At 71.5% G+C, this 43,828-nt stretch carries 45 protein-coding genes and 1 pseudogene; 22 read left to right on the forward strand and 24 right to left on the reverse strand.

From position 1 onward, the window contains the following. Nucleotides 1-234: 234 nt before the first annotated feature. The 5 genes from FR742_RS46100 (at nucleotide 235) to FR742_RS31155 (ending at nucleotide 4,572) form a co-directional block, all read left to right on the forward strand. Complete coding sequence (locus FR742_RS46100; RefSeq protein WP_261808897.1) at nucleotides 235-486, forward strand: hypothetical protein; 252 nt, start codon at nucleotides 235-237, stop codon at nucleotides 484-486. Nucleotides 487-540: 54 nt separating this feature from the next. Next, on the forward strand, nucleotides 541-693 hold the full coding sequence (locus FR742_RS46105) for a hypothetical protein (protein WP_187281462.1): 153 nt from the start codon (nucleotides 541-543) through the stop codon (nucleotides 691-693). A 111-nt stretch (nucleotides 694-804) separates the two neighbouring features. After that, on the forward strand, nucleotides 805-1,572 hold the full coding sequence (locus FR742_RS31145) for a pyridoxal-phosphate dependent enzyme (protein ID WP_261808899.1): 768 nt from the start codon (nucleotides 805-807) through the stop codon (nucleotides 1,570-1,572). Continuing rightward, entirely contained in the window at nucleotides 1,569-3,152 is a 1,584-nt protein-coding gene (locus tag FR742_RS31150) for an argininosuccinate lyase (RefSeq protein WP_148034928.1), read from the forward strand. Before FR742_RS31145 ends, FR742_RS31150 begins: the two co-directional genes overlap by 4 nt. After that, a complete protein-coding gene (locus tag FR742_RS31155) occupies nucleotides 3,139-4,572 on the forward strand; it encodes a DUF1116 domain-containing protein (protein WP_148034929.1) in 1,434 nt (477 codons plus the stop codon). Before FR742_RS31150 ends, FR742_RS31155 begins: the two co-directional genes overlap by 14 nt. A gap of 40 nt (nucleotides 4,573-4,612) precedes the next feature. On the opposite strand, the gene FR742_RS31160 is transcribed toward FR742_RS31155, so the two are convergent. From FR742_RS31160 to FR742_RS46630, 6 genes and pseudogenes are all read right to left on the reverse strand, one after another. Continuing rightward, nucleotides 4,613-5,026: an OsmC family protein gene (locus tag FR742_RS31160; RefSeq protein WP_187281463.1), complete on the reverse strand. Its 414-nt coding sequence runs from the start codon at nucleotides 5,024-5,026 to the stop codon at nucleotides 4,613-4,615. An 80-nt stretch (nucleotides 5,027-5,106) separates the two neighbouring features. Next, complete coding sequence (locus FR742_RS31165) at nucleotides 5,107-5,940, reverse strand: amidohydrolase family protein (protein ID WP_148034931.1); 834 nt, start codon at nucleotides 5,938-5,940, stop codon at nucleotides 5,107-5,109. Continuing rightward, nucleotides 5,940-6,431 carry an MSMEG_0572/Sll0783 family nitrogen starvation response protein gene (locus tag FR742_RS31170; RefSeq protein ID WP_148034932.1) on the reverse strand — a complete coding sequence of 164 codons (492 nt, stop codon included), beginning with the start codon at nucleotides 6,429-6,431 and terminating at the stop codon, nucleotides 5,940-5,942. The genes FR742_RS31165 and FR742_RS31170 overlap by 1 nt, the downstream gene beginning before the upstream one ends. A gap of 47 nt (nucleotides 6,432-6,478) precedes the next feature. Beyond that, the gene (locus tag FR742_RS31175) at nucleotides 6,479-6,733 is read right to left on the reverse strand and encodes a hypothetical protein (RefSeq protein ID WP_148034933.1); all 255 of its coding nucleotides are present in this window, start codon (nucleotides 6,731-6,733) and stop codon (nucleotides 6,479-6,481) included. A 1-nt stretch (nucleotide 6,734) separates the two neighbouring features. Next, nucleotides 6,735-7,535, reverse strand: coding sequence for an FAD-dependent oxidoreductase (locus FR742_RS45390; RefSeq protein WP_222709209.1), 801 nt, complete (start codon nucleotides 7,533-7,535; stop codon nucleotides 6,735-6,737). 70 nt (nucleotides 7,536-7,605) lie between these two features. Next, nucleotides 7,606-8,091 (reverse strand): annotated as a pseudogene (locus FR742_RS46630) (FAD/NAD(P)-binding oxidoreductase); the annotation flags it as partial. Nucleotides 8,092-8,221: 130 nt separating this feature from the next. On the opposite strand from FR742_RS46630, the gene FR742_RS31185 reads away from it, so the two are divergent. Next, entirely contained in the window at nucleotides 8,222-8,740 is a 519-nt protein-coding gene (locus FR742_RS31185; protein ID WP_148034934.1) for a helix-turn-helix domain-containing protein, read from the forward strand. Between the two features lie 970 nt (nucleotides 8,741-9,710). On the opposite strand, the gene FR742_RS31190 is transcribed toward FR742_RS31185, so the two are convergent. Then, a complete protein-coding gene (locus tag FR742_RS31190; RefSeq protein ID WP_148034935.1) occupies nucleotides 9,711-10,571 on the reverse strand; it encodes a helix-turn-helix domain-containing protein in 861 nt (286 codons plus the stop codon). 148 nt (nucleotides 10,572-10,719) lie between these two features. Between FR742_RS31190 and FR742_RS31195 the strand changes: the two genes are divergently transcribed. The 5 genes from FR742_RS31195 to FR742_RS31215 all read left to right on the forward strand — a co-directional run bounded on the left by FR742_RS31195 (nucleotide 10,720) and on the right by FR742_RS31215 (nucleotide 14,179). Further along, on the forward strand, nucleotides 10,720-12,057 hold the full coding sequence (locus FR742_RS31195) for an FAD-dependent oxidoreductase (RefSeq protein WP_148034936.1): 1,338 nt from the start codon (nucleotides 10,720-10,722) through the stop codon (nucleotides 12,055-12,057). A 1-nt stretch (nucleotide 12,058) separates the two neighbouring features. After that, on the forward strand, nucleotides 12,059-12,313 hold the full coding sequence (locus FR742_RS31200; protein WP_148034933.1) for a hypothetical protein: 255 nt from the start codon (nucleotides 12,059-12,061) through the stop codon (nucleotides 12,311-12,313). Between the two features lie 47 nt (nucleotides 12,314-12,360). Beyond that, complete coding sequence (locus FR742_RS31205) at nucleotides 12,361-12,852, forward strand: MSMEG_0572/Sll0783 family nitrogen starvation response protein (protein ID WP_148034932.1); 492 nt, start codon at nucleotides 12,361-12,363, stop codon at nucleotides 12,850-12,852. Further along, the gene (locus FR742_RS31210) at nucleotides 12,852-13,685 is read left to right on the forward strand and encodes an amidohydrolase family protein (protein ID WP_148034931.1); all 834 of its coding nucleotides are present in this window, start codon (nucleotides 12,852-12,854) and stop codon (nucleotides 13,683-13,685) included. The genes FR742_RS31205 and FR742_RS31210 overlap by 1 nt, the downstream gene beginning before the upstream one ends. Nucleotides 13,686-13,765: 80 nt before the next feature. Then, the gene (locus FR742_RS31215; protein ID WP_187281463.1) at nucleotides 13,766-14,179 is read left to right on the forward strand and encodes an OsmC family protein; all 414 of its coding nucleotides are present in this window, start codon (nucleotides 13,766-13,768) and stop codon (nucleotides 14,177-14,179) included. 40 nt (nucleotides 14,180-14,219) lie between these two features. On the opposite strand, the gene FR742_RS31220 is transcribed toward FR742_RS31215, so the two are convergent. From FR742_RS31220 to FR742_RS31245, 6 genes are read right to left on the reverse strand one after another with little or no spacing between them, the layout of a single operon-like run. Further along, nucleotides 14,220-15,653 carry a DUF1116 domain-containing protein gene (locus FR742_RS31220; protein ID WP_148034929.1) on the reverse strand — a complete coding sequence of 478 codons (1,434 nt, stop codon included), beginning with the start codon at nucleotides 15,651-15,653 and terminating at the stop codon, nucleotides 14,220-14,222. Further along, nucleotides 15,640-17,223, reverse strand: a complete 1,584-nt coding sequence (locus FR742_RS31225; protein WP_148034928.1) for an argininosuccinate lyase — start codon at nucleotides 17,221-17,223, stop codon at nucleotides 15,640-15,642. The genes FR742_RS31220 and FR742_RS31225 overlap by 14 nt, the downstream gene beginning before the upstream one ends. Continuing rightward, nucleotides 17,220-18,314: a 1-aminocyclopropane-1-carboxylate deaminase/D-cysteine desulfhydrase gene (locus FR742_RS31230; RefSeq protein ID WP_148034937.1), complete on the reverse strand. Its 1,095-nt coding sequence runs from the start codon at nucleotides 18,312-18,314 to the stop codon at nucleotides 17,220-17,222. The genes FR742_RS31225 and FR742_RS31230 overlap by 4 nt, the downstream gene beginning before the upstream one ends. Beyond that, on the reverse strand, nucleotides 18,305-19,507 hold the full coding sequence (locus FR742_RS31235; RefSeq protein ID WP_148034938.1) for an adenylosuccinate lyase family protein: 1,203 nt from the start codon (nucleotides 19,505-19,507) through the stop codon (nucleotides 18,305-18,307). Before FR742_RS31235 ends, FR742_RS31230 begins: the two co-directional genes overlap by 10 nt. Then, nucleotides 19,504-20,418 (reverse strand): hypothetical protein, encoded by a 915-nt coding sequence (locus FR742_RS31240; RefSeq protein ID WP_148034939.1) that lies wholly within the window; start codon nucleotides 20,416-20,418, stop codon nucleotides 19,504-19,506. The genes FR742_RS31235 and FR742_RS31240 overlap by 4 nt, the downstream gene beginning before the upstream one ends. After that, nucleotides 20,415-21,257, reverse strand: coding sequence for a phosphosulfolactate synthase (locus FR742_RS31245; protein WP_148034940.1), 843 nt, complete (start codon nucleotides 21,255-21,257; stop codon nucleotides 20,415-20,417). Before FR742_RS31245 ends, FR742_RS31240 begins: the two co-directional genes overlap by 4 nt. 83 nt (nucleotides 21,258-21,340) lie before the next feature. Here FR742_RS31245 and FR742_RS31250 point away from each other — a divergent pair, with 83 nt between their 5' ends. After that, nucleotides 21,341-22,294: an AIR synthase related protein gene (locus FR742_RS31250; RefSeq protein WP_148034941.1), complete on the forward strand. Its 954-nt coding sequence runs from the start codon at nucleotides 21,341-21,343 to the stop codon at nucleotides 22,292-22,294. A 32-nt stretch (nucleotides 22,295-22,326) separates the two neighbouring features. On the opposite strand, the gene FR742_RS31255 is transcribed toward FR742_RS31250, so the two are convergent. From FR742_RS31255 to FR742_RS31265, 3 genes are all read right to left on the reverse strand, one after another. After that, nucleotides 22,327-22,821 (reverse strand): MSMEG_0567/Sll0786 family nitrogen starvation N-acetyltransferase, encoded by a 495-nt coding sequence (locus FR742_RS31255; RefSeq protein ID WP_148034942.1) that lies wholly within the window; start codon nucleotides 22,819-22,821, stop codon nucleotides 22,327-22,329. Then, nucleotides 22,790-23,959 carry an MSMEG_0568 family radical SAM protein gene (locus tag FR742_RS31260; RefSeq protein ID WP_148034943.1) on the reverse strand — a complete coding sequence of 390 codons (1,170 nt, stop codon included), beginning with the start codon at nucleotides 23,957-23,959 and terminating at the stop codon, nucleotides 22,790-22,792. Before FR742_RS31260 ends, FR742_RS31255 begins: the two co-directional genes overlap by 32 nt. Nucleotides 23,960-24,138: 179 nt before the next feature. Then, complete coding sequence (locus FR742_RS31265; RefSeq protein ID WP_148034944.1) at nucleotides 24,139-24,795, reverse strand: hypothetical protein; 657 nt, start codon at nucleotides 24,793-24,795, stop codon at nucleotides 24,139-24,141. 114 nt (nucleotides 24,796-24,909) lie between these two features. On the opposite strand from FR742_RS31265, the gene FR742_RS31270 reads away from it, so the two are divergent. From FR742_RS31270 to FR742_RS31290, 5 genes are all read left to right on the forward strand, one after another. Further along, a complete protein-coding gene (locus FR742_RS31270) occupies nucleotides 24,910-25,863 on the forward strand; it encodes a carbamate kinase (protein WP_222709210.1) in 954 nt (317 codons plus the stop codon). Next, on the forward strand, nucleotides 25,860-27,410 hold the full coding sequence (locus tag FR742_RS31275) for a protein FdrA (RefSeq protein ID WP_148034946.1): 1,551 nt from the start codon (nucleotides 25,860-25,862) through the stop codon (nucleotides 27,408-27,410). Before FR742_RS31270 ends, FR742_RS31275 begins: the two co-directional genes overlap by 4 nt. After that, nucleotides 27,407-28,585 (forward strand): MSMEG_0565 family glycosyltransferase, encoded by a 1,179-nt coding sequence (locus tag FR742_RS31280; protein ID WP_148034947.1) that lies wholly within the window; start codon nucleotides 27,407-27,409, stop codon nucleotides 28,583-28,585. The genes FR742_RS31275 and FR742_RS31280 overlap by 4 nt, the downstream gene beginning before the upstream one ends. Before the next feature lie 129 nt (nucleotides 28,586-28,714). Further along, on the forward strand, nucleotides 28,715-29,176 hold the full coding sequence (locus FR742_RS31285; protein ID WP_148034948.1) for a hypothetical protein: 462 nt from the start codon (nucleotides 28,715-28,717) through the stop codon (nucleotides 29,174-29,176). 40 nt (nucleotides 29,177-29,216) lie between these two features. Further along, nucleotides 29,217-30,569, forward strand: a complete 1,353-nt coding sequence (locus FR742_RS31290; RefSeq protein WP_148034949.1) for a carboxylesterase/lipase family protein — start codon at nucleotides 29,217-29,219, stop codon at nucleotides 30,567-30,569. On the opposite strand, the gene FR742_RS31295 is transcribed toward FR742_RS31290, so the two are convergent. Beyond that, on the reverse strand, nucleotides 30,566-31,705 hold the full coding sequence (locus tag FR742_RS31295; protein ID WP_148034950.1) for a CdaR family transcriptional regulator: 1,140 nt from the start codon (nucleotides 31,703-31,705) through the stop codon (nucleotides 30,566-30,568). The genes FR742_RS31290 and FR742_RS31295 overlap by 4 nt on opposite strands. A gap of 114 nt (nucleotides 31,706-31,819) precedes the next feature. On the opposite strand from FR742_RS31295, the gene FR742_RS31300 reads away from it, so the two are divergent. Then, complete coding sequence (locus FR742_RS31300) at nucleotides 31,820-32,620, forward strand: acetylxylan esterase (protein ID WP_148034951.1); 801 nt, start codon at nucleotides 31,820-31,822, stop codon at nucleotides 32,618-32,620. Nucleotides 32,621-32,678: 58 nt separating this feature from the next. On the opposite strand, the gene FR742_RS31305 is transcribed toward FR742_RS31300, so the two are convergent. After that, nucleotides 32,679-33,479 carry an acetylxylan esterase gene (locus FR742_RS31305; protein WP_148034951.1) on the reverse strand — a complete coding sequence of 267 codons (801 nt, stop codon included), beginning with the start codon at nucleotides 33,477-33,479 and terminating at the stop codon, nucleotides 32,679-32,681. Nucleotides 33,480-33,593: 114 nt separating this feature from the next. Between FR742_RS31305 and FR742_RS31310 the strand changes: the two genes are divergently transcribed. Then, nucleotides 33,594-34,733: a CdaR family transcriptional regulator gene (locus FR742_RS31310; RefSeq protein WP_148034950.1), complete on the forward strand. Its 1,140-nt coding sequence runs from the start codon at nucleotides 33,594-33,596 to the stop codon at nucleotides 34,731-34,733. Here FR742_RS31310 and FR742_RS31315 read toward each other — a convergent pair. The 4 genes from FR742_RS31315 to FR742_RS31330 all read right to left on the reverse strand — a co-directional run bounded on the left by FR742_RS31315 (nucleotide 34,730) and on the right by FR742_RS31330 (nucleotide 40,390). Then, nucleotides 34,730-36,082, reverse strand: coding sequence for a carboxylesterase/lipase family protein (locus FR742_RS31315; protein ID WP_148034949.1), 1,353 nt, complete (start codon nucleotides 36,080-36,082; stop codon nucleotides 34,730-34,732). The two genes, FR742_RS31310 and FR742_RS31315, sit on opposite strands and share 4 nt — an antisense overlap. Before the next feature lie 40 nt (nucleotides 36,083-36,122). Next, complete coding sequence (locus FR742_RS31320; RefSeq protein ID WP_148034948.1) at nucleotides 36,123-36,584, reverse strand: hypothetical protein; 462 nt, start codon at nucleotides 36,582-36,584, stop codon at nucleotides 36,123-36,125. A gap of 129 nt (nucleotides 36,585-36,713) precedes the next feature. After that, nucleotides 36,714-37,892 (reverse strand): MSMEG_0565 family glycosyltransferase, encoded by a 1,179-nt coding sequence (locus FR742_RS31325; RefSeq protein WP_148034947.1) that lies wholly within the window; start codon nucleotides 37,890-37,892, stop codon nucleotides 36,714-36,716. Then, nucleotides 37,889-40,390 (reverse strand): hypothetical protein, encoded by a 2,502-nt coding sequence (locus tag FR742_RS31330; protein ID WP_187281464.1) that lies wholly within the window; start codon nucleotides 40,388-40,390, stop codon nucleotides 37,889-37,891. The genes FR742_RS31325 and FR742_RS31330 overlap by 4 nt, the downstream gene beginning before the upstream one ends. 114 nt (nucleotides 40,391-40,504) lie before the next feature. On the opposite strand from FR742_RS31330, the gene FR742_RS31335 reads away from it, so the two are divergent. The 3 genes from FR742_RS31335 (at nucleotide 40,505) to FR742_RS31345 (ending at nucleotide 42,973) form a co-directional block, all read left to right on the forward strand. Continuing rightward, the gene (locus tag FR742_RS31335; RefSeq protein WP_148034944.1) at nucleotides 40,505-41,161 is read left to right on the forward strand and encodes a hypothetical protein; all 657 of its coding nucleotides are present in this window, start codon (nucleotides 40,505-40,507) and stop codon (nucleotides 41,159-41,161) included. Between the two features lie 179 nt (nucleotides 41,162-41,340). Beyond that, nucleotides 41,341-42,510 (forward strand): MSMEG_0568 family radical SAM protein, encoded by a 1,170-nt coding sequence (locus FR742_RS31340; RefSeq protein WP_148034943.1) that lies wholly within the window; start codon nucleotides 41,341-41,343, stop codon nucleotides 42,508-42,510. Further along, on the forward strand, nucleotides 42,479-42,973 hold the full coding sequence (locus FR742_RS31345; RefSeq protein ID WP_148034942.1) for an MSMEG_0567/Sll0786 family nitrogen starvation N-acetyltransferase: 495 nt from the start codon (nucleotides 42,479-42,481) through the stop codon (nucleotides 42,971-42,973). Before FR742_RS31340 ends, FR742_RS31345 begins: the two co-directional genes overlap by 32 nt. Nucleotides 42,974-43,005: 32 nt before the next feature. Here the strand turns inward: FR742_RS31345 and FR742_RS31350 are convergent, their stop codons facing one another. After that, the gene (locus FR742_RS31350; RefSeq protein ID WP_148034953.1) at nucleotides 43,006-43,230 is read right to left on the reverse strand and encodes a hypothetical protein; all 225 of its coding nucleotides are present in this window, start codon (nucleotides 43,228-43,230) and stop codon (nucleotides 43,006-43,008) included. Next, on the reverse strand, nucleotides 43,169-43,828 hold a 660-nt coding region (locus FR742_RS31355), incomplete at its 5' end, for an AIR synthase related protein (protein ID WP_222709211.1). The genes FR742_RS31350 and FR742_RS31355, both read right to left, overlap by 62 nt.

Here is a 43,828-nt window from a genome sequence, read left to right on the forward strand (position 1 = left end):
GGCCTGCTCGCCTGGTCACCGGCACGCTTGCGCGGATCGGCGAGGAGGTGTACGAGCTGCAGCGCCCCGAGATCGGCGAGCTGGGCGAGCCGCGTCCCGAAGGGGTGGTCGGCAGCATCACGATGCACCACAAGCGCAACCCCGAGGGCAGCGAGCACCTGAACACGCTGGCCCGGCTGGTCAGGGCCAACGCCGGGGTGGCTGCTGGAGTCGGGTCGTCAGCCAGCAACGAACGTGACGGCGGGCCTGGAAGGCCGAATGGTGGCGCTGCCCGAGGTGTGCCTGCTGTCGGGCACGGCGCTGAGGCTCGGGGTCCAGCTCGTCGAGGGACTCGAGGTGCGCTCGGACCGGATGGCGGCCAACCTGCGCACCCACCTGGGCGGCACCCAGAACCCGTCCGACGCCGGCGCGGCCGCCGCCATGGTCGACCTCGTGGTGGCCGCGCCCGCCGCGCCAGGTCCGGAGGAGTCGCCCTCATGGCCGTGACACCGGATCACCGGGAGAACCAGGGGGTGGGCGCCGCCCCGGGCCGAGCTGGCCGTGCTGCCCACTCCCCTGGTGGAGGCGCCACGGCTGGCCGAGGCGCTGGACGTGCGCGGGCGGATGCTGCTCAAGCGCGACGACCTCACCGGCTTCGCGGTGGCCGGGGAACAAGGCGCGTCAGCTGGAGATGCTGATCGCGGCCGCCCGTGAGTCCGGTGCGCGTGTGCTGGTGACCGGCGGGACGCCCGGTTCGAACTTCTGCCAGGCCGCGGCGGCGGCCGCCGCCTGGGCGGGCCTGCGCTGCGTACTGATCTACGCCGGATCGCCTCCCAGACCTCGCACCCCAACCTGCTGGCGGCCCGCCACTGGGGCGCGGAGATCCGATGGACCCACGACCCGGACCGCGCCTTCGTCGACGTCGCGATCGAGAGAGCGGCCGGCGAACTCGGCCAGACCGCCTTCGCCGTACCACGCGGCGGCGCGACCCCACTCGGTGCGACCGGCTTCCACCTGGCAGCCCTCGAACTGGCCACCCAACTCGTACCCCAAGCCGCGCCCCAGCCCGGGGAGCAAACCGCGGCCCAGCAAGGGCCTCACTCTGAGGGCCGGTCCGGGGCACAAGCCGGGGCTCACGTTGAGGGCCGGCTTGTGGGGCCCGTTGTGGTTGTCGTGGCGGCGGGGTCTGGAGGGACGCAGGCCGGGCTGGTGTCCGGGGCCGTGGCGTCGGGGCGCAGGATGCTGATTCGTGGCGCCTCGGTCAGCCGGCCGCCGGATGAGACCGCCCGGCGGATACTCGAGCTGGGCGAAGGATGCGCCCGGCTGATGGGGACCGAGATCCCGGAGGCGTCCGATGTCGTGGTCGAGGACGCCCGCGGCCCCGGGCACGCCCGCCCCTCGGAGGAGGGCGAGCGCGCCGCGCGGCTGGCGTTGCGCGCCTCAGGGGTCGTCCTCGACCCGGTCTACACCGCGAAGGCGCTGGGCGCCCTCCCGCGCATCCTCGGCGAACGACGCCACGACCCCGACCTGACCACAGTTCTCTGGCACACCGGCGGCCTGCTCGACGCCGTCGCCGGATGGGAGGCACGATGATCGACGACGGACTGCCGTCCGCACCCTCGGCGCACCACCGGGGCGGGCTCGACCGCCTGGGCCCACCGGTGGAAGGCCCGGCCCAGGAGCTGATCGACAGCGGGTTCGCGCTGGAGAACGCCGACTCGCCGCTGCTGCACGCGGGCCTCAACCTCGCCGACCTCGCGCACCTCGTCGATCTGCACGAACGCGGGGTGGTCCCCTACAGCGCCGCCGAGCAGCTCATGCGGGTGCTGCTCCGGGCCGTGCGCACCCCGGCCGAGGACTTCCCCTACGACCCGGCGTTCGGCGAGCCGTACAACTCGCGGGAGCGGTACTTCACCGCCCAGATCGGTGACGACGCCGGGTGGCTGCACGCCGGCCGGCCGCGGCGCGAGGCCGTGCGCATCGCCCTGCGGCTGCACGTGCGGAGCGTCCTGGAGGACCTGATCGAGGCGTCGGCGGAGCTGGCGCAGGCCATCGCGAAGGTCGCGGCGGGCAACAGCACGACGTGGCTGCCCGACCAGACCTACCTGCAGCACGCGCAGCCCTCCACGTTCGGCCACTACCTGGTCAGCTTCGCCTACCCGGTCCTGCGCGACGCCGAGCGGCTCATGGACGCCCTGGCCTGGGTCAACACCAGTCCGGGCGGGGCGGGCTGCGTCAACGGGAGCCGGCTGCTGGCCGACCGGGGCAGGGTCGCCGAACTGCTCGGCTTCGAGGGTTTCATCCAGCACACGCGCGACGCCATGTGGCAGATCGACGGGCTCATCGCGGCGCTGTCGCACGCGTCCAGCCTGCTGACCACGCAGAGCAAGCTGGCCGAGGACCTGGAGATCTGGGCCAGCAACGAGTTCGACTACATCACCATCGCCGACGGGTTCAGCCGTTCCAGCGTGCTCATGCCGCAGAAGCGCAACCCGTACGCCCTCTCGATCATCCGCGGCGCCTCCGGCACCCTGATCGGCCGGCTCACCGGGTTCCTCGCCGTCAGCAAGAGCCCGTCGGCCCGCAGCGACAACCTGATCTACGCGTACGGCGAGATCCCCCGCGCGCTGGACCTGGCGCTGCGTACGACGAGGCTGACCAGCGGGGTCATCCGCAGCATGACGGTGAACGCCGACCGGATGTGGGAGGCCCTGGAGTCGGGCTTCAGCCAGGCGACCGACCTGGCGGAGTTCGTCATGCAGACCTGCCGGGTGGACTACCGGACCGCCTACCAGGTGGTCGGGATCGCCGTGCGGGAGGCGAGCAGGGAAGGGCTGCGCGGCATCGACCTCGACGCGGCCCGGCTGGAGTCCGCCGCCCAGCAGTACGCCGGGATCTCCCTCGGGCTGGAGGGCCGGGACCTCACCGAGATCCTCGACCCCCGGCACATCGTGGAGACGCGGACGCTGGCCGGCGGGGCGGCCCCGCCCGTGGTCGAGGCGATGGCCGCCGACTGTCTCGCGGAGGCGACCGCGTTGCTGGGCCGCGCGCGGGCGGCGCGCGCCTCGTTCGAGCACTCCGAGGCCGCGCTGGTCGCGCTCGCGGAGAACTTCATCAAGGGGGACCCCGCCGAGGGGAACGACATCAAGGGAGAAACCGATGAACGCCACTGATACCGCCACCCCGGTGCGCCTTCCCGGGGAGGTGAACGTCGTCAACATCGGCCTGCCGCTGTTCGCCGAGGCGATCGCCGAGCAGAAGCGCCCGGTGGTCCAGGTCGACTGGCGGATTCCCGGTGGCGGTGACGCCGAGGTGGTCGCGGCTCTTCGCCGCCTCTACGGCCGGCACGCGGCGACGATCGACGCCGCCAACAAGGAGGTCTTCCGGCGGCTGGACCGGGGCGCGCCGCAGCTGGTCGGCGTGCGGACCGCAGGCGAGGTGATCCCGATCCTGGCCGAGGGCCGGGTGCTCCTGCACTGCGGGCCGCGCATCGCGATCGAGGACACGGTCGACCCGCTGCGCCGTTCGATGCGCGCCGCGGTCTGCGCCGAGGGGTGGGCGCGCGACCCCGATGAGGCCGACGCCCTGCTCCTTGACGGTTCCGTACGGCTGGAGCCGGCCAACGCGCACGGCGTGGTCGTGCCGATGGCGACGGCGATGGGGCCGGGCACGCCCGTGTGGGCCGTCGAACTCGCCGACGCCGGCGTCACCACCTACGCGCCGATCGGCCAGGGGCCCGGCGACGTGGCGTGGTTCGGCCGCGACACCCCCGGCGCGATCGACCGTCTGGTGCTGCTGCGCGAGGTGGTCGGCCCGGTGCTGGCCGCCGCCCTGGCCGAGGCCGGGCCGGTCGACGTGATGTCGCTGGCGGCGCAGGCGGTCGCCATGGGCGACGACGTGCACGTCCGCACGCAGGCCGCGACCAACCTGCTGCTGCGCAACCTGCTGCCCGCGCTGGTGTCGGGCGACCACCCCCGCCGGACGGAGGCGGCGACGTTCCTCTCGGGCAACCACCTGCTGTTCCTCACGCTGGCCATGGCCGCCGCCCGGGCGCTGACCGCCTGGGCCGCCGAGGTCGAGAACAGCTCGGTCGTGACCGGCATGGCACGCAACGGGACCGACTTCGCCGCCTGGCTGGCCGGGCCGTCCTCCGACTGGCACCTCGCGCCCGCGCCGATGGTGGAGCGCGCGCTCTACCACCCGGGGCGAAGTGAGGCGGACGCCGCCCCGGACATCGGGGACAGCTCGGTGCTGGAGCTCGTGGGCCTCGGCGGCGCGGCCGCGGCCGGTTCGCCGGCTGTGGCCCAGATCGTCGGGGGGACCATGGCCGCCGCCGCCGAGCTGACCACGCAGCTCGACCAGGTGTGCGTGGGCAACTCCAGCCGGTTCATGATCCCGGTGTGGGGGATGAAGGGCTCACCGGTGGGCGTCGACGTGCGCAAGGTCGTCGAGCTCGGCATCACCCCGCAGGTGACGACGGGGATCCTGCACAACGCCGACGGCAGCGGCCAGGTCGGCGCCGGTGTGGCCACGGCGCCGGTCCAGGCGTTCGTCGACACGATGATGGCGCTGGACGCGAAGCTGGGGGGCTGACCCGGAGGCGAGGCGTGCTCCGCGCGGGGCGCGCCTCGCCTCAGGCGCAGATGTCGGCCTGCCGTACGTCGATCTTGGGGACGTGGGCGAGCGTGTTGGAGACGTAGCAGACCCGGGAGGCCGGGGCGAGCAGCGGTTCCAGCTCCTCGATCGGCAGGCTGGTGTTCACGGTCAGCCTGATCTCCTTGAAGCGCGGGCCGTCGTACTCGCCGACCGCCGACACCTGGAGGTCGGGCAGTTCGATGCCGCGTTTGCGCGCCGACCACGCCAGCGCCAGCGCGTAACAGGACGCGAGCGACCCGAGGAAGTAGTCGGTCGGCATCGGGCCGGTGTCGGTTCCGCCGGCCTCCGGGGGCTCGTCCACCGGGAACGAGAACGCCCCGGCCGTGACGGTCGCCCGCCAGTCGCCCTCCCACTTGGCGATGACTTCTTGCGATTCTCCGGATCTTGCCAAATCTGCTCCCTTGGTGCAGCGCATAGATGAGAGACCGCGGGCCCCGGGGCGGCGCCCCGGGACCCGCGGCCCCCTGTGAGTCAGCTGTACAGGCGGTCGAAGTTCTCGTTGAAGACGAGGTCCGCCAGCTCACCGTCGCCGACGGCTTCGATCATGCGGTGGTACTCACCCGCGAAGTCGCCCCACGGCAGGTCGGAGGCGAACAGCACGCGGTCGCCGCCGATCCCGCGCCGCTCGATCTCCTGCGCGAGCCAGTACGGAGCGAACCCGACGGACCAGGTGAGGTCGGTGTAGACCTTCTTGCCGGCCTCGATCCAGTCGAAGAACCTCGTGCCGATGAGCTTGATGTGGCCGCTCACCCCGCCACCGAAGTGGACCAGGTGGACCGGCGTCTCGTCGGCGTACCGGTCCACCAGCTGGCCGACCTTGTCGATGTCCGACTGCGCACCCGGCGAGGTGTGCACGTGGACGACGAGGTTGTTGGCCTTGGCGGCGGCGAAGATCTTGTCCAGCTGGACCTGGCACTCGGCGTCCTCGACGGACCCGCCGAGCAGGAAGCTGATCTTGAGAGCCTTCACCCCGGTCTCGCCGACGAGCGTCAGCGCCTTCTCGGTGAGCTCGGCGTCCTGCGGTCGCGGAGACGCCCACACCGCGGCGCGGAGCCGGTCGTCCCTTGCCGCCGCCTCGACGACGAGCTCGTTGAGCTCGAACGAGTGCTTGGGATCGGGGACCCCGTAGTTCGGGATCACCAGCGCCCGCTCGGTGCCCTCCGCGTCCAGGTCGGCGAGCAGTTCGTCGACGGTGGCGCGGGCCTTCACGTCCGGGTTGACGGGCGGTCCGCCGTAGAACGGGAAGGCGGGCAGAACTCCGATGTGCCGGTGGGCGTCAGAGTGCCGCGATGGTGCTTTCGTCATCACATGGTCCAAGTGTTGAGCTGGAAGTGGCCCTCCCGCCATGCCGTCAGGGCGGAGTCCAGGACGTCGAGCGGGTTGAACGCCTTGATCCCCGGGATCAGGTCGTCCTCCCGCATGCCGTACAGCGCGCCCATGGCGAAGCGGCAGGCGTAGATCGTGGCGCCCTCGTCCAGGAGAGTCTGGAGCTGCCTGTTGACCGCCAGGTTCCCCGGGAACCCCTCCTTGCCGACCGCGGGGTAGCCGCGACCGGCGGCGCCGAGCAGCACGGCGGGGCCGTAGAGGACGACGGTCAGCTTGAACCCCTTGCGCTGCAGGCGCGTGGACGTCATCAGGTTGACGAGGGAGACGGACCCTTCGAAGGGCACCGAGTGGATGAAGACCGTGGCCTTCTGACCCTCTTCGGCCCGGATGTCTTCGAAGACCTTCTCGCTGGTGTCCCAGAGAACGTCGCCTTCGGCGGGAGTCGCGACGGTTACCGTCTTGGTGGACATGTCACTCCTTTGTGAATAACTCGCTCTATGGTTGTCGGCCTATGCGGTCAGACCGCGGGTCCTTTTCGTGGCGGTTGCTGCTTCCACTGCTTCTGGTGACTCCCCGGCATGCGCGCGATGACCGCGTTGCGCAGCTTCAGAGGCAGCCGGTGGAAGACCGGGACGTAGATCCGGCGCCAGAAGATCTCGACGCCGCGGGGCGGCAGAGGACGGGTGGCACCGAGACGGGCGGCCACCTTGTCCTGCGCGTCGATCATCAGGTAGTGCTCGGACGTCTGGCGTACCCAGCGAGTCAGCCCCATCTCACTTCCCCAGCTTCGACAGGGCGTTCTGCGCCGCGAGCGAGATGGGCTCGTTGAGCGCGCCGATGGGCGGGCTGTAGACGTTCTCCATCGTCGCCAGGTCGTTGATCGTGATCCCGGTGCGCACGGCCATGGCCAGGAAGTCGGCGCGTTCCTTGATGCCCTCGCCGCCGACGAGCTGGGCTCCGATGAGCCGCAGATGCTCGGGCTCGGCCAGGAGCTTGACCTTGACCGGCTTCACGTCGGGGTAGTAGCGCGCCCGGGAGATGCCCTGCGCGTTGCCCACGACGAAGGGGACGCCGAGCGCGGTCGCCAGCGTCTCGCTGAAGGAGACCCCGCCGATCATCCACTTGCCGGCCACCATGCCCCAGGGCACGTAGACGGCCTGGTACTCGCGGGTGCCGCCTGCCGCGTTCACCCCTGCGACCTTGCCCTGCGCGTAGGCGTGGCTGCCGGAGAGCCCCTGGATCGGCACGTTGGAGACGCCGTGCGGGATCTCGGTGCAGTCGCCGGCCGCGTACACCCCGCTCACCGAGGTGCGCATCCGGCCGTCGACGATGAGGCCGCCGCTCATGCCGGTCTTGAGACCCGCGGCGGTGGCGAGCTCGACGTTGGGGACCTTCTTCGTGGCGACGACCACCAGGTCCGCCTGGATGCCGCCCTGCGACGTGGTGACCTCGCGCAGCTTGCCGCCGTCGCCGACGAAGCCGGTGACCTTGGTGTTGAAGTGGAGCTTGGCCCCCATCTCGATCCAGGACTCCTGGACCGGCTCCATGATGTCCGGGTCGGTCGCGGACGACATGGCCCAGGGGGGCGGGGTCGACCAGGTGGGTCTCGATGCCGCGGTGGGCGAGCGCGGTGACCATCTCGGCTCCCAGCGGCGTCGCCTCGTCGACGACCGCGGTCTTCACCGTGTCGAGGACCTTGTCCCACTCCATCGCCTGGCGGATGTTCTTGACGTAGTAGATGCCGCCCAGGTCGCTGTTCGGCACGTCCGGGTCGGCGTAGTCGAAGCCGGTGGCGAGCACGAGCGAGTCGTAGCGTTCGACGGTGCCGTCGGTCGTGGTCACCGTCTTGGCCTTGACGTCGATGCTCGCGACGGTCGTCTCGTAGCGGATGTCGATGCCCTGGTCGACGTACTGCTGCTTGGTCGCCATGAACAACGACTCGAAGCTCGCGATCTCGCGGCCGTGGACGTAGGGAATCCCGCAGGGGCTGTACGCAGCGTCCTCGTATCCGGTGAAGACGATGACCTCCGCGCTCGGGTCCGTGCCCTTGGCGGCACCCGCGGCACCCATCCCAGCGGCTCCACCGCCTACAACAACGATTCGCCTGGTCATCTCCCGCTCGTCTCCCATCGGAACGCACCGCGTTGAGCATGCTCAAATTTCTATTCACCATACTTGACGTAGCTCTGAGGTACCGTCAAGGTGTGTACAAGGACTGGTTGAGAACCCGAGAAACGCGTGAGTTTGGCGGAGGGTCTGCGTGATCGCACGAGTGGCCGAAGTCGTCTCCGGTATCGGCCCGAAGATCAAGTCACTCCGCAAGCAGAACGGCTACTCGCTTCAGTCACTTGCCGAGCGCGCCGATGTGTCGGCGGCGACGATCCACAAGATCGAGCAGTCGGACATGGTCCCCACCATCACGACCCTGCTCAAGATCGCCGGAGCGTTCGAGCTCCCCGTGTCCTACTTCGTCGAGGACGACGACGACCACCTGCCGACGGTCCACACCCGGGCCGCCAACAGGCGCCCGATCTACACCTCCCACGCGGGGCTCGATGGCGCTGCGCCCGCAGCAGTGAAGCCGTGCGTCTCCTCCCTGGAGACGCACGGCTTCCGTCGTGCTGGTGACGTCAGGCGTAGCCCCACGCGCCGGCGTACTTGGCGAGCCGGGCGAGAGCGTGCGGTGCGAAGGTGCGGGCCGGCTGGATCCGGCCGACTTGATGTTGTCGCTGCGGTCGCCCAGGTTCGCAGGTACCTGCCGTGGTCGTGCTTGCCGTAGTCGAGCATCTCCGGCCCCACGGCACGCCCAGTAGTCGCAACCTCGCGGGTGACCCGCTCGGGCTCGGCGGTCAGCTCCTCGTAGCGGAGCGTCAGGCCGTCGAGGTGGTGCGGGCCTTCTCCAAGGGCTTGAAGTATTCAGCGCGTGGCTTCAGCTTCGCGCGACGGTGTTGCCTTGCGGTTCTCCAGGAGAGACCACGCCCTCCGGGCGCAGCGGAAGGGAACTTCGCCTTCGGCAGGCGTATTCAGCCGCTCCGGTGAAGACGTTGCCGGGGTCTGTCGACTGACGTCCTTGCGCTGCCTGCAGCTCCAGGTGAGGATGCGGTCCAAGCAGTGCTCCAGACCTGGAGCCGACATGGACCCTCGGAGAAGCCGGGGCCGCTGCACCCTGAGCGGCGCAGGTGCACCGTGCGGCGCGACCGGGATGGTGTTGAGCGGCGCGCAAGCGTGGAGCTGACGACGAGGCGTCACGAAGACGGGTGACTCCACCTGGCGGCGGCATGCTCGGGCGGTAGTCGACACCTCAGCCGCGTGCAGGTCGTCCCAGGTGATGCCGGCAGGTGGACCCGTCTTCGTGATCGCCCGCCGCTCAGGCCCACGCTCTCGCGCTGCTCACAGCACTCCGCGTCCGCCCCGCACGAGCTGCACTGCGCCGCTCAGGTGCAGCGGCCCCGGCTTCGAGGAGTCAGCTGGACAGGTGAGCTGGAGCACGTGCTGTGGGACGTCCCCACTGAGCTGCGCGCAGCGGCAGACGTCATCGTCGACGACCCGGCAACGTCTTCACCTGGAGCGGCTGAAGTACGCCTGGCCGAAGGCGAAGTTCCTCTTCCTGCTGCGCCACCGGAGGGCGTGGTCTCCTCCCTGGAGAACCGCAAGGGCAACACAGCTCGCGCGAAGCCCTGGAAGCCAACGCGCTGAAGTACTTCAAGCCTTGGAGAAGGCCCGCACACCCTCGACGGCCTGACGCTCCGCTACGAGGAGCTGACCGCCGAGCCCGGCGGGTCACCCGCGAGGTCTGCGACTACCTGGGCGTGCCGTGGGAGCCGGAGAGCTCGACTACGGCAAGCACGACCACGGCAGGTACCTGCCGACCTGGGCGACCGCAGCGACAACATCAAGTCCGGCCGATCCAGCCGGCCCGCACCTTCGGCACCGCCACGCTCTCGCCCGGCTCGCCAAGTACGCCGGCGCGTGGGGCTACGCCTGACGTCACCAGCACGACGGAAGCCGTGCGTCTCCAGGGAGGAGACGCACGGCTTCACTGCTGCGGGCGCAGCGCCATCCAGAGGACCACGCAGTCTTCCTCCGCCGGATTGCGCCAGGAGTGGGCTGCTGGGTGCGGAAGTGGAGCGAGTCGCCGGCGCCCAGCATGTAAGCGTGTCGGCGACCGTGAACGCCAGCTTGCCCGACATCACGTAGAGCAGCTCCTCGCCGGGGTGTCCCATCGGCTTGCTGCCGCTGCTCGCGCCGGGGAGGACCGTCGCGACGGCCGCCGCCATCAGGAAGTCGCCGTACGGGCCGGTGATCCCGGCCAGATCGAGCCCCGCGTGGGAGGTGTAGATCGGGCGCCTGTTGGCGGCCCGGGTGTGGACCGTCGGCAGGTGGTCGTCGTCGTCCTCGACGAAGTAGGACACGGGGAGCTCGAACGCTCCGGCGATCTTGAGCAGGGTCGTGATGGTGGGGACCATGTCCGACTGCTCGATCTTGTGGATCGTCGCCGCCGACACATCGGCGCGCTCGGCAAGTGACTGAAGCGAGTAGCCGTTCTGCTTGCGGAGTGACTTGATCTTCGGGCCGATACCGGAGACGACTTCGGCCACTCGTGCGATCACGCAGACCCTCCGCCAAACTCACGCGTTTCTCGGGTTCTCAACCAGTCCTTGTACACACCTTGACGGTACCTCAGAGCTACGTCAAGTATGGTGAATAGAAATTTGAGCATGCTCAACGCGGTGCGTTCCGATGGGAGACGAGCGGGAGATGACCAGGCGAATCGTTGTTGTAGGCGGTGGAGCCGCTGGGATGGGTGCCGCGGGTGCCGCCAAGGGCACGGACCCGAGCGCGGAGGTCATCGTCTTCACCGGATACGAGGACGCTGCGTACAGCCCCTGCGGGATTCCCTACGTCCACGGCCGCGAGATCGCGAGCTTCGAGTCGTTGTTCATGGCGACCAAGCAGCAGTACGTCGACCAGGGCATCGACATCCGCTACGAGACGACCGTCGCGAGCATCGACGTCAAGGCCAAGACGGTGACCACGACCGACGGCACCGTCGAACGCTACGACTCGCTCGTGCTCGCCACCGGCTTCGACTACGCCGACCCGGACGTGCCGAACAGCGACCTGGGCGGCATCTACTACGTCAAGAACATCCGCCAGGCGATGGAGTGGGACAAGGTCCTCGACACGGTGAAGACCGCGGTCGTCGACGAGGCGACGCCGCTGGGAGCCGAGATGGTCACCGCGCTCGCCCACCGCGGCATCGAGACCCACCTGGTCGACCCCGCCCCCTGGGCCATGTCGTCCGCGACCGACCCGGACATCATGGAGCCGGTCCAGGAGTCCTGGATCGAGATGGGGGCCAAGCTCCACTTCAACACCAAGGTCACCGGCTTCGTCGGCGACGGCGGCAAGCTGCGCGAGGTCACCACGTCGCAGGGCGGCATCCAGGCGGACCTGGTGGTCGTCGCCACGAAGAAGGTCCCCAACGTCGAGCTCGCCACCGCCGCGGGTCTCAAGACCGGCATGAGCGGCGGCCTCATCGTCGACGGCCGGATGCGCACCTCGGTGAGCGGGGTGTACGCGGCCGGCGACTGCACCGAGATCCCGCACGGCGTCTCCAACGTGCCGATCCAGGGGCTCTCCGGCAGCCACGCCTACGCGCAGGGCAAGGTCGCAGGGGTGAACGCGGCAGGCGGCACCCGCGAGTACCAGGCCGTCTACGTGCCCTGGGGCATGGTGGCCGGCAAGTGGATGATCGGCGGGGTCTCCTTCAGCGAGACGCTGGCGACCGCGCTCGGCGTCCCCTTCGTCGTGGGCAACGCGCAGGGCATCTCCCGGGCGCGCTACTACCCCGACGTGAAGCCGGTCAAGGTCAAGCTCCTGGCCGAGCCCGAGCATCTGCGGCTCATCGGAGCCCAGCTCGTCGGCGGCGAGGGCATCAAGGAACGCGCCGACTTCCTGGCCATGGCCGTGCGCACCGGGATCACGATCAACGACCTGGCGACGATGGAGAACGTCTACAGCCCGCCCATCGGCGCGCTCAACGAGCCCATCTCGCTCGCGGCGCAGAACGCCCTGTCGAAGCTGGGGAAGTGAGATGGGGCTGACTCGCTGGGTACGCCAGACGTCCGAGCACTACCTGATGATCGACGCGCAGGACAAGGTGGCCGCCCGTCTCGGTGCCACCCGTCCTCTGCCGCCCCGCGGCGTCGAGATCTTCTGGCGCCGGATCTACGTCCCGGTCTTCCACCGGCTGCCTCTGAAGCTGCGCAACGCGGTCATCGCGCGCATGCCGGGGAGTCACCAGAAGCAGTGGAAGCAGCAACCGCCACGAAAAGGACCCGCGGTCTGACCGCATAGGCCGACAACCATAGAGCGAGTTATTCACAAAGGAGTGACATGTCCACCAAGACGGTAACCGTCGCGACTCCCGCCGAAGGCGACGTTCTCTGGGACACCAGCGAGAAGGTCTTCGAAGACATCCGGGCCGAAGAGGGTCAGAAGGCCACGGTCTTCATCCACTCGGTGCCCTTCGAAGGGTCCGTCTCCCTCGTCAACCTGATGACGTCCACGCGCCTGCAGCGCAAGGGGTTCAAGCTGACCGTCGTCCTCTACGGCCCCGCCGTGCTGCTCGGCGCCGCCGGTCGCGGCTACCCCGCGGTCGGCAAGGAGGGGTTCCCGGGGAACCTGGCGGTCAACAGGCAGCTCCAGACTCTCCTGGACGAGGGCGCCACGATCTACGCCTGCCGCTTCGCCATGGGCGCGCTGTACGGCATGCGGGAGGACGACCTGATCCCGGGGATCAAGGCGTTCAACCCGCTCGACGTCCTGGACTCCGCCCTGACGGCATGGCGGGAGGGCCACTTCCAGCTCAACACTTGGACCATGTGATGACGAAAGCACCATCGCGGCACTCTGACGCCCACCGGCACATCGGAGTTCTGCCCGCCTTCCCGTTCTACGGCGGACCGCCCGTCAACCCGGACGTGAAGGCCCGCGCCACCGTCGACGAACTGCTCGCCGACCTGGACGCGGAGGGCACCGAGCGGGCGCTGGTGATCCCGAACTACGGGGTCCCCGATCCCAAGCACTCGTTCGAGCTCAACGAGCTCGTCGTCGAGGCGGCGGCAAGGGACGACCGGCTCCGCGCCGCGGTGTGGGCGTCTCCGCGACCGCAGGACGCCGAGCTCACCGAGAAGGCGCTGACGCTCGTCGGCGAGACCGGGGTGAAGGCTCTCAAGATCAGCTTCCTGCTCGGCGGGTCCGTCGAGGACGCCGAGTGCCAGGTCCAGCTGGACAAGATCTTCGCCGCCGCCAAGGCCAACAACCTCGTCGTCCACGTGCACACCTCGCCGGGTGCGCAGTCGGACATCGACAAGGTCGGCCAGCTGGTGGACCGGTACGCCGACGAGACGCCGGTCCACCTGGTCCACTTCGGTGGCGGGGTGAGCGGCCACATCAAGCTCATCGGCACGAGGTTCTTCGACTGGATCGAGGCCGGCAAGAAGGTCTACACCGACCTCACCTGGTCCGTCGGGTTCGCTCCGTACTGGCTCGCGCAGGAGATCGAGCGGCGCGGGATCGGCGGCGACCGCGTGCTGTTCGCCTCCGACCTGCCGTGGGGCGACTTCGCGGGTGAGTACCACCGCATGATCGAAGCCGTCGGCGACGGTGAGCTGGCGGACCTCGTCTTCAACGAGAACTTCGACCGCCTGTACAGCTGACTCACAGGGGGCCGCGGGTCCCGGGGCGCCGCCCCGGGGCCCGCGGTCTCTCATCTATGCGCTGCACCAAGGGAGCAGATTTGGCAAGATCCGGAGAATCGCAAGAAGTCATCGCCAAGTGGGAGGGCGACTGGCGGGCGACCGTCACGGCCGGGGCGTTCTCGTTCCCGGTGGACGAGCCCCCGGAGGCCGGCGGAACCGACACCGGCCCGATGCCGACCGACTACTTCCTCGGGTCGCTCGCGTCCTGTTACGCGCTGGCGCTGGCGTGGTCGGCGCGCAAACGCGGCATCGAACTGCCCGACCTCCAGGTGTCGGCGGTCGGCGAGTACGACGGCCCGCGCTTCAAGGAGATCAGGCTGACCGTGAACACCAGCCTGCCGATCGAGGAGCTGGAACCGCTGCTCGCCCCGGCCTCCCGGGTCTGCTACGTCTCCAACACGCTCGCCCACGTCCCCAAGATCGACGTACGGCAGGCCGACATCTGCGCCTGAGGCGAGGCGCGCCCCGCGCGGAGCACGCCTCGCCTCCGGGTCAGCCCCCCAGCTTCGCGTCCAGCGCCATCATCGTGTCGACGAACGCCTGGACCGGCGCCGTGGCCACACCGGCGCCGACCTGGCCGCTGCCGTCGGCGTTGTGCAGGATCCCCGTCGTCACCTGCGGGGTGATGCCGAGCTCGACGACCTTGCGCACGTCGACGCCCACCGGTGAGCCCTTCATCCCCCACACCGGGATCATGAACCGGCTGGAGTTGCCCACGCACACCTGGTCGAGCTGCGTGGTCAGCTCGGCGGCGGCGGCCATGGTCCCCCCGACGATCTGGGCCACAGCCGGCGAACCGGCCGCGGCCGCGCCGCCGAGGCCCACGAGCTCCAGCACCGAGCTGTCCCCGATGTCCGGGGCGGCGTCCGCCTCACTTCGCCCCGGGTGGTAGAGCGCGCGCTCCACCATCGGCGCGGGCGCGAGGTGCCAGTCGGAGGACGGCCCGGCCAGCCAGGCGGCGAAGTCGGTCCCGTTGCGTGCCATGCCGGTCACGACCGAGCTGTTCTCGACCTCGGCGGCCCAGGCGGTCAGCGCCCGGGCGGCGGCCATGGCCAGCGTGAGGAACAGCAGGTGGTTGCCCGAGAGGAACGTCGCCGCCTCCGTCCGGCGGGGGTGGTCGCCCGACACCAGCGCGGGCAGCAGGTTGCGCAGCAGCAGGTTGGTCGCGGCCTGCGTGCGGACGTGCACGTCGTCGCCCATGGCGACCGCCTGCGCCGCCAGCGACATCACGTCGACCGGCCCGGCCTCGGCCAGGGCGGCGGCCAGCACCGGGCCGACCACCTCGCGCAGCAGCACCAGACGGTCGATCGCGCCGGGGGTGTCGCGGCCGAACCACGCCACGTCGCCGGGCCCCTGGCCGATCGGCGCGTAGGTGGTGACGCCGGCGTCGGCGAGTTCGACGGCCCACACGGGCGTGCCCGGCCCCATCGCCGTCGCCATCGGCACGACCACGCCGTGCGCGTTGGCCGGCTCCAGCCGTACGGAACCGTCAAGGAGCAGGGCGTCGGCCTCATCGGGGTCGCGCGCCCACCCCTCGGCGCAGACCGCGGCGCGCATCGAACGGCGCAGCGGGTCGACCGTGTCCTCGATCGCGATGCGCGGCCCGCAGTGCAGGAGCACCCGGCCCTCGGCCAGGATCGGGATCACCTCGCCTGCGGTCCGCACGCCGACCAGCTGCGGCGCGCCCCGGTCCAGCCGCCGGAAGACCTCCTTGTTGGCGGCGTCGATCGTCGCCGCGTGCCGGCCGTAGAGGCGGCGAAGAGCCGCGACCACCTCGGCGTCACCGCCACCGGGAATCCGCCAGTCGACCTGGACCACCGGGCGCTTCTGCTCGGCGATCGCCTCGGCGAACAGCGGCAGGCCGATGTTGACGACGTTCACCTCCCCGGGAAGGCGCACCGGGGTGGCGGTATCAGTGGCGTTCATCGGTTTCTCCCTTGATGTCGTTCCCCTCGGCGGGGTCCCCCTTGATGAAGTTCTCCGCGAGCGCGACCAGCGCGGCCTCGGAGTGCTCGAACGAGGCGCGCGCCGCCCGCGCGCGGCCCAGCAACGCGGTCGCCTCCGCGAGACAGTCGGCGGCCATCGCCTCGACCACGGGCGGGGCCGCCCCGCCGGCCAGCGTCCGCGTCTCCACGATGTGCCGGGGGTCGAGGATCTCGGTGAGGTCCCGGCCCTCCAGCCCGAGGGAGATCCCGGCGTACTGCTGGGCGGCGGACTCCAGCCGGGCCGCGTCGAGGTCGATGCCGCGCAGCCCTTCCCTGCTCGCCTCCCGCACGGCGATCCCGACCACCTGGTAGGCGGTCCGGTAGTCCACCCGGCAGGTCTGCATGACGAACTCCGCCAGGTCGGTCGCCTGGCTGAAGCCCGACTCCAGGGCCTCCCACATCCGGTCGGCGTTCACCGTCATGCTGCGGATGACCCCGCTGGTCAGCCTCGTCGTACGCAGCGCCAGGTCCAGCGCGCGGGGGATCTCGCCGTACGCGTAGATCAGGTTGTCGCTGCGGGCCGACGGGCTCTTGCTGACGGCGAGGAACCCGGTGAGCCGGCCGATCAGGGTGCCGGAGGCGCCGCGGATGATCGAGAGGGCGTACGGGTTGCGCTTCTGCGGCATGAGCACGCTGGAACGGCTGAACCCGTCGGCGATGGTGATGTAGTCGAACTCGTTGCTGGCCCAGATCTCCAGGTCCTCGGCCAGCTTGCTCTGCGTGGTCAGCAGGCTGGACGCGTGCGACAGCGCCGCGATGAGCCCGTCGATCTGCCACATGGCGTCGCGCGTGTGCTGGATGAAACCCTCGAAGCCGAGCAGTTCGGCGACCCTGCCCCGGTCGGCCAGCAGCCGGCTCCCGTTGACGCAGCCCGCCCCGCCCGGACTGGTGTTGACCCAGGCCAGGGCGTCCATGAGCCGCTCGGCGTCGCGCAGGACCGGGTAGGCGAAGCTGACCAGGTAGTGGCCGAACGTGGAGGGCTGCGCGTGCTGCAGGTAGGTCTGGTCGGGCAGCCACGTCGTGCTGTTGCCCGCCGCGACCTTCGCGATGGCCTGCGCCAGCTCCGCCGACGCCTCGATCAGGTCCTCCAGGACGCTCCGCACGTGCAGCCGCAGGGCGATGCGCACGGCCTCGCGCCGCGGCCGGCCGGCGTGCAGCCACCCGGCGTCGTCACCGATCTGGGCGGTGAAGTACCGCTCCCGCGAGTTGTACGGCTCGCCGAACGCCGGGTCGTAGGGGAAGTCCTCGGCCGGGGTGCGCACGGCCCGGAGCAGCACCCGCATGAGCTGCTCGGCGGCGCTGTAGGGGACCACCCCGCGTTCGTGCAGATCGACGAGGTGCGCGAGGTCGGCGAGGTTGAGGCCCGCGTGCAGCAGCGGCGAGTCGGCGTTCTCCAGCGCGAACCCGCTGTCGATCAGCTCCTGGGCCGGGCCTTCCACCGGTGGGCCCAGGCGGTCGAGCCCGCCCCGGTGGTGCGCCGAGGGTGCGGACGGCAGTCCGTCGTCGATCATCGTGCCTCCCATCCGGCGACGGCGTCGAGCAGGCCGCCGGTGTGCCAGAGAACTGTGGTCAGGTCGGGGTCGTGGCGTCGTTCGCCGAGGATGCGCGGGAGGGCGCCCAGCGCCTTCGCGGTGTAGACCGGGTCGAGGACGACCCCTGAGGCGCGCAACGCCAGCCGCGCGGCGCGCTCGCCCTCCTCCGAGGGGCGGGCGTGCCCGGGGCCGCGGGCGTCCTCGACCACGACATCGGACGCCTCCGGGATCTCGGTCCCCATCAGCCGGGCGCATCCTTCGCCCAGCTCGAGTATCCGCCGGGCGGTCTCATCCGGCGGCCGGCTGACCGAGGCGCCACGAATCAGCATCCTGCGCCCCGACGCCACGGCCCCGGACACCAGCCCGGCCTGCGTCCCTCCAGACCCCGCCGCCACGACAACCACAACGGGCCCCACAAGCCGGCCCTCAACGTGAGCCCCGGCTTGTGCCCCGGACCGGCCCTCAGAGTGAGGCCCTTGCTGGGCCGCGGTTTGCTCCCCGGGCTGGGGCGCGGCTTGGGGTACGAGTTGGGTGGCCAGTTCGAGGGCTGCCAGGTGGAAGCCGGTCGCACCGAGTGGGGTCGCGCCGCCGCGTGGTACGGCGAAGGCGGTCTGGCCGAGTTCGCCGGCCGCTCTCTCGATCGCGACGTCGACGAAGGCGCGGTCCGGGTCGTGGGTCCATCGGATCTCCGCGCCCCAGTGGCGGGCCGCCAGCAGGTTGGGGTGCGAGGTCTGGGGAGGCGATCCGGCGTAGATCAGTACGCAGCGCAGGCCCGCCCAGGCGGCGGCCGCCGCCGCGGCCTGGCAGAAGTTCGAACCGGGCGTCCCGCCGGTCACCAGCACACGCGCACCGGACTCACGGGCGGCCGCGATCAGCATCTCCAGCTGACGCGCCTTGTTCCCGGCCACCGCGAAGCCGGTGAGGTCGTCGCGCTTGAGCAGCATCCGCCCGCGCACGTCCAGCGCCTCGGCCAGCCGTGGCGCCTCCACCAGGGGAGTGGGCAGCACGGCCAGCTCGGCCCGGGGCGGCGCCACCCCCTGGTTCTCCCGGTGATCCGGTGTCACGGCCATGAGGGCGACTCCTCCGACCTGGCGCGGCGGGCGCGGGCCACCACGAGGTCGACCATGGCGGCGGCCGCGCCGGCGTCGGACGGGTTCTGGGTGCCGCCCAGGTGGGTGCGCAGGTTGGCCGCCATCCGGTCCGAGCGCACCTCGAGTCCCTCGACGAGCTGGACCCCGAGCCTCAGCGCCGTGCCCGACAGCAGGCACACCTCGGGCAGCGCCACCCATTCGGCCTTCCAGGCCCGCCCGTCACGTTCGTGCTGGCTGACGACCGACTCCAGCAGCACCCCGGCGTTGGCCCTGACCAGCCGGGCCAGCGTGTTCAGGTGCTCGCTGCCCTCGGGGTTGCGCTTGTGGTGCATCGTGATGCTGCCGACCACCCCTTCGGGACGCGGCTCGCCCAGCTCGCCGATCTCGGGGCGCTGCAGCTCGTACACCTCCTCGCCGATCCGCGCAAGCGTGCCGGTGACCAGGGCGAGCAGGCCGCCGAACTCGGCGATCCGGTCGCGGGCGCTCAGCCAGGAGATGACCGGGTCGGCCAGCCCGAGGTCGGCGCAGAAGCGGGCCCGTACGGCGAGTCCGCGGTCGCCGTACGCGACCAGGGTCCCGATGCCGCCGCCGAGCTGCCCGACGAGCCACCGCGGCGCGCCCTCGCGCAGCCGGTCGAGATGCCGCCGGATCTCGTCCGCCCAGGACGCCGCCTTCCAGCCGAAGGTGGCCGGCGCTCCCGGCTGGCCGTGCGTCCGGCCCGCGATCGGGGTGTCGCGGTGCTCCACGGCCAGGTCGAGCAGGCGGTCCTCGATCCGGCGCAGGTCGCGCCAGACGATGCCGCCGACCGCGCGCGTCGCCAGCGAGGTCCAGGTGTCGGTGACGTCCTGGACGGTCGCGCCGACGTAGACGTGCTCGCGGGCCGGCTCGGGCAGCACCCGGCGCAGCTCGTGGATCAGGCCCAGGGTCGAGTGGCCGGTCTCGCGGGTGCCGCGCGCGACCCGGTCCAGGTCGAGCCGGTCGACGCGCAGCTCGGCGGTGATGGTCTCGGCGGCCCCTGCGGGTATGAGCCCTTCCGCCGCCTGCGCCCTGGCCAGCGCGGCCAGCACGTCGAGCCACCCCTGCAGGCGGCCCCGCTCGTCGAAGATCTGCCGTAGCTCGTCGGTGCCCCACAGGTGCGAGTAGACCGTCGAGTCCGAGATGCGCGCGCTCACGTCGCGTTCTCCCGCCCTTCCTCGGTGGTACGAAGCTCCTCGGCCAGGTCCGAGGCGGCGGCCAGCCCCGCCGAGACCAGGGTGAACGACGCTCCCCAGGGCACCACCACCGTGTCGCCGCGGGTCTCGATGTGCTCCTCCAGCAGGCAGCACTTGGTGAGCCGGGCCTCGCCGGGAGGGAGCGGCCTGCTGGCCGCCAGCGCGGCCGGGCAGATGTCGACCTGGGTCACGCCCGCCGCCCGATCCGGATAGAAGTGGTCGTGGATGGCGCGCGAGCGGGCGCAGCCCAGCAGCAGCCAGTCCGCCTCGGGCGGCACCTCGTCGAGATAGGAGACCTCCGCCCCGGGGACCGTGATGCCGCCCCCTCGGCACGGCAGCAGGTAGTGGCCGGCCGGCTCGCGGGCGGCCATCTCCTCCAGGTCGACGACCTCTGACACGCACTCGGTCGCCGGCAGCTCCTCGGCGGTGTCGAGGACGCGCCGTACCTGGTCGACCAGCTTGGCCGGCCAGGGCGGGGCGACGTCGAGCACGTGCACCCGGCGCGGGACGGCGTCCAGCATGAAGTTGACGTGCCCGTAACGGCCGCGGACGACCACGCAGCGCGGGGCGTCGGCGATCCCGGACGCCGCGCGCAGCAGCTGGCTGGGCACGGCGGTGTCGATGTCGGCCCGGTCCACGAGGATCGTCTCCTGGGGCGACGCCAGCACGCGCACGTCGGTGACGTCGACGAACAGCTCCTCCTCGCCTGCCTTGGTGACCTCGACCAGGGCCAGTCCGTCGTCGTTGCGTGCCACCACGAACCGGGTCCTGCGGTACACCTGGCGGCTCAGGAAGAACTCCCGCAGGGAACGCTCGTCGAGATCCACCGGGACGTCGGTGAACGCCACGGTTCGATACTGATGCGGGATCATGGTGAATCCTCCAGTCCTGCGTCGTGCGGAGGGAGAGGGAAAGTTCCCATGGTGTCGGAGCGCAGCCCCAGCCGGAGCGTCTCGACCGCCAGGGCGTCGGCCGGAGCGATGTTGCCGAGGTTCACGTTCGCGCCGTAACGCCGGATGAGCCAGGCCTGCTGCGCGCGAAGGGGCGCCTCGAACAGGGCGTTCTCCAGGCCCACCGCCGAGACGACCGCGTCGACGATCTCCGTGCGCACCTCGCCGGCCGGGTCGTACAGCCCGACGGTGCCGCTCTCGCGCCCCTCGGTCACCACCCAGCGCGCGCCCGCCTCCAGGTCGGCCCGCGCGTCGGCGCCCCACTGCCGGGCCGAAGGAGGCGTGTCGGGGTTCTTGACCCCGATCTCCGAGAGCACGACGAACCGGGACGCCGCCGCGCTGATCATCGCGTTCTTGTCGTCGCGCGGGATGGCCACCGAGCCGCACGACACCTCTATGCACGGGAACCCCACCGACTCGGCCCAGTCCATGAACCGGTCGAGCACGCCCTGCTGCCACGACACCTCCAGCAGGGTCCCCCCGGTGCAGGCCAGCACCTGGTGCGCGGCCAGCAGGTCGAGCTTGGCGTCCAGCGCCGGATCGATGTAGGCGGTGCCCCAGCCGAACTTCCACACGTCGATGCTCGCGGCGGCGGAGGACAGCCGGAGCTCGGCCTCGGCCACCGACATGCCGTTGTCGAGGACGTGCGAGATGCCGCGCCGGCGGGGCTTGGTCGTGCGCTCCGGAAGGGTGAGAAAGCCGGCGACCTGCGATGTCTGGCCGCGCGACGCTTCACGGTAGCGAACGGGGTGTCCTGTCACGGGAAAGGCTTCCTCACTAGAATGACGTCTTCAGCGCCTGCTCTGTCTGCCGGCGCCACCCACCGCATGGAAGAGAACTCATCGTGCCGATCAACGACCTCGACCACCTGGCACAACGGCTGCGCGGCCTTCCGGGCGTGACGGCCAAGAGCGCCATCGGGGCGGTCACCGACGTGTTCGGCGGCGGTGACTGGTGGTCCGGTCCCGGCGACGACGGAGCCGTCGTGCACGATCGCGGGCGCAACCTGATCGTCGGCGGGGAGGCGATGCTGCCCTCCTTCGTCGCGAAGGACCCCTACGGCGCCGGGGTGGCGGCCGTCCTGGCGAACGTGAACGACCTCGCCGCCATGGGCGCCCGTCCTCTCGCGATCGTCGACACGATCGTCGGCCCGCGCGAGGTCACCAGGAAGATCCTGGAGGGCCTCAAGTGGGCCGGCGAGACCTACCAGGTGCCCGTGGTGGGCGGGCACCTCACCGAGAGCGACGGCCCGCCGAGCCTGTCGGCGTTCGGTCTCGGCACCGCGGAGAAGGTGCTGTCGGCCACGCACGCCGCCCCCGGCCAGGCGTTGATGCTCGCCTGCTGCCTCGACGGGCGCATGCGCGACGACTTCCTGTTCTTCCCGTCGTTCGACGAGCGGGGCGACCGCCTGGCGGGCGACGTCCGGGCCCTCGCCGAGGTGGCGGAGTCGGGCGCGGCGGTGGCCGCCAAGGACGTCAGCATGGCCGGCATGATCGGCTCGCTGGCCATGCTGCTGGAGGCCAACAGGCTGGGCGTCCAGGTGGACATGGACGAGCTCCCCGTGCCCGAGGGCGTGCCGGTCGCCGACTGGCTGTCCTGCTTCCCCTGCTTCGCCTTCCTGCTCACGACGCCTGACGACCGGGTCGAGGAGTGCGCCAAGGCCTTCACCGCGCGAGGGCTGACCGCGCGCCGGCTCGGCACCCTCGACGACACCGGCGAGGTGCGCCTGCGCGACGCCTCCGGCTCGGTGGTGGTCTTCGACCTGAACGAGGAGTCCGTCACCCGGCTGGGCCGCTGACACATGCCCGGCCTTCCTGACGTACGAAGTGATCACGTCAGGTCGATGCTCATCTGCTGGTGGGGCACGCCGACGTAGGCGACCGGGCCGCCCACCTTCGACCAGCCGAGCCGCCGGAAGAAGCTCACGTTGCCGAGCTGGACGTACGCGATCATGCGCGCGCCGCCGGCGGCCGCGGCGGTCTCCACCGCGTACCTGACCAGCGGGCCCCCCAGCCACAGGTGCCGATACTCCGGGAGCACCGCGAGCCGGTCCCCCTTCCACAGCCTCTCGCCGTCGGGCGCGGGGTAGCGGTACAGCCGGACCGTGCCGGCCGGCACGCCGTCGGCGAACGCGAGCACGTGGTGGACGCTGGGATCGCGGTCGAACTCGTCCTGGTCGGTCTGCTCGAACAGCGACTGTTCCGCCACGAAGACCGATCGCCGGATCCGGAGGTGCTCCTCCAGCTCCTCCGCCGCCGTCACCGTACGGCAGACGTGATGCGGCGCGGCCTGGTCAGAAAACGAGCGGGAGAGAGACGCGCCCATCGGGCACCCCACCCTTCGTCGAACCAGAACCGGCACGTTCCAGGGCGGCCTGCCCCGAACACGCCTGGCAGCGTGCGCATCCCGCCATGACCCCGGTGGCGGTGAGCCCGCGTCGCAGCATGTGCGGGACGACCTGCCGGTAGATCCCCTCGACGTAGTCCGCTGACGGGGGCCGTTCGTCCTCCATGAGGCTGCCCGGGACCGGGCGCAGCGGGACGATGAACGGGTAGACGCCCATGTCCACCGCCCGGCGGCACATGTCCACCGTGAGGTCGGGGTCCTCGCCCATGCCGAGGATCACGTACGTCGAGACCTGTCCTTCGCCGAAGACCCGGACCGCGCGTTCCCAGGCGGAGAAGTACGCCTCGATGCCCCAGCGCGCCTTGCCCGGCGCGACCCGCGCGAGCACCTCGGGGTCGAAGGTCTCCACGTGGATGCCGACGGAGTCCACGCCCATGCCGCGGACCCGGTTGATCACGTCGAGGTCGGACGGGGGTTCGAACTGGACCTGCACCGGCAGCCCGGACGCCTCCTTCACGGCCTGGGCGCACCTGCCGACGTAGAGGGCGCCGCGGTCCGGGGTGGCGGTGCTGCCGGTGGTGAGCGTGGCGTCGACGGCGCCGTCCAGGTCGCGGGCCGCCACCGACACCTCCGCGAGCATCTCGGGCGTCTTCTTGGCGATCGTGCGACCGGCCGCGAGGGAGACCCCGATCCCGCAGAACGTGCACTGGTCGGAGTTGCCCCAGTAGGCGCAGGTCTGCAGCACCGTGCTGGCCATGGAGTCCAGGTGCATGAGCGCGATCTGCCAGTAGGGGACGCCGTCGGCCGTCTTCAAGTCGTAGTACTTCGGCCGGGGAGCCAACGCCGCGTCCGCCAACCGGACCGAGCCCTCGTAGATGCCGAAACCGTCGTCCTCCTGCCGCAGGGCATACGGGGAGTCACGCACGTAGTCGGCCGTGGTGGGAACCGTGGCCGGGCTTCCGTCGATCCACAGCATCCCCGCGTCGGCGGGACCGGCGCCGCCCTTCCGCGCCTCCATGGAGATCTCGGTCCGCAACCCCCGGCTCTGCAACCGGGCGATCAACTCGGCGAGTTCCTCCTGGTCGAGGGTCCGGTGGGTGTCGGGTGCCTCGGTCATGATGTGGCTCCTTGTCCGGGCCGACTCTTAACGGTGCTCGGCTAGACCGCCATGAAGGATGACGCATTTACTATAGGAAACTACTCTTTGACTACTATAGAAAGAATGTAGGGAGTGGCAACTAGGCGTCAGTGAATGACCGGGTATGCCCACAATCGCCCGGTCTGTGGCGTGTCTCGTCAGGAGTCCTTGAGCCGGGTCACCCACACCTCCCGTTCCTCCGCGGAGGCGGCCTCGTGAAGGACGTGTCCCCCGTCGCCGGGCTCGCCTGAGGCGAGCCGGCCGGTCTCCAGGTCGATGCGCCCCCGCTCGACGGTGTGCACGCAGACGGTGAACGTCTCGTCCGGTCGCGTCGTCACGAGCAGCGCCCGCCCGGTGGCGGGGTCGACCTCCAGCCGCCGGTACGGGACGAACGGGTCCCCGGGACGGTAGCCGGACTCCTCCAGCACCAGCCATCCGGCGCCCGGGGCGGCCTGCGCGAGGGCGGCCAGGCGGTCGTCCAGCGTGACCTCCTCGAGCGCCTCCCGGTAACGCATCGCGAACGCGGCGCCCGCGACGGCCTCGACGTCCAGGCCGTCGGACGTCAGCAGCTCGCTGGACTCGACCACCCGGCGCACCAGCTCGCGGTGCTCGGCCCAGGCTTCGACCAGCGGTTCGAGGCCCCGCCCGGACTCGCGGAGCCGCTGCGCGACCGCGCCGACCAGGCGCGTGGTCCTGAGGTAGATGTCCGGCTGGTGGGCGCTTCCGGCGAAGGCCCGCTCCGCGGCCGCGGTCCAGAGGCGGAGAAGCTCGCTCGCGGCCTGCCGGGCGTCGGGTGCGGGTCCTGGGTCACGCACACCCTCAGTCTCGGACATTTGATATTTCCTCCTGGACAGTTCACTATACTAAACGTTACATCTAGTATCGGATATTGAGGTAGGGGCGACCAAGCAGTGAGCAACGTAGCTGTGGTGGCTGTCGGCGGTAACGCCCTGACCCGCGCGGATCAGCCGGGTACAGCCGAGCAGATCGAGAGCAACGCCGCCCAGATGGCGTCGGGGATCTCGAACCTATGCGAGGCGGGTTGGTCGGTGGTCGTCGTCCACGGCAACGGCCCGCAGGTCGGCCATCTGGCGATCCAACAGGAGGGGAGCGTCGATCTGGTGCCACCGCAGCCGCTGTACTCGCTGAACGCGATGTCACAAGGGCAGCTCGGCAGCGTCCTGGTGCGCGCGATCGACACCATCCGGGGGCCGGGCACGGCCGTCGGCCTCATCTCGCACATGGTCGTCGACCCGCACGATCCCGCCTTCCGTACGCCCACCAAGCCCATCGGCCCCTTCTTCACCGAGACGGAGGCCGCGGCCATGGCCGAGCGGCGCGGCTGGGAGATGAGACAGGACGCCGGGCGGGGCTTCCGGCGGATGGTCCCCTCGCCCCATCCCACCGAGATGCTGGAGCTGTCCGCGGTCACGCCCCTGCTCGCGGCCGGCAAGGTGGTCCTCGCCGCCGGCGGCGGCGGAGTGGCCGTGGCCCGTGACGATCAGGGCCGCTATCACGGCGTGGACGCCGTGATCGACAAGGACTCGGCGGCCGCACGCCTCGCCGGATCACTCAAGGCCACGATGATGATCCTGGTGACGGGGGTCGACGCGGTCATGGTCGACTACGGCACCCCGCGGGCCCGCGCCGTCCACGAGCTGTCTCTCGCGCAGGCCGAGCGGTATCTCGCCGAGGGCCAGTTCCCGGCCGGGAGCATGGGGCCCAAGATCCGGGCGGCCACCGACTTCGTACGGGAGAGCGGCGGGACCACCGTCATCACCTCGGCGGAGCGCATGCTCGAAGCCCTGGACCCGCAGAACCGTGTCGGCACGCACATCGTTCCCGAGCAAGCAATGAGCGAAGAAGCAATGAGCATCGCATGAGCACCCACGACAACCTCGCCCGCGTCCGCGTCGTCCGTGACACCTACCTCGACTCGCTCCGGCTGCTCGTCGCCACCTCGGTCATGGCCGAACAGGGCGGCGTCACCTGGGCGGGTGCCGTGATGGCGACGCCTTCAGGCCGGGAGAACCTGGAGGCCGAGGGCTTCGGCGCGGAGTCCGTCGGCCAGGCCGGGGCGAACGACCTCGTACTCGCCGTGCGCGCCGGTGACGAGGCCGCGGCGGAGGCCGCGCTCGCCGCCGGCGAGCAGGCCGCGTTCGAGGACGCCCGCGCCGAGTCCGGTGAGGCCGCCGCCGCCGCGCCCCGCACCGTCAGCGGAGCCGTCGCGCAGATGCCGGACGCGTCCGTGGCGATCGTCTCCGTGCCCGGTGGTTACGCGGCGCTGGAGGCCCACCACGCGCTCTCCCAGGGGCTGCACGTCCTGCTGTTCAGCGACAACGTCTCGCTGGACGAGGAAGCGGAGCTCAAGAAGCGGGGGAACGAGCTCGGCCTGCTGGTCATGGGGCCGGGGGCGGGCACCGCGGTGATCTCCGGCACCGGTCTCGGGTTCGCCAACGCGGTACGCCGCGGGCCGGTCGGCGTCGTCGCCGCCGCCGGCACCGGGGCGCAGGAGGTGTCGGCCCTGCTCGACCGCTGGGGCGTCGGCGTCTCGCACGTGATCGGCGTCGGCGGCCGTGACCTGTCCGAGGCCATCGGCGGGCGGATGGCCAAGGCGGCCGTGCGCGCTCTCGACGAGGACCCCGAGACCGAGGTGATCCTGCTGGTGTCCAAGCCGCCGAGCGAGGCGGTCGCCCACAGCGTGCTGGAAGAGTGCGGGTCCACCCCGGCGGTGGCCGCGTTCCTCGGCCTCTCGGAGATGGAGCCGCCGTCCGGGGTGCGGATGGCGCGGACGCTGGAGGAGGGCGCGCTCACCGCCGCCCGGCTCGCAGGCAAGACGCCCCCGGCCACCTCCGAAGGCCTGCGCGCCCAGGTGGAGGAGCGGCTCGGCGCCCTGGGCGACGAGCGGCGCACCGTCCGCGGCTACTACTCCGGCGGAACGCTCTGCTACGAGGCCCAGGTGATCATCAACGAGCTGCTGGGCGAGGTGTACTCCAACGAGCCGCTCCTGCCCGGCAACACGGTCCCCGCCCCGCCCGGCGCGAACGTGCTGCTCGACCTGGGCGCGGAGGAGTACACCGTCGGCAGGCCGCATCCGATGATCGACCCCGGCAACCGCATTCAGATCCTCCGCCAGGAGGCCCGCGATCCCGAGGTCGCGGTGGTGCTGCTCGACGTGGTGCTCGGCTACGGCTCGCACGAGGACCCGGCGGGGCAGCTCGCACCGGTGCTCGGCGAGATCATGGCCGACGGCGGCCCGCAGGTCGTCGCGTACGTCCTCGGCTCCGACACCGATCCCCAGGGCTACGCCAGGCAGCGCGCGACGCTGGAGGGGATCGGCTGCCTGGTGACCGAGACCGCGGCGCGCGCCGCGTACACGGCGGCGGCCATCGCGAGCCGCCGCCCTGAACTAACGGAGTCCCACCGGTGACAGAACACCTCCGCCTTCCTCCCGTCGCCCTGATCACCTACAGCACCCGGCCGAGGGGCGGCGTCGCGCACACGCTGGCGCTGGGCGAGGCGATGCACGCGCTCGGCCAGGACGTCCTGATCGTCGGACTCGGTGACCCGGGCAAGGGGTTCTTCCGGCCGGTCGCCGCCCCGACCCACGTCGTCACCGCGCCCGTCACCACCGGCGGGCTGGAGGAGAAGGTCGCGGCGAACATCGACGCCCTGGAGGCGGCCCTGGCCGACCTCGCCTCCGCCTACCCCATCCTGCACACCCAGGACTGCATCGCGGCCCGTGCGGCGGCCCGCGTGCGCGACGCCGGGATCCCCAGCAGGGTCGTCCGCACCGTCCACCACGTGGACGACTTCGACAGCGAGATCCTGATGGACTGCCAGCGCCAGGCCATCCTGGAGCCGGACCAGATCCTGGTGGTCACCAAGATCTGGCAGGACATCCTGCGGGAGGACTACGGAGTCCTGGCCGACGTGGTGCCCAACGGCGTGGATCCGGCCCGCTACAGCCGGCACTCCCCGGAGGTCGTGGCACGGTTGCGGGCCCGGGTCGGCGCGACCGACCGGCCGCTGCTGCTGTCCGTCGGCGGCATCGAGCCGCGCAAGGGCAGCGACACGCTGGTGGCCGCGCTGTCCAGGCTGGTCGGCGAGCGTACGCCGCCGCCCGTGCTGGCCGTGCTCGGCGGCCACTCCTTCCAGGACCACCGCGCCTACAGGGAGAAGGTGCTGGCGAGCCTGGACGCCCTCGGCCTGACCCTGGGCAAGGACGTCGTCGAACTCGGCACCGTGCCCGAGGGCGAGATGGCGGCGTGGTACGCGGCGGCGGACGTGCTGGCGTTCCCTTCCGTGAAGGAGGGGTTCGGCCTGGCCGCCCTGGAGGCGATGGCGGCCGGTCTTCCCGTGGTCACCAGCGACATCCCGGTGTTCAGGGAGTGGCTGGTCCCCGGCCGCGACGCCCTGCTGACCCCCGTCGGCGACGCGGGAGCGCTGGCCGGCGCGCTCTCGGCCGTGCTCGACGACGAGGCCCTCCGCGCCCGGCTCCGCACCGCGGGCCTGAGCCTGGCCGACCGCTACACGTGGACCGCCAGCGCCCGCCGGCACCTGGAGCTGTACGCCGGCAGCCCGGAGGCGCTCACCGCACACTGACACGGCTCACCGCGCCGAAGGGCACGGACGGAGTGTGCATTCGGCCACTGACCTGCCACACCGCCTGCCGCACCCTGAGGTTGCCCGCGTTTCGCCGTGGAACGCCGGTCGACCAGAGGGAGTAACGGCATGCGATCTCACAAGCTCGTCCTCGCGCTCGCGCTGACGGTGGGCCTGGCCGTGTCCGCGGCCCCGGCCGCCGCGACGAGCACGGCCGGCACCTGTCGGGTGGAGCTGAACTTCGTCGACGCCTACGACACCGACGAGAACAACGGCGACGAGATCCGGATCAACCTCGCCGGGTACATGTACCCCGGCGGCGGCCGGTACGTCGCCATGAACAACGGTGACCGCGCCTATTCCGGCAACTTCGCCAACCCGGCCACCACCATCGGCACCACCGGGTCGGCGCTGTTCAGCCTGCGCGAGGTCACCCTGCCCGTCGTCGGCCAGGGCGACGTGCTCGGCTCGGTCACCGCCTGGGGCTTCACCTGCGCCACGCTCGCCACGGGCGAGGTCCAGGAGATCCCGCAGCACATCTTCGGCAGCGGCTACTGGTACTACATGAGCCTCGTGATGACCGGCCTGTAGGCGCCTTGTTTCCGACCGATCGATCGGTAGGATTCGGGCCATGGACATCATCGCGGTCACCCGGCACGGCAAGGTGCGTGGCCATCTCCAGGACGGGATCCCGGTCTTCCGCGGCATCCCCTACGCGGCCGCTCCCTTCGGGGCCGAACGTTTCCGCGCCCCCGCGCCCGTGCGCCCCTGGGAGGGGGTCCGTGACGCGCTGCGGTTCGGGCCGACCGCGCCCAAGCGTCCCTACCGGCCGCCGCTCGACCGGCTCATCCCCGAGGAGCCGATCCCCGGCGACGAGTGCCTCAACCTGAATGTCTGGACACCGGGCGTGGACGACGGCGCCCGCCCGGTGATGGTCTGGATCCACGGCGGTTCCCTGCGCAACGGCTCGTCGAGCATGCCGCTGTACGACGGCCACGCCTTCGCCCGCGACGGGGTGGTGCTGGTCTCGATCAACTACCGGCTCGGCGTGGAGGGCTTCGGCGTCTTCCCGGACGCGCCGGACAACCGCGGCCTGCTCGACCAGGTCGCCGCGCTGGAATGGGTACGCGACAACATCGCGGCCTTCGGCGGCGACCCCGGCAACGTCACCGTGTTCGGCGAGTCGGCGGGGGCGATCAGCATCGGGGCGCTGCTCACCAGCCCGCGGGCGAAGAGGCTGTTCCACCGGGCGATCATGCAGAGCGGCCCCCCGCACACGGCCACGCGCGAGGAGGCCGCCAAGATCGTCAAGCTGATGGCGGCCGAGCTGGGCGTCCCCGCCACGGCCGGGGCCTTCGCCGCCGTCGACCGCGAGCGGCTGCTCGACACCCAGGCCGAGGTCGTCGGCAAGGCGAACCCGATCACCGGCGGCCCCGCCTTCCACATCGTGGCCGAGCCCGGGGCCGCCCCGGTCGAGGCCGACCTCCTCATCGGCGCCAACCGGGAGGAGTACCGCCTCTGGTTCGTGCCCACCGGCGCCGTGGACCGGGTCAGCCGCCTGACCCTGCGCCTGGCCCTGCTGAAGTTCCGCATCCCCGCCCGCGCCGCCCGGCTCTACAGGTCCGCCCGGCCCGGTGCCAGGCCCGGCGAGATCCTCGGCGAGATGGCCACCGACCTGCTCATGCGCGGCCCGCTCAACCGCCTGGCCGACTCCGTGGAACGGGCCCACGTCTACGAGTTCGCCTGGCGCTCACCGGTCATGGACCTGGGCGCATGCCACGGCCTGGAGATCGGCTTCGTCTTCGACAACCTCCGGCACTGCCGTGAGCTGGCCGGCGACGACGCCCCGCAGGAGCTGGCCGACGCCATGCACCGGGCCTGGGTCGCCTTCGCCAAGACCGGCGACCCGGGCTGGCAGCGGTGGGACTCCTCCCGGCCCGTCATGGTCTTCGACTTGCCGGGCTGGTCACCGCTCGCGATCTAGCCAGATCCTGAGCTCCTCGTCCCTGGGGGCGTGGACGACGCCGGAGCCGCCTCCAGCAGCCGCGCCTGCGCGGGCACCGCCAGATCCAGCCCGGTCAGCAGGCTCACCCGCCGCAGCCGGTAGTCGAGCGTGTTGCGGTGGATGTGCAGGTCGAGCGCGGTCCGGCGGCGGTTGTGCCCTCGGTGGACGAACGCGCGCAACGTCTCCAGCAGGTGGGGATGGCCGTCGAGCGGCGCCAGCTTGGCGGCCAGCCGTGACAGGCCCGCGCCCGGCCGCGCGAGCTGGTGCTCCAGCAGCACGTCGTCGAAGCGGTAGAGGCCCGGCGGCCTGCCGAGCCTGCGCACCAGCTCCATCACCGCGCGGGCCTCCCGCGCCGCCTCCGGGATGCGCGCGGGCTCCTCCGCCAGCGCCGCGGCGACGAGCAGGGGCCGTCCCACGACGTCGGCCAGCCTGTCCGCGAGCGGCTCCGGCGGGCACCCGTCAGGCAGCAGCGCGACCCCGTCGACGTGGTCCATCAGCACCAGCGACCCGGTGTGCGCGTCCATCGCCGACTGCACGAGCCGGGCCGGCGGCGCGGGCTGCCCGAAGTCGAAGAGCACCACCTCGTGCGCCTGGCCCACCTCCACGCCCGCCGCCTCGGCCAGGCTCTCGTACGGCCGGCCGCTCAGCAGCGCGCCGATGAGCGCCCGTCGCACCCGCTTGTCCTCGCTCCTGATGTCCTCCTGCGCCTGCTGGTGGGCCAGGGCGACGGCGGGCATCGCCGTACGCAGGTAGCCGAGCAGCCCTTCACCGGCCTCGGCCAGCTCGCCGGGCCCGGCCGCCTCGGTCAGCGCCCGCCACCAGACCTCGGCGCCGATGAGGTAGGCGCTCACCGCCGCCTCCAGCGGCAGCCGCTCCTCGGCCCGGCGCGCCGACCACTCGATGATGCGCGTCAGATCGCCCGGCCCCACCGCGTCGTGCCTGCGGAGCGTGCGCAGCAGCATCGCCAGGACGGCCGAGACCGAACGGGTCACCTCACCGCTCAGGATCTCCGGCGGCAGGTCCCGGTAGAACGGGATCTCGGCGGCGCACCGGGCGACCACCGCGGAAGTGAGCTCCCGCACCCTCGGGGCCATCCGGCTGTGGAGGTCGGACATCCCGGGATCGTCACATTGCCCAAACCGCACCGTCAATCCTTGCCCCAAGTGCGCAAAGACGGCGGCCCCCGGCGCAACCAGGATGGCGGGTGAACCCCCAGCCAGGAGGCCGCCTTGTTCAGACGCCTGCTCATCCCCCTGCTCCTCGTACTCACCCTCGGCACGGCTCCCGCCAGTGCCGCGACCACGAACTGGGGCGCACCCGGCCCCTACGCCACCGCCGTCGAGATCGGCGCGGTCAACACCCTCTACTACCCCCGCGACATCGCCGGGAGCGACCGCCGGCACCCGGTGATCGTCTGGGGCAACGGCACGGGCGGCGCGCCGCTCGTCTACCGCGACCTGCTCCTGCAGTGGGCCAGCCACGGCTTCATCGTCTCCGCCGCCAACACCCCGATGTCGAACCTCGGCATCTCCATGCGCGCCGGGATCGACGCCCTCGCCCAGCGCGACGCCGACCCGTCGAGCGTCTTCCACCGCAAGGTCGACCTGACCCGCATCGGCGCCTCGGGACACTCCCAGGGCGGCGCGGCCGTCATCGTCGTCGGCGCGGACTCCCGCGTGGACACCATCCTGCCCATCCAGCCGGGCCCGCTGGCCGACATCGACGACGTCCACGGCCCCGCGTTCCTGATGGCCGGCCAGCGTGACTCCATCGTCTGGCCCGCGCTGGTCAAGGCGTTCTACAACGCCGCCGACCACATCCCGGCGATCTACGGCGAGGTGCGCGGCGCCGACCACTTCACCGTCGTCGGCGACCCCGGCCCGTTCGCCGCGCCCACCACCGCCTGGTGGCGCTTCCAGCTCATGGACGACCTCCAGGCCCGCGCCCTGTTCTACGGGCCGAACTGCGGCATCTGCGTCGACAGCGTCACCTGGTCGGACGTCCGCCGCAACGCCCGCGTCCCCCGCTGATCTTCCTGCCGATCGATCGGTAGGCTACGTTCGCCCTACCGATCGATCGGCAGGAAGATCAGCGGGGGACGCGGGCGTTGCGGCGGACGTCCGACCAGGTGACGCTGTCGACGCAGATGCCGCAGTTCGGCCCGTAGAACAGGGCGCGGGCCTGGAGGTCGTCCATGAGCTGGAAGCGCCACCAGGCGGTGGTGGGCGCGGCGAACGGGCCGGGGTCGCCGACGACGGTGAAGTGGTCGGCGCCGCGCACCTCGCCGTAGATCGCCGGGATGTGGTCGGCGGCGTTGTAGAACGCCTTGACCAGCGCGGGCCAGACGATGGAGTCACGCTGGCCGGCCATCAGGAACGCGGGGCCGTGGACGTCGTCGATGTCGGCCAGCGGGCCCGGCTGGATGGGCAGGATGGTGTCCACGCGGGAGTCCGCGCCGACGACGATGACGGCCGCGCCGCCCTGGGAGTGTCCCGAGGCGCCGATGCGGGTCAGGTCGACCTTGCGGTGGAAGACGCTCGACGGGTCGGCGTCGCGCTGGGCGAGGGCGTCGATCCCGGCGCGCATGGAGATGCCGAGGTTCGACATCGGGGTGTTGGCGGCGGAGACGATGAAGCCGTGGCTGGCCCACTGCAGGAGCAGGTCGCGGTAGACGAGCGGCGCGCCGCCCGTGCCGTTGCCCCAGACGATCACCGGGTGCCGGCGGTCGCTCCCGGCGATGTCGCGGGGGTAGTAGAGGGTGTTGACCGCGCCGATCTCGACGGCGGTGGCGTAGGGGCCGGGTGCGCCCCAGTTCGTGGTCGCGGCACTGGCGGGAGCCGTGCCGAGGGTGAGTACGAGGAGCAGGGGGATGAGCAGGCGTCTGAACAAGGCGGCCTCCTGGCTGGGGGTTCACCCGCCATCCTGGTTGCGCCGGGGGCCGCCGTCTTTGCGCACTTGGGGCAAGGATTGACGGTGCGGTTTGGGCAATGTGACGATCCCGGGATGTCCGACCTCCACAGCCGGATGGCCCCGAGGGTGCGGGAGCTCACTTCCGCGGTGGTCGCCCGGTGCGCCGCCGAGATCCCGTTCTACCGGGACCTGCCGCCGGAGATCCTGAGCGGTGAGGTGACCCGTTCGGTCTCGGCCGTCCTGGCGATGCTGCTGCGCACGCTCCGCAGGCACGACGCGGTGGGGCCGGGCGATCTGACGCGCATCATCGAGTGGTCGGCGCGCCGGGCCGAGGAGCGGCTGCCGCTGGAGGCGGCGGTGAGCGCCTACCTCATCGGCGCCGAGGTCTGGTGGCGGGCGCTGACCGAGGCGGCCGGGCCCGGCGAGCTGGCCGAGGCCGGTGAAGGGCTGCTCGGCTACCTGCGTACGGCGATGCCCGCCGTCGCCCTGGCCCACCAGCAGGCGCAGGAGGACATCAGGAGCGAGGACAAGCGGGTGCGACGGGCGCTCATCGGCGCGCTGCTGAGCGGCCGGCCGTACGAGAGCCTGGCCGAGGCGGCGGGCGTGGAGGTGGGCCAGGCGCACGAGGTGGTGCTCTTCGACTTCGGGCAGCCCGCGCCGCCGGCCCGGCTCGTGCAGTCGGCGATGGACGCGCACACCGGGTCGCTGGTGCTGATGGACCACGTCGACGGGGTCGCGCTGCTGCCTGACGGGTGCCCGCCGGAGCCGCTCGCGGACAGGCTGGCCGACGTCGTGGGACGGCCCCTGCTCGTCGCCGCGGCGCTGGCGGAGGAGCCCGCGCGCATCCCGGAGGCGGCGCGGGAGGCCCGCGCGGTGATGGAGCTGGTGCGCAGGCTCGGCAGGCCGCCGGGCCTCTACCGCTTCGACGACGTGCTGCTGGAGCACCAGCTCGCGCGGCCGGGCGCGGGCCTGTCACGGCTGGCCGCCAAGCTGGCGCCGCTCGACGGCCATCCCCACCTGCTGGAGACGTTGCGCGCGTTCGTCCACCGAGGGCACAACCGCCGCCGGACCGCGCTCGACCTGCACATCCACCGCAACACGCTCGACTACCGGCTGCGGCGGGTGAGCCTGCTGACCGGGCTGGATCTGGCGGTGCCCGCGCAGGCGCGGCTGCTGGAGGCGGCTCCGGCGTCGTCCACGCCCCCAGGGACGAGGAGCTCAGGATCTGGCTAGATCGCGAGCGGTGACCAGCCCGGCAAGTCGAAGACCATGACGGGCCGGGAGGAGTCCCACCGCTGCCAGCCCGGGTCGCCGGTCTTGGCGAAGGCGACCCAGGCCCGGTGCATGGCGTCGGCCAGCTCCTGCGGGGCGTCGTCGCCGGCCAGCTCACGGCAGTGCCGGAGGTTGTCGAAGACGAAGCCGATCTCCAGGCCGTGGCATGCGCCCAGGTCCATGACCGGTGAGCGCCAGGCGAACTCGTAGACGTGGGCCCGTTCCACGGAGTCGGCCAGGCGGTTGAGCGGGCCGCGCATGAGCAGGTCGGTGGCCATCTCGCCGAGGATCTCGCCGGGCCTGGCACCGGGCCGGGCGGACCTGTAGAGCCGGGCGGCGCGGGCGGGGATGCGGAACTTCAGCAGGGCCAGGCGCAGGGTCAGGCGGCTGACCCGGTCCACGGCGCCGGTGGGCACGAACCAGAGGCGGTACTCCTCCCGGTTGGCGCCGATGAGGAGGTCGGCCTCGACCGGGGCGGCCCCGGGCTCGGCCACGATGTGGAAGGCGGGGCCGCCGGTGATCGGGTTCGCCTTGCCGACGACCTCGGCCTGGGTGTCGAGCAGCCGCTCGCGGTCGACGGCGGCGAAGGCCCCGGCCGTGGCGGGGACGCCCAGCTCGGCCGCCATCAGCTTGACGATCTTGGCGGCCTCCTCGCGCGTGGCCGTGTGCGGGGGGCCGCTCTGCATGATCGCCCGGTGGAACAGCCTCTTCGCCCGCGGGCTGGTGAGCAGCGCCCCGATGCTGATCGCCCCCGCCGACTCGCCGAACACGGTGACGTTGCCGGGGTCGCCGCCGAAGGCCGCGATGTTGTCGCGTACCCATTCCAGCGCGGCGACCTGGTCGAGCAGGCCGCGGTTGTCCGGCGCGTCCGGGAAGACGCCGAAGCCCTCCACGCCGAGCCGGTAGTTGATCGAGACCAGCACCACCCCGTCGCGGGCGAAGGCGTGGCCGTCGTACAGCGGCATGCTCGACGAGCCGTTGCGCAGGGAACCGCCGTGGATCCAGACCATCACCGGGCGGGCGCCGTCGTCCACGCCCGGTGTCCAGACATTCAGGTTGAGGCACTCGTCGCCGGGGATCGGCTCCTCGGGGATGAGCCGGTCGAGCGGCGGCCGGTAGGGACGCTTGGGCGCGGTCGGCCCGAACCGCAGCGCGTCACGGACCCCCTCCCAGGGGCGCACGGGCGCGGGGGCGCGGAAACGTTCGGCCCCGAAGGGAGCGGCCGCGTAGGGGATGCCGCGGAAGACCGGGATCCCGTCCTGGAGATGGCCACGCACCTTGCCGTGCCGGGTGACCGCGATGATGTCCATGGCCCGAATCCTACCGATCGATCGGTCGGAAACAAGGCGCCTACAGGCCGGTCATCACGAGGCTCATGTAGTACCAGTAGCCGCTGCCGAAGATGTGCTGCGGGATCTCCTGGACCTCGCCCGTGGCGAGCGTGGCGCAGGTGAAGCCCCAGGCGGTGACCGAGCCGAGCACGTCGCCCTGGCCGACGACGGGCAGGGTGACCTCGCGCAGGCTGAACAGCGCCGACCCGGTGGTGCCGATGGTGGTGGCCGGGTTGGCGAAGTTGCCGGAATAGGCGCGGTCACCGTTGTTCATGGCGACGTACCGGCCGCCGCCGGGGTACATGTACCCGGCGAGGTTGATCCGGATCTCGTCGCCGTTGTTCTCGTCGGTGTCGTAGGCGTCGACGAAGTTCAGCTCCACCCGACAGGTGCCGGCCGTGCTCGTCGCGGCGGCCGGGGCCGCGGACACGGCCAGGCCCACCGTCAGCGCGAGCGCGAGGACGAGCTTGTGAGATCGCATGCCGTTACTCCCTCTGGTCGACCGGCGTTCCACGGCGAAACGCGGGCAACCTCAGGGTGCGGCAGGCGGTGTGGCAGGTCAGTGGCCGAATGCACACTCCGTCCGTGCCCTTCGGCGCGGTGAGCCGTGTCAGTGTGCGGTGAGCGCCTCCGGGCTGCCGGCGTACAGCTCCAGGTGCCGGCGGGCGCTGGCGGTCCACGTGTAGCGGTCGGCCAGGCTCAGGCCCGCGGTGCGGAGCCGGGCGCGGAGGGCCTCGTCGTCGAGCACGGCCGAGAGCGCGCCGGCCAGCGCTCCCGCGTCGCCGACGGGGGTCAGCAGGGCGTCGCGGCCGGGGACCAGCCACTCCCTGAACACCGGGATGTCGCTGGTGACCACGGGAAGACCGGCCGCCATCGCCTCCAGGGCGGCCAGGCCGAACCCCTCCTTCACGGAAGGGAACGCCAGCACGTCCGCCGCCGCGTACCACGCCGCCATCTCGCCCTCGGGCACGGTGCCGAGTTCGACGACGTCCTTGCCCAGGGTCAGGCCGAGGGCGTCCAGGCTCGCCAGCACCTTCTCCCTGTAGGCGCGGTGGTCCTGGAAGGAGTGGCCGCCGAGCACGGCCAGCACGGGCGGCGGCGTACGCTCGCCGACCAGCCTGGACAGCGCGGCCACCAGCGTGTCGCTGCCCTTGCGCGGCTCGATGCCGCCGACGGACAGCAGCAGCGGCCGGTCGGTCGCGCCGACCCGGGCCCGCAACCGTGCCACGACCTCCGGGGAGTGCCGGCTGTAGCGGGCCGGATCCACGCCGTTGGGCACCACGTCGGCCAGGACTCCGTAGTCCTCCCGCAGGATGTCCTGCCAGATCTTGGTGACCACCAGGATCTGGTCCGGCTCCAGGATGGCCTGGCGCTGGCAGTCCATCAGGATCTCGCTGTCGAAGTCGTCCACGTGGTGGACGGTGCGGACGACCCTGCTGGGGATCCCGGCGTCGCGCACGCGGGCCGCCGCACGGGCCGCGATGCAGTCCTGGGTGTGCAGGATGGGGTAGGCGGAGGCGAGGTCGGCCAGGGCCGCCTCCAGGGCGTCGATGTTCGCCGCGACCTTCTCCTCCAGCCCGCCGGTGGTGACGGGCGCGGTGACGACGTGGGTCGGGGCGGCGACCGGCCGGAAGAACCCCTTGCCCGGGTCACCGAGTCCGACGATCAGGACGTCCTGGCCGAGCGCGTGCATCGCCTCGCCCAGCGCCAGCGTGTGCGCGACGCCGCCCCTCGGCCGGGTGCTGTAGGTGATCAGGGCGACGGGAGGAAGGCGGAGGTGTTCTGTCACCGGTGGGACTCCGTTAGTTCAGGGCGGCGGCTCGCGATGGCCGCCGCCGTGTACGCGGCGCGCGCCGCGGTCTCGGTCACCAGGCAGCCGATCCCCTCCAGCGTCGCGCGCTGCCTGGCGTAGCCCTGGGGATCGGTGTCGGAGCCGAGGACGTACGCGACGACCTGCGGGCCGCCGTCGGCCATGATCTCGCCGAGCACCGGTGCGAGCTGCCCCGCCGGGTCCTCGTGCGAGCCGTAGCCGAGCACCACGTCGAGCAGCACCACCGCGACCTCGGGATCGCGGGCCTCCTGGCGGAGGATCTGAATGCGGTTGCCGGGGTCGATCATCGGATGCGGCCTGCCGACGGTGTACTCCTCCGCGCCCAGGTCGAGCAGCACGTTCGCGCCGGGCGGGGCGGGGACCGTGTTGCCGGGCAGGAGCGGCTCGTTGGAGTACACCTCGCCCAGCAGCTCGTTGATGATCACCTGGGCCTCGTAGCAGAGCGTTCCGCCGGAGTAGTAGCCGCGGACGGTGCGCCGCTCGTCGCCCAGGGCGCCGAGCCGCTCCTCCACCTGGGCGCGCAGGCCTTCGGAGGTGGCCGGGGGCGTCTTGCCTGCGAGCCGGGCGGCGGTGAGCGCGCCCTCCTCCAGCGTCCGCGCCATCCGCACCCCGGACGGCGGCTCCATCTCCGAGAGGCCGAGGAACGCGGCCACCGCCGGGGTGGACCCGCACTCTTCCAGCACGCTGTGGGCGACCGCCTCGCTCGGCGGCTTGGACACCAGCAGGATCACCTCGGTCTCGGGGTCCTCGTCGAGAGCGCGCACGGCCGCCTTGGCCATCCGCCCGCCGATGGCCTCGGACAGGTCACGGCCGCCGACGCCGATCACGTGCGAGACGCCGACGCCCCAGCGGTCGAGCAGGGCCGACACCTCCTGCGCCCCGGTGCCGGCGGCGGCGACGACGCCGACCGGCCCGCGGCGTACCGCGTTGGCGAACCCGAGACCGGTGCCGGAGATCACCGCGGTGCCCGCCCCCGGCCCCATGACCAGCAGGCCGAGCTCGTTCCCCCGCTTCTTGAGCTCCGCTTCCTCGTCCAGCGAGACGTTGTCGCTGAACAGCAGGACGTGCAGCCCCTGGGAGAGCGCGTGGTGGGCCTCCAGCGCCGCGTAACCACCGGGCACGGAGACGATCGCCACGGACGCGTCCGGCATCTGCGCGACGGCTCCGCTGACGGTGCGGGGCGCGGCGGCGGCGGCCTCACCGGACTCGGCGCGGGCGTCCTCGAACGCGGCCTGCTCGCCGGCGGCGAGCGCGGCCTCCGCCGCGGCCTCGTCACCGGCGCGCACGGCGAGTACGAGGTCGTTCGCCCCGGCCTGGCCGACGGACTCCGCGCCGAAGCCCTCGGCCTCCAGGTTCTCCCGGCCTGAAGGCGTCGCCATCACGGCACCCGCCCAGGTGACGCCGCCCTGTTCGGCCATGACCGAGGTGGCGACGAGCAGCCGGAGCGAGTCGAGGTAGGTGTCACGGACGACGCGGACGCGGGCGAGGTTGTCGTGGGTGCTCATGCGATGCTCATTGCTTCTTCGCTCATTGCTTGCTCGGGAACGATGTGCGTGCCGACACGGTTTCTGCGGGTCCAGGGCTTCGAGCATGCGCTCCGCCGAGGTGATGACGGTGGTCCCGCCGCTCTCCCGTACGAAGTCGGTGGCCGCCCGGATCTTGGGCCCCATGCTCCCGGCCGGGAACTGGCCCTCGGCGAGATACCGCTCGGCCTGCGCGAGAGACAGCTCGTGGACGGCGCGGGCCCGCGGGGTGCCGTAGTCGACCATGACCGCGTCGACCCCCGTCACCAGGATCATCATCGTGGCCTTGAGTGATCCGGCGAGGCGTGCGGCCGCCGAGTCCTTGTCGATCACGGCGTCCACGCCGTGATAGCGGCCCTGATCGTCACGGGCCACGGCCACTCCGCCGCCGCCGGCGGCGAGGACCACCTTGCCGGCCGCGAGCAGGGGCGTGACCGCGGACAGCTCCAGCATCTCGGTGGGATGGGGCGAGGGGACCATCCGCCGGAAGCCCCGCCCGGCGTCCTGTCTCATCTCCCAGCCGCGCCGCTCGGCCATGGCCGCGGCCTCCGTCTCGGTGAAGAAGGGGCCGATGGGCTTGGTGGGCGTACGGAAGGCGGGATCGTGCGGGTCGACGACCATGTGCGAGATGAGGCCGACGGCCGTGCCCGGCCCCCGGATGGTGTCGATCGCGCGCACCAGGACGCTGCCGAGCTGCCCTTGTGACATCGCGTTCAGCGAGTACAGCGGCTGCGGTGGCACCAGATCGACGCTCCCCTCCTGTTGGATCGCCAGATGGCCGACCTGCGGGCCGTTGCCGTGGACGACGACCACCGACCAACCCGCCTCGCATAGGTTCGAGATCCCCGACGCCATCTGGGCGGCGTTGCTCTCGATCTGCTCGGCTGTACCCGGCTGATCCGCGCGGGTCAGGGCGTTACCGCCGACAGCCACCACAGCTACGTTGCTCACTGCTTGGTCGCCCCTACCTCAATATCCGATACTAGATGTAACGTTTAGTATAGTGAACTGTCCAGGAGGAAATATCAAATGTCCGAGACTGAGGGTGTGCGTGACCCAGGACCCGCACCCGACGCCCGGCAGGCCGCGAGCGAGCTTCTCCGCCTCTGGACCGCGGCCGCGGAGCGGGCCTTCGCCGGAAGCGCCCACCAGCCGGACATCTACCTCAGGACCACGCGCCTGGTCGGCGCGGTCGCGCAGCGGCTCCGCGAGTCCGGGCGGGGCCTCGAACCGCTGGTCGAAGCCTGGGCCGAGCACCGCGAGCTGGTGCGCCGGGTGGTCGAGTCCAGCGAGCTGCTGACGTCCGACGGCCTGGACGTCGAGGCCGTCGCGGGCGCCGCGTTCGCGATGCGTTACCGGGAGGCGCTCGAGGAGGTCACGCTGGACGACCGCCTGGCCGCCCTCGCGCAGGCCGCCCCGGGCGCCGGATGGCTGGTGCTGGAGGAGTCCGGCTACCGTCCCGGGGACCCGTTCGTCCCGTACCGGCGGCTGGAGGTCGACCCCGCCACCGGGCGGGCGCTGCTCGTGACGACGCGACCGGACGAGACGTTCACCGTCTGCGTGCACACCGTCGAGCGGGGGCGCATCGACCTGGAGACCGGCCGGCTCGCCTCAGGCGAGCCCGGCGACGGGGGACACGTCCTTCACGAGGCCGCCTCCGCGGAGGAACGGGAGGTGTGGGTGACCCGGCTCAAGGACTCCTGACGAGACACGCCACAGACCGGGCGATTGTGGGCATACCCGGTCATTCACTGACGCCTAGTTGCCACTCCCTACATTCTTTCTATAGTAGTCAAAGAGTAGTTTCCTATAGTAAATGCGTCATCCTTCATGGCGGTCTAGCCGAGCACCGTTAAGAGTCGGCCCGGACAAGGAGCCACATCATGACCGAGGCACCCGACACCCACCGGACCCTCGACCAGGAGGAACTCGCCGAGTTGATCGCCCGGTTGCAGAGCCGGGGGTTGCGGACCGAGATCTCCATGGAGGCGCGGAAGGGCGGCGCCGGTCCCGCCGACGCGGGGATGCTGTGGATCGACGGAAGCCCGGCCACGGTTCCCACCACGGCCGACTACGTGCGTGACTCCCCGTATGCCCTGCGGCAGGAGGACGACGGTTTCGGCATCTACGAGGGCTCGGTCCGGTTGGCGGACGCGGCGTTGGCTCCCCGGCCGAAGTACTACGACTTGAAGACGGCCGACGGCGTCCCCTACTGGCAGATCGCGCTCATGCACCTGGACTCCATGGCCAGCACGGTGCTGCAGACCTGCGCCTACTGGGGCAACTCCGACCAGTGCACGTTCTGCGGGATCGGGGTCTCCCTCGCGGCCGGTCGCACGATCGCCAAGAAGACGCCCGAGATGCTCGCGGAGGTGTCGGTGGCGGCCCGCGACCTGGACGGCGCCGTCGACGCCACGCTCACCACCGGCAGCACCGCCACCCCGGACCGCGGCGCCCTCTACGTCGGCAGGTGCGCCCAGGCCGTGAAGGAGGCGTCCGGGCTGCCGGTGCAGGTCCAGTTCGAACCCCCGTCCGACCTCGACGTGATCAACCGGGTCCGCGGCATGGGCGTGGACTCCGTCGGCATCCACGTGGAGACCTTCGACCCCGAGGTGCTCGCGCGGGTCGCGCCGGGCAAGGCGCGCTGGGGCATCGAGGCGTACTTCTCCGCCTGGGAACGCGCGGTCCGGGTCTTCGGCGAAGGACAGGTCTCGACGTACGTGATCCTCGGCATGGGCGAGGACCCCGACCTCACGGTGGACATGTGCCGCCGGGCGGTGGACATGGGCGTCTACCCGTTCATCGTCCCGCTGCGCCCGGTCCCGGGCAGCCTCATGGAGGACGAACGGCCCCCGTCAGCGGACTACGTCGAGGGGATCTACCGGCAGGTCGTCCCGCACATGCTGCGACGCGGGCTCACCGCCACCGGGGTCATGGCGGGATGCGCACGCTGCCAGGCGTGTTCGGGGCAGGCCGCCCTGGAACGTGCCGGTTCTGGTTCGACGAAGGGTGGGGTGCCCGATGGGCGCGTCTCTCTCCCGCTCGTTTTCTGACCAGGCCGCGCCGCATCACGTCTGCCGTACGGTGACGGCGGCGGAGGAGCTGGAGGAGCACCTCCGGATCCGGCGATCGGTCTTCGTGGCGGAACAGTCGCTGTTCGAGCAGACCGACCAGGACGAGTTCGACCGCGATCCCAGCGTCCACCACGTGCTCGCGTTCGCCGACGGCGTGCCGGCCGGCACGGTCCGGCTGTACCGCTACCCCGCGCCCGACGGCGAGAGGCTGTGGAAGGGGGACCGGCTCGCGGTGCTCCCGGAGTATCGGCACCTGTGGCTGGGGGGCCCGCTGGTCAGGTACGCGGTGGAGACCGCCGCGGCCGCCGGCGGCGCGCGCATGATCGCGTACGTCCAGCTCGGCAACGTGAGCTTCTTCCGGCGGCTCGGCTGGTCGAAGGTGGGCGGCCCGGTCGCCTACGTCGGCGTGCCCCACCAGCAGATGAGCATCGACCTGACGTGATCACTTCGTACGTCAGGAAGGCCGGGCATGTGTCAGCGGCCCAGCCGGGTGACGGACTCCTCGTTCAGGTCGAAGACCACCACCGAGCCGGAGGCGTCGCGCAGGCGCACCTCGCCGGTGTCGTCGAGGGTGCCGAGCCGGCGCGCGGTCAGCCCTCGCGCGGTGAAGGCCTTGGCGCACTCCTCGACCCGGTCGTCAGGCGTCGTGAGCAGGAAGGCGAAGCAGGGGAAGCAGGACAGCCAGTCGGCGACCGGCACGCCCCTCGGGCACGGGGAGCTCGTCCATGTCCACCTGGACGCCCAGCCTGTTGGCCTCCAGCAGCATGGCCAGCGAGCCGATCATGCCGGCCATGCTGACGTCCTTGGCGGCCACCGCCGCGCCCGACTCCGCCACCTCGGCGAGGGCCCGGACGTCGCCCGCCAGGCGGTCGCCCCGCTCGTCGAACGACGGGAAGAACAGGAAGTCGTCGCGCATGCGCCCGTCGAGGCAGCAGGCGAGCATCAACGCCTGGCCGGGGGCGGCGTGCGTGGCCGACAGCACCTTCTCCGCGGTGCCGAGACCGAACGCCGACAGGCTCGGCGGGCCGTCGCTCTCGGTGAGGTGCCCGCCCACCACGGGCACCTGGTAGGTCTCGCCGGCCCACTTGAGGCCCTCCAGGATCTTCCTGGTGACCTCGCGCGGGCCGACGATCGTGTCGACGATCGCGAGAGGACGGGCGCCCATGGCGGCGAGGTCGTTCACGTTCGCCAGGACGGCCGCCACCCCGGCGCCGTAGGGGTCCTTCGCGACGAAGGAGGGCAGCATCGCCTCCCCGCCGACGATCAGGTTGCGCCCGCGATCGTGCACGACGGCTCC

Source organism: Nonomuraea sp. C10 (assembly GCF_008017515.1).
GTDB classification, from domain to species: Bacteria; Actinomycetota; Actinomycetes; order Streptosporangiales; family Streptosporangiaceae; genus Nonomuraea; species Nonomuraea ferruginea.

Excerpts from the sequence above, each read along its gene's own strand:
- FR742_RS31320 (WP_148034948.1), bottom strand. The coding sequence starts at position 36,584 with ATGCGATCTCACAAGCTCGTCCTCGCGCTCGCGCTGACGGTGGGCCTG.
- FR742_RS31310 (WP_148034950.1), top strand. The coding sequence starts at position 33,594 with ATGTCCGACCTCCACAGCCGGATGGCCCCGAGGGTGCGGGAGCTCACT.
- FR742_RS31285 (WP_148034948.1), top strand. The coding sequence starts at position 28,715 with ATGCGATCTCACAAGCTCGTCCTCGCGCTCGCGCTGACGGTGGGCCTG.
- FR742_RS31155 (WP_148034929.1), top strand. The coding sequence starts at position 3,139 with ATGAACGCCACTGATACCGCCACCCCGGTGCGCCTTCCCGGGGAGGTG.
- FR742_RS31195 (WP_148034936.1), top strand. The coding sequence starts at position 10,720 with ATGACCAGGCGAATCGTTGTTGTAGGCGGTGGAGCCGCTGGGATGGGT.
- FR742_RS31275 (WP_148034946.1), top strand. The coding sequence starts at position 25,860 with ATGAGCACCCACGACAACCTCGCCCGCGTCCGCGTCGTCCGTGACACC.
- FR742_RS31340 (WP_148034943.1), top strand. The coding sequence starts at position 41,341 with ATGACCGAGGCACCCGACACCCACCGGACCCTCGACCAGGAGGAACTC.
- FR742_RS31150 (WP_148034928.1), top strand. The coding sequence starts at position 1,569 with ATGATCGACGACGGACTGCCGTCCGCACCCTCGGCGCACCACCGGGGC.
- FR742_RS45390 (WP_222709209.1), bottom strand. The coding sequence starts at position 7,535 with ATGTCGTCCGCGACCGACCCGGACATCATGGAGCCGGTCCAGGAGTCC.
- FR742_RS31230 (WP_148034937.1), bottom strand. The coding sequence starts at position 18,314 with ATGGCCGTGACACCGGATCACCGGGAGAACCAGGGGGTGGCGCCGCCC.
- FR742_RS31295 (WP_148034950.1), bottom strand. The coding sequence starts at position 31,705 with ATGTCCGACCTCCACAGCCGGATGGCCCCGAGGGTGCGGGAGCTCACT.
- FR742_RS31345 (WP_148034942.1), top strand. The coding sequence starts at position 42,479 with ATGGGCGCGTCTCTCTCCCGCTCGTTTTCTGACCAGGCCGCGCCGCAT.
- FR742_RS31210 (WP_148034931.1), top strand. The coding sequence starts at position 12,852 with ATGACGAAAGCACCATCGCGGCACTCTGACGCCCACCGGCACATCGGA.
- FR742_RS31205 (WP_148034932.1), top strand. The coding sequence starts at position 12,361 with ATGTCCACCAAGACGGTAACCGTCGCGACTCCCGCCGAAGGCGACGTT.
- FR742_RS31225 (WP_148034928.1), bottom strand. The coding sequence starts at position 17,223 with ATGATCGACGACGGACTGCCGTCCGCACCCTCGGCGCACCACCGGGGC.
- FR742_RS31200 (WP_148034933.1), top strand. The coding sequence starts at position 12,059 with ATGGGGCTGACTCGCTGGGTACGCCAGACGTCCGAGCACTACCTGATG.
- FR742_RS31175 (WP_148034933.1), bottom strand. The coding sequence starts at position 6,733 with ATGGGGCTGACTCGCTGGGTACGCCAGACGTCCGAGCACTACCTGATG.
- FR742_RS31290 (WP_148034949.1), top strand. The coding sequence starts at position 29,217 with ATGGACATCATCGCGGTCACCCGGCACGGCAAGGTGCGTGGCCATCTC.
- FR742_RS31170 (WP_148034932.1), bottom strand. The coding sequence starts at position 6,431 with ATGTCCACCAAGACGGTAACCGTCGCGACTCCCGCCGAAGGCGACGTT.
- FR742_RS31260 (WP_148034943.1), bottom strand. The coding sequence starts at position 23,959 with ATGACCGAGGCACCCGACACCCACCGGACCCTCGACCAGGAGGAACTC.
- FR742_RS31255 (WP_148034942.1), bottom strand. The coding sequence starts at position 22,821 with ATGGGCGCGTCTCTCTCCCGCTCGTTTTCTGACCAGGCCGCGCCGCAT.
- FR742_RS31240 (WP_148034939.1), bottom strand. The coding sequence starts at position 20,418 with ATGATCCCGCATCAGTATCGAACCGTGGCGTTCACCGACGTCCCGGTG.
- FR742_RS31165 (WP_148034931.1), bottom strand. The coding sequence starts at position 5,940 with ATGACGAAAGCACCATCGCGGCACTCTGACGCCCACCGGCACATCGGA.
- FR742_RS31220 (WP_148034929.1), bottom strand. The coding sequence starts at position 15,653 with ATGAACGCCACTGATACCGCCACCCCGGTGCGCCTTCCCGGGGAGGTG.
- FR742_RS31315 (WP_148034949.1), bottom strand. The coding sequence starts at position 36,082 with ATGGACATCATCGCGGTCACCCGGCACGGCAAGGTGCGTGGCCATCTC.